The organism is Heyndrickxia camelliae (assembly GCF_002844575.1).
In the GTDB taxonomy this organism is placed as follows: domain Bacteria; phylum Bacillota; class Bacilli; order Bacillales; family Bacillaceae_C; genus Margalitia; species Margalitia camelliae.
On record NZ_PIQO01000025.1, the window covers coordinates 1 to 52,830 of the forward strand.

Below are 52,830 nucleotides of genomic sequence, written 5' to 3' on the forward strand. Positions count from 1 at the left end.
ATTGACGTTTCGTTCTGTTCAGTTTTCAAAGGCCAACATCGTTTATCAGCGACTTTCCTATAATATCACGTCTCAGTGCTGATGTCAACATGTTTTTTGTTGTCTTTTAATTTATCCTTACTTACCGGACAACGAATATAAATATACCACCATTTTTACTAACATGCAATAGCTTTTTAATAATTTATTAACAAAATTAATATATTAATATAACAAAAAACACCATAATGGTTGTTATTCAATAGTTATGACAATAAAAAAGCTAAAAGCTCCCGATAAACGAGAGCTTTTAGTATAATTTATTCTTTGTTTTTCATTAACGGGAATAATAAAACATCTCTAATGGATGCAGAGTTTGTTAATAGCATCACTAAACGGTCTACACCAATGCCTAATCCACCTGTAGGAGGCATACCGTATTCAAGAGCTTCAACGAAATCTTCATCCATCATATGTGCTTCGTCATTACCTTGTTCACGCTCTTCCAATTGCTTTTCAAAACGTTGACGTTGATCAATCGGATCATTCAATTCTGTAAAGGCATTTGCATGCTCGCGACCCACAATAAACAACTCAAAACGATCGGTAAAACGAGGATCTTCCTCATTCTTTTTAGCAAGTGGCGAGATTTCAACGGGGTGTCCATAAATAAAGGTCGGTTGAATAAGAGTCTCTTCCACCTTTTGTTCAAAGAATTCATTAACGATATGACCAAATTGCATATGTTCGCCAATTTCAATTCCATGATCCTTCGCTAATGCACGAGCTTCCTCAACAGACATCTCTTTCCAAAAGTCAACACCAGTAACTTCCTTCACCGCATCCACCATATGAAGACGGCGCCATTCTGGTTCAAGATTAACCTCATATTCTCCATACTGAATAGTAGTAGTACCTAGCACTTCTCTTGCAATATGAGCAATTAAATTCTCAGTCAAGCTCATTATGTCTCTATAATCCGCATAAGCTTCATATAATTCAATCATCGTGAATTCCGGATTATGTCTAGTGGAAACACCTTCATTACGGAAAACTCGACCAATTTCATATACCTTTTCTAATCCACCAACAATAAGTCTCTTTAAATGCAACTCGATAGCAATACGCATATAAAGTGGTATATCTAACGCATTATGATGAGTAATAAATGGACGTGCTGCCGCTCCACCTGCTATTGCATGCATCATTGGTGTTTCTACTTCTAAATATCCATGATCATCCAAATATCTGCGCATAGATTGGATAATCAAACTGCGAGTAATAAACGTCTGTTTGCTCTCATCACTCATAATTAAATCAAGATAACGTTGACGATAACGTTGTTCGACATCTTTTAATCCGTGAAATTTATCTGGTAATGGACGCAATGACTTGGTTAAGAGAACAAACTCTGTTACTTTAATAGACAATTCTCCAACCTTTGTTCTAAACACTGTACCCGTAACACCAATAATATCTCCTAAATCTAATGTATTAAATAACTCGTAATTTTCATCTCCGACAGCATCTTTACGAACATAGACTTGAATTTGTCCTTGCAAATCTTGAATATGAGCAAATCCAGCTTTTCCTTTTCCACGTTTCGTCATAATGCGGCCAGCAATGGTTACATGAATATCTTTTTCATCTAACTCTTCTTTAGTCAATCCGTCATAAAGTTCTTTAATTTGTTGTGTATTATGCGTTCTATCAAATCGTTTTCCGAATGGATCTATTCCACTCTCACGGATAGATTGCATTTTTTCGCGCCTTACCAGCACTTGATCATTTAATTCTTCCATACTCACTTTATTGCCACTCCAATCTATTATTTTGACTATCTTCACTTATAAGGCCATTATAAATGCTTCTATTTTTTATAATGAATATACTTTATTATTGTACACAATCTTAAGTATTCAGACATCCATTAAGTATAGATTTAATAAATTAGTGAAAAAACTGCCAGAATTACTGGCAGTTTGGCACTCAATTAAGGTTGTTATCTACAATTTCGTTTACACACAACAAAGTTTAAGAATAGATCCTTAATTAACCAACTTTCACTTACTTCTATTTCTGCTACATAATCAGATAAAAATTCACTTGTATTACAATTACAAATGCTATGTAGCACTTGACCATTTCCTTTCATACCCTTTCGTGCTACATGTTTGCTCATTTAGTACAGGTGATTCACCTATTAGTCTAGGTACTTTACTATATTTATTTATAAACACTTATCATTCTGCATCATCGGGAGGGGTGAGCTCATCCACTTGAATTTCAAGCAAACCCGCTACATCCTTTAAAAAGCTTTCCGTAGGCAGACGACTTCCTCTTTCTATTTCTCCTAATATCGATACAGAAACCTTTAAATTTTTTGCTAACTCTTCTTGGGTATAACCTTTTAATTTTCGAAAAGCGCGAATGCGTCTTCCCCATTTATCTGTTTCCATAAGCGAACTCCTTCTTTATCAGGTATTCCGTTAAGAATTTCATTTAAAGGGGTTTTCAAGGTCGGTAACTGTACTACCGGATCTATTTCCAACAACGGCACCAGCACAAATGCTCTTTCATGCATTCTTGGGTGTGGGATAATTAGTTTCTCTGATTTTATATTTTCGTTATTAAATAATAAAATGTCAAGGTCTACCGTTCTTGGTCCCCACCTAATTTTCCTAATTCTCCCTAATTCTTTTTCCGTCAGGAGGCATACTTCAAGCAGTTGTTCCGCAGAAAATGATGTTTGCACCTTTACAACCATATTCAAAAAATTACCTTGTTCCGTATATCCAACAGGGTCCGTTTCATATATGGAAGATGCCTTGCTAAGTTCAATTTCAGGGTAAGATACTAACATTTTTAGTGCATCTTTCAAAAATTCTTCACGATTCCCAAGATTTGAACCTAATGATAGATATGCAGTATTGATCATCTTGTTTTACTCCTTGTAATTTCGACCGCCACTGATTGGTAATGTCCTGGGATAGGAGGGTCGGGTTTTATGACTTTGACTGTTGTCTGGACAATGAAAGGATGATAGTCTAAAACCGAAGTAGCTATCTTATCTGCCACAGCCTCTAATAATCGATAAGGTCTACCCTCTACTATATCTTTACAAATGTTATACACTTCTGCATAGCTTACAGTATCATTCAAATCATCACTCTTACCCGCTTTAGATAAATCAAGTTCAAGTACTAATGATACACGGAATCTTTGACCTAAACGATTTTCCTCTGATAAAACCCCATGATATCCATAAAATTCTAGTTCATTTAAATAAATTTTATCCATTATACTCTCCCTTGCCAACTAGGACATCCATCATTTTAGCCATTCTGCTCATTTCCTTTACATCATGTACTCTAATAAGCTGACATCCCTTTTCTATGCCAAAGCAAATGGTTGCACCTGTTCCTTCCAGTCTTTCTCCTACAGGGAGATCTAAGATTTGCCCAATCATTGTTTTTCTCGACGTAGCTAAAAGAACCGGGTAACCTAATCCAACGAGCTTGTCCAAGTTTTTCATCATCTCAATATTCTCTTTTACATCTTTAGCAAATCCAATCCCTGGGTCTAAAATGATATTTTCATCTTTCACTCCCGCTTTTTTTGCTATGGATATACTTTCATAAATATCTTGTAAAACGTCTCGAATAAAATTTGTATAATTTCTATTCTCTCGATTATGCATTAATATGATTGGGACATCATGTTCAGCGGCGACATTAGCAATCTCAGGATCTTTTTTAGCTCCCCAAACATCGTTAATGATGTGCGCTCCCGCTTCTAATGCACTCTTTGCTGTTTCTGCTTTATATGTATCAATAGAAATAGGAATAGATATTTCTTTGGATAGTTCTGAAATTACTGGGACAATTCTTGAGATTTCTTCCTTTGTATTGATAGGTTCATGTCCCGGACGAGTAGACTCTCCCCCTATATCGATAATATCTGCGCCGTCCCGAACCATTTCCTTAGCATGTATTAAAGCTTTTTTATTATCGTTAAATTTTCCGCCATCGGAAAAGGAATCTGGAGTCACATTTAAAATTCCCATAATCAAAGTTCTATGTTGATAATCTAATCGATGTGGCCCACATTGAATTACCTGACTCATTCTTTAAACTCCTTTCAGCCATAACTAACTATAGTCTAAACCTTTTAGAAGCTAATCTACAACCCCCATTGATTTAATTAAAATAAAAGAACCACCGACTAGAAACTAAAATTAGACACTTCGGTAATAAATAATCCGCAAAACAAGATTCAGGAACATATGTTTCCTTTTTGAGGAACAAAAAAGGCAATCGGATGAACCAATTGCCTTTTCATTCTAATATTAATCCTCAAATTGATATAATGCAGTACTTAAGTAGCGTTCACCATTATCCGGAATAATTGCTAGAACCTTTTTACCCTTTCCAAGTTCTTTTGCAACTTTTAATGCTGCGTGAATGGCGGCACCACCTGAAATTCCGCCAAGAATTCCTTCGAGTTTTGCTACCGTCCTGGATGCTTCAAAAGCCTCTTCTGTTTGTACGTGAATAATTTCATCATATATTTCTCGGTCTAACGTATCTGGAACAAAGTTTGCTCCCAATCCTTGAAGCTTATGAGGTCCTGGTTTCCCCCCTGCTAATATAGGAGAGTCTGCAGGCTCAACTGCATATATTTTAATATCCGGATATTTTTCCTTTAGAACTTTTCCTGCTCCACTTATTGTTCCACCTGTTCCAATTCCGGCTACAAACGCATCCAATTGGTCACCCATTTGCTCAACAATTTCCTTTCCTGTTGTCAAACGATGGATTTCTGGATTGGCCTCATTTTGGAATTGCTGAGGCATAAAATATCCGTTCTCTTTGACAAGTTCCTCTGCCTTATTGACCGCTCCTCTCATCCCTTCAGCACCAGGTGTTAAAACAAGTTGAGCACCATAAGCACGAAGTAGATTTCTACGTTCTAAACTCATCGTATCTGGCATGACAAGAACCGCATTATAACCTTTTGCTGCTGCTACCATTGCTAATCCAATACCTGTATTTCCGCTGGTTGGTTCTACAATTGTATCACCAGGATTGATTTTTCCTGCCTTTTCAGCAGCTTCAATCATCGCTAAAGCAATTCGGTCTTTCACACTGCTTCCTGGGTTCATATATTCCAGTTTAAGATATAGGTCCGCATCATTTTCCCCAGTCAAGCGACTTACTTTCACTACAGGTGTTTCTCCAATTAATTCCGTTACGGATTGTACATTTCGCGCCACGACATTCACCCCAAAATCCGAGTATTTTTATTGGTTTAATAACTAAAAATTAACATTTGTCTAAATAAAAGTCAACGAAAAAGCATCGACATATTTCAGCTACAATTATGTTACCCAAATCTGCTATTCGACTACTTAAATAAAAAAACAATATATGGAAATTGTTGTAAAGAACTTGCATAGGAACAAAAAAAAGACACAAGTTGTAAACCTTGTGCCTTTTATTTATCCTCTCCATAAAACCATTTTACGTGATTTTCCTTCCAAAATGATTCCGGGGTTACATTATTCTCTATAGAGCTTAAAGCAACTTGCCTTCTAATTTGGTCCTTCACTTCATTATAAGAATAGACTTTTTCGTTTATTCGATCTGTTAATTGAACAACCGCAAAATGCCCCTTATATGGAATTGGGTTACTGTATTGATCTATTTTAAGATTCGCAATGGCTTGTAAAAAATTTGAGGGATACTCCTTAGAATCCTTCGAAATATAGCCAATGTTTCCTCCCTGAGGACTAGAGGCAGAATCAATGGAAGTTTCCATTGCTAAGGCATCAAAACTCGAACCATTATTCAGTGCTTCGATAATTTGCTCAGCTTCGTTTTTAGTTTTCACCTCAATTAGGGAAACCTTATAGAAGGTTGGAATATCATAAAAATATTCATGATCCTGATAGTACTTTTTTAACTGTTCCTCCGTAACCTTTACATCTTTCGTAATCAATTTTTCAAAAAGTAAATTTGTTTTTATCTCTTTTCTTAACAAATCATTATTTTCGAATTGATCATTTGAATCTTGCATAGATTTAGTCATCAATATTTCCCGATTCAATTCTTTGTTGGTTACTGTTATTCCATATTTTTTTGCCATTTTTTCTATCAGTTTTTGATCGATTAAATTCCGCAGTATATCCTTTCCGCCTTGCTGCTCCATTGCCAATAGCCAGTCTTGCCTGGTAATTTTTTCGTTGCCAATACTTGCAACTGTTTCGTTTAAGCTATTGTTTGCATAGACATTTTGGTTTTCCCTAAAGGTAAAAAAGAAGATGGTACAAATATTAAGTAAGACTAATCCACCAATAATGTACAATAACTGCTTCTTCCCCAAGCTTCTCTCTCCTTATTTCGCTTCTTCGGCTAATTCTTCAAGTTCTTCTTTAGAAAAAAGATATTTCGAATTACAAAAATGACATTGTGTTTCAGCTTGCCCATCTTCATGAATTATATCTTCAATTTCTGTTTTCCCCAAGCTGATTATAGCAGCAGCAAATCTTTCCTTAGAACAATTACATTTAAACTGGATTGGCATTTTTTCAAGTACTTTTACGTTTCCTTCACCCAATAAACTGTTTAAGATTTCTTCCGGACTTAAACCTTGTTGAATCAATTTCGAGATAGGCGGGCTAGCTTGAATTCTCTTTTCAATATCATCTATTACTTCCTCATTTGTACCTGGAAGCAACTGAATAATAAAGCCTCCAGCAGCTAAAATACTGTTATCAGGATTCACTAATACACCTACACCAACAGAGGACGGTACCTGTTCAGAAGTAGCGAAATAATAAGTGAAGTCTTCACCTAATTCACCAGAGACAATTGGCACTTGACCTGAAAAATGCTCACGCAACCCTAGATCTTTTACGACTGTTAGTGTTCCTTCTGTTCCTACTGCACGGCGAACATCTAATTTGCCATGTTCATTTAAATCAAAATGGGTTTGTGGATTGGTAACATACCCACGCACATCCCCTTTAGCATTACTATCAACAATGATTACGCCGATAGGTCCGTGACCTTCAATCTTAATAGTTAATTTTTCTTCCCCTTTTAACATTGCTCCCATCATTACACCAGCCGTCATGGCACGTCCCAACGCGGCAGATGCTGTTGGCCATGTATAATGGCGTCGTTGCGCCTCTCCTACTGTATCAGTGCTCTTCGCAGCATATGCGCGCACTTGTCCGTTATAAGCTAAAGCTTTAATTAAATAATCTCCCAATCGAAAAGCCTCCTTCTACTCACTTGTATTCCTTTTATATATGAGACTTAATCCTTTTAAAGTCAAGAAAGGATCCACAATATCAATTAATTTTGATTCACTTGCTATTAGACTGGAATGACCTCCTGTCGCTATAACAATCGGTTCTTTTTTACTCTTTGCTTTCATCCTGGAAACAATACCTTCAACTTGACCAACATATCCATATACAATTCCAGCCTGCATCGCAGCAACCGTATTTTTCCCTACAATCCCTTCTGGTCGGGCAATTTCTATACGCGGCAATTTCGATGCCCTTGAATATAAAGCTTCTGCAGAAATGCCGATACCAGGCGCGATAGCTCCACCTAAATACTGTCCTTCTTCGTTTATAAAGCAATAAGTCGTAGCCGTTCCAAAATCCACTATAATGAGCGGGCTTCCATATTCATGTATTCCGGCAACCGCATTGACAATTCTATCTGCCCCAACTTCTTTAGGGTTATCATATTTAATGTCCAATCCAGTTTTCACACCTGGACCGACGATTAGAGGTTTAACATTAAAGTATTTATTACACATACGTTCTAGAGCATAGTTAATAGGAGGCACAACAGAGGAAATAATGACACCATTGATATCCTTAAAATGAATTCCTACATGTTGAAAAAGGGAATTTATAATCATTGCATATTCATCTTCAGATTTAAAGCGATCTGTTTCAATCCTCCAATGATGTTTCATTTTATCATCATCATAAATCCCGAGGACAATATTGGTATTCCCTACGTCTAAAACAAATAACATACTATCACCACTTTAATTAGTCTAATTGCATGCCAACATCATACCATATTTCCATCCTAAAATAGGAACGGTTTTATCTTAAAAAATTATATATTCCTGTTTTATTGCCCTGTGAAGTAGAAATCCATATTCTTAAATGAAAATTGTTGTAAAAATAAAAGGGACATCGGATTTTAGATGTCCCCTTTAATCTTACCTTATTCTTTTGGCTCATCAGAATCTTCTCGGCTATTTGTATTGGTTGGACCTAACTTTTCCGGCCTAGAAGGTTCATCTTGTTTCTCTGTCATTTCTTCTGATTTCTTTTGAATGTTGACTCTTAATGAATCACTATCCACATCCACTTTTTTGCTTTCTAAATATGCTGCAGAACTGCGATCCGGCAATGTACCATTTTCATATAATGAACGGATTTGTTCCGCATCCAATGTTTCCACCTTTAACAATGTTTGAGCGATAATTTCCAGCTTATCGCGATTTTCGGTAAGAATCTTTTTAGCTCGGTCATAGCACTCTTTAATAATGCTTTGGATTTCCCTGTCAATTTCAAAAGCAATTTCATCTGAATAGTTTTGTTCATTATTCAAATCTCTTCCTAAAAAGACCTGACCGCCTTGTGATTGACCAAACTGTAATGGTCCAAGCTTGTCACTCATACCAAATTCAGTTACCATTTTCCGAGCTATATTCGTTGCACGTTGGAAATCGTTTGAAGCCCCTGTTGATACTTCGCCGAATGTTATTTCCTCAGCAACACGGCCACCTAATAAGCCAGTTATCTTATCAAGCAATTCTGGCTTTGTCATAAAATAACGGTCTTCCTTCGGTAGCATCACGGCATATCCGCCCGCCTGTCCGCGTGGTACAATCGTTACTTTATGAACCATTTCAGCCTCATCTAAAACTAAGCCGATAACGGTATGACCACCTTCATGATAAGCAACAATATTTCGTTCCTTTTTAGATATAACTCGGCTCTTCTTCGCCGGCCCAGCAATAACACGATCTGTTGCCTCATCGACATCTTCCATATCGATTTTTTTCTTATCTTGTCTTGCTGCAACTAGTGCTGCCTCATTTAGTAGGTTTTCAAGGTCTGCGCCTGAAAAACCAGGTGTTCTTGCAGCAATTGCTTTTAAATCTACTGTTGGATCTAGAGGCTTATTACGTGCATGAACTCTTAAGACAGCTTCACGTCCATTAACATCAGGACGGTCAACAGTAATTTGTCTGTCAAAACGACCCGGACGAAGTAATGCAGGGTCTAAAATATCTGGGCGGTTTGTTGCTGCAATAATAATAATTCCTTCATTAGCGCCAAATCCATCCATTTCAACAAGCAATTGGTTTAATGTTTGTTCACGTTCATCATGTCCACCGCCTAATCCGGCACCACGCTGACGACCAACTGCATCAATTTCATCAATAAATATAATACATGGAGCATTTTTCTTCGCATTTTCAAATAAATCACGAACACGGGAAGCACCGACACCGACAAACATTTCAACAAAGTCAGAACCACTTATAGAGAAAAATGGCACTCCCGCTTCGCCAGCAACTGCACGAGCTAGTAATGTTTTACCAGTACCAGGAGGTCCTACAAGAAGTACCCCTTTAGGAATTCTTGCTCCAAGCTCCGCAAATTTCCTTGGGTCTTTCAAGAACTCTACCACTTCCACAAGTTCTTGTTTTTCTTCATCCGCACCAGCTACATCACGGAAGCGGACTTTTTTCTTGTCATCGTTGTAAAGCTTTGCTTTGCTTTTCCCAAAATTCATCACACGGCCACCGCCGCCTTGAGCCTGGTTAAGCAAGAAGAAGAAGAGAATAAAAATGATGACAAACGGAATTATTGAGGTGAAAAAAGATACCCAACCGCTTGTTTCTTTTGCCATCATTACATCAACTTTTGTATTTGCAGCCGCTTTATCAATACGATCAAGCGCTGCCTGACTATTCATTACGTATGTAAGGAATTGTTCTTTGTTATTGAGTTCTCCTCTAACTTCATATACACCTCTTTCAGGCTGCATAGAGAAGTTTTTGACTTCCCCCTTATCTAAGGAAGAAACAAATTGGTCATATGATATATTCTTCGTAGGCTCATTGTTATTGTTAAAGTAACTTACGATACCAATAAGAACGAGGAATAATAATACATAAAAGATTGTATTTCTAAATATTCTGCTCATTCCTTACCTCCTCCCACGTTCAGAAAACTATAATAAATAGTATCATAGAGAATCTTGCAATTTCAACCATTTGCACTTGCGATTACGGCTTTTTTGAAAGCATTTTCCAAACGACTATATTGTTATTGTAAACTTATTCACCTTTACTATACACTTCTGGCTTCAATACCCCGATATAAGGAAGATTTCGATACCTTTCAGCGTAATCTAATCCATAACCGACCACAAAAGCATCAGGAACGATGAAGCCCACATAATCAGCCTCTATATCAGCCTTTCGACCGGTTGGTTTATCCAGCAAGGTAACAATTTTAATGGATTTTGCCTTTCGGTAACGGAACAGCTCCACTAAATAGCTTAAAGTCAGACCACTGTCAATGATATCTTCAATAATAAGAATATCTCTTCCTTCCACTGAGGTGTCCAAATCTTTCAGTATCTTGACCTCCCCAGAAGAAACAGTAGATCTTCCATAGCTTGATACATCCATGAAATCCATTTCCAAATAAGTGTCGATTTGTTTCACTAAATCAGCCATAAACAATGTTGCTCCTTTTAATACCCCTATGGCTAATGGAAAACGACCGTCATATTCTTTTGTCAGTTGTGCTGCTAATTCTTTTGTCTTTTTTTGTAATTCTTCTTCTGAAATTAATACTTTTTCAATGTCTTGTTTCATTAACTTGGTTGCCCCCTAGAAGATGTTTGTTTGCAGTATTGTAATATATAATATGCTTCATTAGGCACGGGCGGCTTGGCGTAACATGATTTCTTCAAACCAGGAATCCACAAAATAATTCCTTCTTGATCTGTTACAATGGGCCATATCTCCCTTTCATCTATCGGAACTTTTTCGTCAATAAATATATCCTTCACTTTTTTTGTTCCATTTAATCCTTTTACTTTCATTCGGTCACCATTCCGTTTTGTTCGAACGATGACTGGAAATGTAATATCGTTTGAATGTATACAAATGATATTATTCCCTTCGTTCAATGTAGGATGCTCCCCCTTAAACATTTCAATCATGTATCCATTTGGAAGAATTACTTGAGCTCCGTCCTCTAGCATAAACTCATATGCAGAAGATAATTCTTCCACCGCAAAGGAAAAGCGGCAACTTTCGTAGGAACGGATTACCTTTAAACCTAAAGGTAAATCTAGTTTTCCAGAAGGTTGATGGGGATTAGACACTAAATTAAGAACAGCATCAATATGAACGGATAGAAAAGTGCCAGGATTTTCTTTATAGAGATAGTTTAATATTAGTTGAATCCCTCTCCTTTGTAAAGGCAAAGGCATTGCAGAAAAGGAGTTAATGTTAATGGTGATTTCACCATCTGTTTTATTCCATACTTTATTCATTTTTTTCTCCGTTAATTCCTGCAAAAATGATTCATCCTCCAATAAGTCCTCGCTAAAACGCTGAAAATGCTCATGAACATGACTATTTTCCTTTTTTAAAAATGGAAGAATATCCATTCGAAAGCGATTTCTAGTATAATCAACAGATTGGTTGGTAGGGTCAATCCGTGGAGTTAATTGGTAATAATGGCAATACTCTTCTATTTCTCTTTTTGTAACGCAAAGAAGGGGTCTTATTAATTCTCCATATGCAACTTTTCTGCGCAGTGGAATTCCAGCGCGTCCTTTCCCTGAACTGCCGCGCGTTAATCTCATCAATATCGTCTCTATTTGGTCATCCCCATGATGGCCAAGTACAAGCTTATTTAAGCCTAATTGTTCCATGGTATCATCGTAAAATTGATAGCGATATTTTCTTGCTGTCTCTTCAAAACCATTTCCTTCCCTATGAACCTTTTCCTCAATATTGATTCTTTTAACTGCGATATTAATGCCAAGGTTATGACAAAATTCCTCTACAAATAACAAATCCTCGTAGGACTCTCGGCCACGCAGCATATGATCAACATGTGCAACTGTCAAGGAAACGGAGAAATAGTCCTTCCTTTGATATAAATAATGGACTAGAGCCAGTGAGTCTGGCCCTCCGGATACTCCAATTAAAAGGGAATCTCCTTTTTCCAGCAGCCGATGATTTTTAATAAATTCAGTAACTTTTGCTTCAAATGACAGCATATGTATTCTTTCCTTCAATTAATAAAATATCATATGAATATAGTACCAAAATAACGATATAGCTTTCACTTCAAATTTGAAGTTTTAATGAAAAAGGGAGACCTCATGTCCCCTTTCTACATTAAATGGTCATATACATATAAAATATATAGAAATGATATGACCAAAATAATCATGATTGTTTCTAAAAAAGAGGTAAATTTGCTTTGTCTTCTTCGTTTCACCCGTGAAGCGGAGCCAGTCTTTTTTGGTTTAGTTGATATCCCTTTCACCGAAGAAGAACTATCTGGATTACCAACTGAACCATGAGAAATATTTTTTAATAAATCCTTCCTCATTTCTAATGCATTACTATATTTCCCATTTATAGCCTTCCATAATATTTCACGATGCTCTGCTAATTCGGGTTTTGCTTGAATTGCCTTTTTTAGCTGTATAAAGCCATCTCCCTGTTTTTGGAATCTTTTAGGATAAGCTAAATTAATCATTACCATTGCTGCGGCAAACAAGTCATAACTTGGCTCTGCTTTTCTGGAACCAGCTCCCCAATAACCTCTATCGAAAAACTCCGTATACTCCTTAATAGCCCTTCCTATCATCGTTGTTCCACCTACATCAATACAACGAATCCGAGTAGGAGGACCTGTTACTATTAAGTTCTCTGGTTTTAAATCTCCAAATACCCAGCCTTCTTGATGAAGACGATCTAAATCACTTAAAAGCTGCAAAATTAATACATCCGACCACCCACTGCCTTTTTTTTGCACGAAGGTTAAAAGATCAGGTCCATGAATATATTCCATGACATAGAAGGGAATCCTGTTATTTTGTGTTTCCCAATCATCGATTTCTAGTAAAGAAGGTCCGAGGGTGCTCCCTGGGACCTTTGAAAAAGACTTTAAAACATTTACCTCCGAGGTTATGGACATGGCATTATCACTCATTTTCAGTGCTACATACCCTTGTTTGCTTTCTGCTAAATATACCATTCCATTGGCACCATAACCTAGCTCATGAATAAGTGTATAGTAATTCTTATTCCATTTACCATTAATGACAGTTCCGGGTCGAAATTTATATTGACTCTTCAAAGTATTGTTCATCATCACGTGATAACAAACCCCTTAAAGAACGTTTTTTATTGAAATATGCAATTGCCTCTTTAATAGCAGGAGCAGTTGGTGTAATGCCGCCTACGCTAAGTTTCGAAAAAATCGAAGTAAGTGATTCTAATCTTGGTGTCCAATCTAGCAATTTTTCGACATCTTTCCTTTTCCCGGGAAATACAAAAACTGAAAATTGATTATTTCCCATTCTCGCATTTAAGCTTAAAGATAGATCAAGCAAGGCCTCTTTTACAGTTGGCAGCTTATGCTTCATACTTGCACTTGTATCGACAAGAATCAACACGTCCAAGTCTACCGTTTCACCAAGCTCGTCCACCACCTCCATTACCTCTCCTCTTTGATCAGGCGGGAGTTCTTCCATAGATGTATTTCGTCCTAATATATGTTTTAATTCACGATTCACCACACCTTGTAAGGTTTGTGTCATCGCTTTTCTCGTCACCATCTGAACCGTTTGCGATAAACTTTGAGCATATACAATTTGACTGATACCTCCACCTGACATGGATATCCCTTCAATTTCCTGCATGCCTTTCTCATCAATCACATCATTTTCCATAACTCCAATAACATTAATCGTAATTCCCTGTTCTTTTGCCAAGGCAGCCATTGCTACTGGATCGCCACCCTGATTTGAACATCCGTCTGTAATCAATAATATTTGCTTTAAAGTTCCTGTTTTCAAAGAATTTCCCCTCCAAAAGGTCGTTATTATGGGATGAAAAGAAATTTAGTTACTACCATCATCGACGATTTGAAGGGGTTTTATACTTTTTATGTTTACTATTTTTTTAGTTTCAACAAGTATTCTTCTATGATATTAATGCCTTGCGTTTGCTAACTGGAATAGCCGCCCATTTTGGGGTATTGTGTTCAATTTTTGCTACAACTATTGTCATATCATCTTCGATTACTCCAGATCTTGTCCGAATAACCTCCTCCATGATTAAATCAGCTATTTCCTGTGGATCTTCGGTTTGCAGTTCTTTTATTTTACGCTTCATCCATACATCATAATTCTCTACATGCTTCGGTCCTTCAAATATTCCATCACTCATCATCACAAGAAGATCTCCCGCCTTAAGCTGGTCAGAGACCACATCTACATCAAACTCTTGAATAATCCCCATAGGCAAATTACTAGATTCAACTTTCAATACTTTATTGCCTCTCTTAATAAAACTTGGAGTTGATCCTATCTTTAAAAACTTCACACTGGCATCTTGTAAATCAATCATTGCCAAATCAAGCGTTGAGAAGATTTCATCTGTTGTCCTTAAGGAAAGAATAGAATTGACAGATTTAATAGCTACTTTCTCTTCAATTCCAGATTGTAGAATCTTTTGCAGTAATTTGAGTGTTTCATTACTCTCATGGTGTGCCCTTTCTCCATTTCCCATTCCATCGCTGATAGCAATTGCATATTTTCTTGCCCCAAGTTCTATCATGGAATAGCTATCTCCAGAAATGAAGCCTCCACCTTTTGCCGCATGGGCAACACCAGTTTTTACAACATACGATTTATCAGACCTAAAGGTTACATAAGTATATCCATTAGGATATGCCACGTATTCTGCTTTTTTAACAATAATAGTTTCTCCTAAAATATCAGATAGCAAAGGTGCAATAATCTTTTCACATTCCCCATGGCTATTATTTGTCGGAATCGTCATATCGATATCAATATTTCCTTCTTCCAGACAATATATTTCGACTTGCTCAATTTCTAAACCAAAATCTTGCAAAGCATCTAAAATCATTTCCTCTTGCTTTTGGTGATTCTCTCTTTCTCTTTTAATTTCATTAGCAAAATCGCCCATTACTTCGGAAACACCCAATAATTGTTCCGCGACTAGCTTTCGGCTTTCCTTAACCTGTTTTCTTAACTTTTGATTAGCATAATAAAATGTTAACTCTTGGTAAATAGCACCTTCTACTTTCTTTGCTCTTACACAATGCTTTTCTAACTCACGATGGGTTCGTTGCGGCAACACACCTTCACCATGATCATAATCATCCATCACTTTTTTCATCAAATCATAAGTTTTATCAAAGTTCTTTGCCCAGCATTGTTCTTTTTTAAAACAGGACTGACAAGTTTTTTCTGTCACATTGCTTAAGAAAAAATCGAGTTCCTGATCCTCCTGTTCCCCATCCCTCCATTGATCGTATTGTGAAAAACTATTGGAAAGTGCTTGAAACACAGAGGAGAATTGTTCTACTCGATGAACTGTGATGTCCCTGATTTTCCTCATATATTGTTGTTGTTCCATAGCGAATTCTGATGTGCCAGGTATATGTTTTGCCATTTTAGAGGTTAATTGCTGCGGTGTTATTAATAGCAGCAAGATGGCAATACTTGATTCATATATATTTTGTATCAAAGGTGTTTGGGAATCCCCATACATTCCAATTAACACCGTGGCGATTAATAAACCAATGGAAGTTCCGATTCTCCTTCCTTCCTTTAACAAGCCCCCTAGTAATCCTGAGAAGGCAAGTAAACTCATTTGATAGAAACTAGATACATTGGCTAAGCTGAAGATTAAACCCGTTACGACCCCTACTGTTGAACCAACCGTTGCACCTCCTACAAATGCGAAGAGAAGGACCAAGTATCTCGATAAGATATGCTCTACAGATAGGTTATAGATGGACCAACCAATGGTTCCTGTAAGAACGGATGCCAACATAATTATTAGGCTGACAACCTCTTCCGTCTTATAACTCTTTTTTCTTTTTTTAAGTGATAAAAGTGGAATGCTCTGCATAAATATGAGAGTGAGGATAAATGTTAAACTTGCCTCTACACCGGCCATCATACCATCGTATAACGTTATCGTTTCACGATTTTGTATATAGAGAAAGACACATCTTGCCGCAAAAGAGGTAAAAAACACATAGTAAGGCAGTGCCTTGATTTCATCACGCTGAAATCTGGCAAGCAGTCGAAAAGCGACTAAAAAAATGACAGCACACGAAAAAGTAAAAGCAGTATTGGCAATGGATAAGGTAAAGGCACCTACCAGTAGCCCGAGTAAAACTAATGGTGCTTTTTTTCGCCTCATCATATACACAGAAACAAAGAATGGTAATGCAAATGGAGATAGGTGAGATAATATTAGGGCCCTGCCCAGTAAAAAACCGATGAGAATGAGAGCTACACCTTTCTGGAGAAAGAATTGGTCTAGCTTTACTTGAAGACTCGTTAATCTTTTGGAAACTTCGAGCTTTGTTTCCTCTAAGTTACTCCCCTGATCTATAAAGCTATGTTCCGCCTTTTCCATTTTATATACACTCCTTTGGCGTTAGTAGTTGCAAACCATTATATATTGGACAAGTCTAGAAGTTTGTCAAAATTGAGAAGTGAGTTGAAAGAAAAGTTCGACTTCTTTCAGCGAAAAGACGGATGGTCTTCCATGATTCTCGGCAAATAATGTGATGATCCACAGAAAATCTTTATCCTTTTTGCATATTAGGTATGTATACTATTAGTATTAAAGCCATTCGACAGTATTTTAAAAACAATTTTATTCCCTTTTAAAAAAAAAATCGAAAAGTATATTGACAAAAAAATATTCCATATGTATTATAGAACTTGTGCTTTTGAAATATCTTTTAAATATGGCGGCGTAGCTCAGCTGGCTAGAGCGTACGGTTCATACCCGTGAGGTCGTGGGTTCGATCCCCTCCGCCGCTACCAATTTCATATTGGCCCGTTGGTCAAGCGGTTAAGACACCGCCCTTTCACGGCGGTAACACGGGTTCGAATCCCGTACGGGTCATCAAAAAAAAGCGAAAGCGCCTTGCTCTTCCGATAGGCCGAGCTGGACAAGGATAAATGNCAAAAAAAAGCGAAAGCGCCTTGCTCTTCCGATAGGCCGAGCTGGACAAGGATAAATGGTTAGCAGAGATGCTAGCCATTTTTTTATTTTACAAGCAAAAAAGGACATTCCTCTTAACAAGAAGAATGTCCTTTTTATTTATGAAGGTTCCCTTCACCTGCTATATGTTAATAGACAGCAAGTTAGCCTCGTCTAGCACCACGACCGCCGCGTTTTGACTCGGTATGGCGTTTTAATGAAGATAGACGATCTTCACTATCCTTTAAAAAACGAGCCATTTTCTGCTCGAAATTTTCTTTTGGGCGTTGGTTAAAACTTGGTTTATTATGACGTGGTTTCTGAGTTGGTGCCTGTTCCTTCGCTTTTCGAATCGATAAACCAATTTTGCCATCTTTCTCAACATTAATGACTTTTACTTGGACCTCATCGCCAACTTTCAAATGCTCATTAATATCCTTCACATAGTTATCCGCTACTTCACTAATGTGAACAAGTCCTGTTGAGCCTTCTGGCAACTCGACAAACGCTCCAAAATTAGTGATCCCTGTTACTTTCCCTTGTAACTTGCTGCCTACTTCGATCGACATAAAAAATAATTTCCTCCTTAAAAAGATAAAAGATAAAGCTTAATATATATTATATCGGACGTTAAAAAAGAGTGTCAATAAGACACATCTTTATCCTCATCCTTCTTTTTCTTGTCATCTGGGATGTTAAAAATTATTTCCCCCTTTTCAGAAAGGAAATATTCACTTCTAGCTAGCTTTGCAATATAATTATCATCGTTCAATTTTACTACCTCATCCTGAAGATAGGACTTTTTTTTCTTTAAATCAGCCAGCTTTTTCTCAAGCTTCACTTTTTCTGCTTGTTTTGCCTCTAGCTGATGGTTTCTCGAAATGAGTGTAGAAACCAATAAATATACCGATGCAACCGCGATAATACCGAATACAACCAATCTGCGAAAAAGTAATTTTTTCCTTCTTGCCTTTACTTTCTCTTTCACCATTTGCTGTTTTGTATACGCATTTTCCATCGAAGTAATATTTTTTTCTTTCCTAACACCCATCTCTAAACCTCCTATCTCTGCTTCTTATAAAGCTCGAACTACTTTTTATAAAAGATGCCAAATATATATTTCCAAATATATATAAATTTATTCTTAATGTTTTTAAAAAAACCTGCTAATCTTATAGATAACTTTTCGACGGATTTTTTAATTGATTCAGGCAGCAGTTTCCAAAATAATGCAAAAATCCATTTTAACGGAGAAAAAATTATCTTTATGACCCATAATAACATCTGTACTATCACTTTTACAAGAGACAATAGTACCTTTCCTAATGTGATGGTTAAGGTAACAAATGCCAGCACAATCCATTTTATAGGATTAAAAATCAGTGACATAAATAATTTTACTATAAATTGGTAGATCAATATGACTGCACTGATTAAAATTTCAAGTAATTTCAAATAAATATTTTTCATTAATGCCTGGTATGCTGCAAAACCACAGACTAAGGCCACAAATATATAAAAACGGATTTCTCCATAGTTGACTAAAAACAAAATATAGAAGACGGCTAGTCCCTGTATTAACCAAAACATCACATCATTGATGAATACAATCCACCTTTTTCGTTTGCCTCTTTGAAGGAAACGGTTATACGTATCAAGGGAGGCACCAAAAATGCTTCCCATCGCGATCATGGCAAGCATTGTGTAAAACTGCGTGGTTAAGCTCATCGGAATAGCTTGCTAAAGAAACCTTTAGCTTTCTCCCCATGATGTTCATCTAAATATACGAGGTCAAAGACCTTCCCTTTAATGGAAACAATTCCTCTTTCTACATCTAAATTTTTCATTTGCAAATTTTGTCCACGTATCGCTAAAAACCCCATTACCGTTTCCAATAAAAACTCTTCATTATCAAAACTATCAACCTGCTTTACACCTGTAATGTCTAAAAGCTTCCTCCCTCTCATAATGACATCATGCTCTTGATTTACATTTTTTCCACTAGAAGGTGTATCATAATATTGACTCAACTCAATCCCCCGCTTTCCGTATTCCTGGCCATACTTAAAATTCAAGCTGTTTATAACTAGTCCAAGCTATATAATCATGTGTATGACGCAGAGGACAAAAAAAGAACAAGCCTATAAAGAAAAGCAATAGTGCCTGTTTATCGGCGTATGAATGAGTGAAATTAAGCTTCCAAATTTCACCTTCGTAGTCTTGACTGAGATAAAGAAAAACGTACGGAGGCAGTTCTTTAACCAATAATACTTGTTCCTCTATTAAAAAACTCCCTAAAAAGGGAGCATCTACTCTTGGTTGATACGTTCGTCTTTAAGGACAGTATACATACCGGCAGCATCCTCTTTACGAGTATTTTCCTGCAGGTTTTCTACCTTTACCGTTACTAGTCTCTGACCGAAGCGAACAACAAGCTCATCGCCAATTTTCACATTTGAACTCGCCTTTGCCTGCTGACCATTTATCGTGATTCTTCCTTGATCCGCTACTTCCTTTGCAAGGGTTCTTCTTTTTATTAATCTTGAAACTTTTAAAAATTTATCTAATCTCATTGTTGTCATGATTTCCACCTCTATAATCCTGCTTTTTTTGCTTGATTCCAAAATTGATCAAGTTCTGCTAATGTAAAATCAGAAAATGTTTTACCTCTTGATTCTACTTGTTCCTCTATAAATTGGAATCTTCTTTTAAACTTCTGATTTGTCATTTCAAGTGCTTCTTCCGGATAAATGGATAATAAACGACCTACATTCACCATTGCAAATAACAGATCTCCAAACTCTGATATCTGCTTCTGTTTATCCTTTTTCGTTATCTCTTCCTGAAATTCCTTCATTTCCTCAATCACTTTTTTCCAAGCTTCTTCCGCCCGATCCCAATCAAAGCCGAGTTTGGATGCACTCTTTTGGTATTCATATGCCCTAATCAATGCTGGCAAACCCTTTCCAACTTCATCTAAAACAGTTTTTTGGGCTCCGTGCCCTTTTTCCTGCCCTTTTATTTCATTCCAATTCTTCAATACAACCTCCACATCTTTTGCAACAGTATCACCAAAAACATGCGGATGTCTGCGAATCATTTTATCAGAAATTCCTTCTATTACATCCTCTATTGAAAACATCCCTTCATCTTCCCCAATTTGTGCATGCAGCATAACTTGAAGTAGAACATCCCCGAGCTCCTCAACAATATGATCTATATCATCTTCATCAATTGCTTCTAATAATTCATAGGATTCTTCTATTAAATATTTTTTTAAAGAGAGATGCGTTTGCTTCTTATCCCATGGACAGCCATTCGGTCCCCTTAACTCCGCAATGATAGACCGCAAAGCAGAAAATTCCTTTAGTAATGTTTTTTTCATTGGAGGTACATAAACGCTTGTTAAATTATTGATTTCGACCTGGCGATCCAATTCATATAAAGGAATTTGTTTAATAGATTCCTCTTTTGAACCAGCCGCAGTTACGATAAACACATTATAATCATCTGGATATTTTTCCATCAATGTTAATTTCACATTAGAAGCACTAAACGCATCATACACCTGTCCAATAATGAGGTGTTGGTTGGTACGAATATCGTCCCTATGTAAATCAGTTCCATCTAACAACTGAAATCCTTCAATCGGATCTGCTTTAACAGCCGCAAATAAAGGGTCAATAAAGCTTTGACCTCCACCTATAAGAATTTCAATCCCTTGTTTCTCTCCTCTTTCCAATAATAATTGAACGGTCTTTTCTGCAACGAGCGGATGTCCCGGTACAGCATAAACAATATTTTCGTTTTTCGCAGCTGTGAGCAAGCTTTCTGTAATTTCCTCATACACTTCTTCAAATTGGTCATTTCGCTCATACACATTATCAAAGCTAACAAAATGAATACCTTCTGCTTCCAAATCACTTACAACCGGATGTTCCTTCGTTCTCAAAAAAAGCACTTTAGCATTCTTGACTAATTTATAAATACCTAAAGGCAGCTGATCAATATCGCCGGCTCCCAATCCAATAACCATAATTTGATTGCTCATCTAATACTATCTCTCCTTATTCGTAAAAATTCGAAAAAGCCTTTCACCAAATGGAAGAAAAAGAACGTCCTCTCTTAAAAATACTTTGAAGCACATTATGGAAATAATATATGCAGCTCCACCAATCACAACTCCAGACAGTGCAAGAATAACACTTGAAAGCCGGTTAGAAGGAAGAAAACTTTCTAAGCATATTAGCCAAATTTGCAATACTAGAGTCATAATAAACGCAGAGGCAAGCACTTTTATATAAAATAACGCCGGTAATTTTCCTATTTTTAACTTTCTAAGTTCCTTCATAAAAAAAACTGCTACCATACATAAGGAAAGGACCGTAGCTACAGATGCTCCTAATGTCCCAAATTTAGGAACAAGGAGTTGGTTAGTAAGAAATTTCACGATTACTCCAATCACCATATATAAGGCAGGAATGTATACACGACCGATACCTTGTAAAATACCCGTTATGGTTAAAATGATAGAACTAAAAAGGATGGATACGGAAAATACCGCCAGTACAAGAGAACCATGATCGTTTTTGAAAAGCATGATATTAGTCGGATGAATGATATTGATTAATCCAATAGCCGATCCTATCCCGACAATAATGCTTATTTTTAAAGCAATACCCACTTTTTCCTTTAAACTAGATAAGTCTCCATTTTGAAATGCTCCCGAAATTAAAGGCACCAATGTTAAGGACAAAGAGGTAGCCACTATGGTTCCTAATTGTAATAATGGTTGCCCACGGTCATAGATTCCTTTTAGGCTTTTGGCTTCCCCAATAGAAACCCCAGATTTTGTTAATAGAGCATAGATATCTAAGGAATCAACAAATTGGAATAAAACCAACATCATCCCACTGATACAAATTGCTAAGCCTTGCAGCAAAAAAGTTTTCTTCCCTAATATCATCGGCGAAACCCTTACTGACAGTGGATGCCTATTTCTAAACCAAAGCAAGAACCAGATTAATACCAAAAGGGATACCACTCCGCCGATAACCGAGCCAATAAGCGCCCCTTCACCAGCTATATATAAGGAGTAGCCCTTCCTTACTAAAAAATAGGTCAAGAGTAAAATAGATGCCACTCTAATAAATTGCTCCGTTACTTGTGATATAGCTGTTGGAAGCATGCTCCCTATCCCTTGAAAGAAACCCCTTATAACAGAGATAAATGGTACCAGCAAAAAAGAAAAGGCAATAATCCTTATTAATGGCCCTAATTTTGAATCCCCCATTAAGTCTGCTATATATGGAGCTCCGATGAAAAAAAGCAAAAACAAAATAATCCCCAATGAACTTAGCATTAGAAAGATGGATTTCATCATTTGCTTTATATTACTATTTGCTGCTTCACCCTCTGCAATAAATTTCGAAATAATCACAGGAAAACCATAAGTAGCTAAAGAGATGGCAACTCCATAAATTGGATATATTTGTTGATATATGTAAAAACCTACATCCCCTACTATATTTTGGAACGGCACACGATAAACAGCACTAAGGATTTTTGTAATCGTTGCTGCAATGGTTAAAATCAATGCTCCTTTAAATAACTTTTTGGAATCCTCCTGAGGCAAATTCTTCGACCTTCCTATCCTAAAATATGTCGTATTATAGCATATCATACGGAAAAGGGGGAACATAACAAAAGCTGTTAAATCCTTTTCTTTATTTGTTATAAGTCGTAGTTGACTTGGATATGAAACGTCTTTATTCCCAAAAGGTTTATACTTTTAATACTTGAATAAAGCTGAAATAAGTTCTGTATGATAAGAAACAAATTAAAGAAAAACCCATTCAAAAAAGAAGAAGCAGGCTATTTACCCGCTTCAAACCATTTCTGTAGAGTTTTACTGCTCCATTTGTCTTGCCAAAAATCCGGCAGCTGTTTCTGTTGCTTTTTGTTCCACTTCACCGATAGTCCGGTCTTTTGAGAAAATAACTACTGCACCAATCGGATCTCCATTTGCAACTATTGGGGAAATAGTATAGGAGGAAAGCTCTTCTTCGTAACCATCTACCAATGTTGCTTGTCCCTTATTGGTAACAAGAATTGGGTTACGATCCTCCATTGCTTTTTCGATAATTTCACCAATGTTTTTATTTAAGTAGTCCTTTTTCGATCCTCCTGCAACAGCAATTACTGCATCTCTATCACAGATCAATACCTGGCTCGTTAAGCTGTCATATAATGCTTCAGCATATTCCTTTGCAAAATCGCTTAACTCACTAATAGGAGAATATTTCTTTAAAATGACTTCCCCGTCCCGATCAACAAAAATTTCCAACGGGTCCCCTTCTCGGATACGTAATGTTCTGCGGATTTCTTTTGGAATTACAACTCTTCCTAAATCATCAATACGACGAACAATTCCAGTTGCTTTCATCTTATGTTGCCTCACTTTCATCAGATGATTTTTATTCGGCATCTCACTGCCTAATTTGTAAATGAATGAATCTTTTACCAACGTTGTCATTAGTATCTTTCATCTAGGAAGTTCTATACATGTGAGTTAATTTTTTGGCCCAAAAAATACAAATACGCTTGACACCTGGCCCTTCGGTGAATGGATGAGTTAATTTGAAGTGTGATATACCGTCGTTGACCAGTCGTAGGGATGATACGAAAAAATTCACATGCAGATAGGCACTGGAGTTCATGTTTTTTATATTGTTTCATTACCTCCATTGCTCAGAAAATAAACCTTGTTATTGGATTAAAAGGAAGAACATTACAACCTAACCGGCCGTAATGTTCTCCTCAGGTTCTTATCCAACATGTTCCGTTTGCTTACTTGCATTTTTTAACTCTTTTACAATATCCATGATAATAGAAAGCCATTTTTCCTCTTGAATACCTTTTATATTTAATGTAATTTTTAATTTATTGCCGTCCATTCCAAAACCTACTGAACGTCCATACTTGTTGCAAACCTCTACGACCCTTGGACCATCTATATTTTGTGTTCCTTGTTCCGATACAAGGATGGATATGCCTTGTTTTGTCTGTTTCAACGATTCTAAATGTGCCTCCATTGCAAAGACTTTCATTTCCGAAATCGTAAACAAATACCCGACCTGGTTAGGATACTCCCCGTAACGGTCGATCATTTCTTCCTTTAATTCCTCTAATTCTTCTAATGATTCAATGGCTCTAAATCGTTTATACATCTCAATTTTTTGATGTCCATCAGCAATATACGTATCTGGAATATATGCATCTATTTCTAAATCAATTTCAAATGGCACTTTCTTCTCGTGAGCTTCTGTGCCTCTTCGTTCTTCAATTGCTTCTTTTAACATTTGGGAATACAAATCAAATCCGACAGAATCAATAAAGCCATGTTGTTGAGCGCCAAGAATATTCCCTGCACCTCTTATTGATAAATCGCGCATAGCAATTTTGAACCCTGAACCTAGCTCTGTAAATTCCTTAATTGCTTGAAGGCGCTTTTCGGAAACCTCCGTAAGCACTTTATCCTTACGATAAGTAAAATACGCATAAGCGACACGATTAGAACGTCCAACACGTCCGCGAAGCTGGTATAACTGAGATAATCCCATGCGATCAGCATCATACACAATTAAAGTGTTAACATTCGGAATATCGACACCTGTCTCAATGATAGTAGTTGTAACAAGTACATCAAATTCACCTTCTAAAAAGCTTAAAATAACAGATTCGAGTTCACTTTCTGTCATTTGGCCATGTGCATACGTTACACGGGCATCCGGGACAAGGGTCGATATCTCTTCTGCTTTTCTTTCAATATCCTCCACACGGTTATATAAGAAATAAACCTGGCCGTTTCTAGCTAATTCCCGCTCAATTGCTTCTCTGACAAGGTGACCATTATATTCCATCACATATGTTTGAACTGGAAAACGATTTTCTGGCGGAGTCTCGATAACCGATAAATCTCTTACACCTAGCATAGACATATGTAGCGTTCGTGGAATTGGTGTAGCGGTCAGTGTTAAAACATCCACATTCGTTTTCATTTGTTTAATTTTTTCCTTGTGTGTAACGCCAAATCTTTGCTCTTCATCAATAATTAATAAACCAAGATTATGAAATTGTATATCCTTTGAAAGAATACGGTGAGTACCAACAACAATATCCACCGTTCCATTTTTCAAGCCCTTTGCTGTTTCAGTTTGTTGCTTCTTCGTTCGAAATCTACTTAACAAACCAACGGAAACCGGATAATCTTGAAAACGTTCTTTCATCGTTTCATAGTGCTGCTGGGCTAAAATAGTGGTCGGAACAAGAAAAGCAACTTGCTTTCCATCCATAATAGCCTTAAATGCAGCTCGAATAGCAACTTCCGTTTTTCCGTACCCTACATCCCCGCATAATAAACGATCCATCGGACGTTCTCTTTCCATATCCCGCTTAATTTCTTGTATAGATCGAAGTTGATCCTCGGTTTCTTGATATGGAAATGTTGCCTCAAACTCTCTTTGCATATCACCATCTGGTGAAAAAGCATATCCTTTCGCAGCTTCCCGTTCTGCATATAGTTTTATTAAGTCATCCGCAATGTCTTGAACAGAAGATTGGACTTTTTTCTTTACCTTCTTCCATTCCGTACCGCCTAATTTATATACTTTAGGTTCTTTTCCCTCAGACCCTACATATTTCTGAACAAGTTCAATTTGTTCTACAGGAACATACAGCTTATCAGTCCCTTGATATTTTATATGCAAGTAGTCTTTATGGACCCCATTAATGACAAGCGTTTCAATTCCTAGATATTTTCCAATACCGTGATTTACATGGACAACATAGTCGCCAACTTTTAATTCTGAATAGCTTTTTATTCTTTCAGCATTTGATAGTTTTTGTCTCCGAGGTGCTTTTTTTGTTTTTTTATTGAAAAGTTCCTCTTCTGTAATGACTGCCAATTTTTGCATGGAAAGCTCAAAGCCAGTGTTAAGATTTCCCTGAATAACTTGAACACTACCTGGCAGCAATTTATTGGAATCTTCTACAACAGCCGCTTCTATTTCATAATCCTCTAATACACTATGTAACTTTGAGAGACGGTCTTCATCAGTTGCTAGAAATACGACAGTAAAATTCCCTTTTTTCCATCGTTCCATTTCCGTCTTTAACACATGCATTTGACCATGAAAGTTTTGCATTTGCTTACATGTTATATTCACTATATTTTGTGGATTGGTATTTGGAATATGACGCAAAAACAATGATAAGTATAATCTAGGCAAGTTTGCTTGGATTAATAGCTTAGTTAAATTATGTGACACCTCTAGTTCATGTACGATTTGACCTTCTTCCAACAAGGATGTAAACCATTCGGCCTCCTCATTTTCTAAACGGTCATTCATTTCTTGAATACGACTATATTCATCTAGTACGATGAGCCCTTTGCCATCTATATAATCTAGTAAACTTGCAGGATTCTCGTATGCTAATGAAAGAAACTTAAAAAATTGCTCCGGTTTTTGCTTGTTTTTTAGGTTTTCAATGGCATACCCTATATTTTGTGTCAATAATTCCTTTGATTTTGCACTTTTTACTTTCTTCAAAGTTTTAGAGAGCTTATCCTCCAGCCTATCGGCTAACTTTATTAAAGTATTGGCATCAACAGGCGATTCTGTTGCAGGTCCAATTAAAATACTATTTCGTTTTTCTATGGAACGCTGGTCCTCTACTGAAAAGGTCCTTATGGAATCTACTTCCGTATCAAACAATTCTATACGAATTGGATTTTGCTCGGTTAAAGGATATATATCTAATATTCCCCCGCGTAAACTGAAATCCCCAGGTGTTCCAACCATATCATTTCGATTGTACCCCATTGCAATGAGAGATTCTAAGACAGCCTCTAGCTCAATATCCTTTCCCACTTCAAAGGACAGTTGATAGCTTCTCCATTGTTCCGCAGAAGGAAGAACCTTCCGCAATCCTGCCATTGGGACAATCACTATCCCTTTACGCTTTGATACAAGAAAATTCAACGTTTCAATGCGTTGGGCCATTAATTCTGGGCTTGCTATTCCTATTTCTGCAGCGATGAGTTCGTTTGCTGCATATAGATATACATAATCTTCATCCACTAATTGCGATAAATCATCATATAATTTTTGCGCTTGTAAAAGATTATAAGTCACAATAATAATCGACTGATTCCATTTTTCAAAGATAGATGCAATAAAGACGGTTCTGGAGGACCCGGACAAGCCTGCTACCAGTTGTTCCTTGAGGTTCTCTTCAATTCCGGTGATAACCGACTGAATTTCATCCTGTTGCAAAATAATTTGCTTTAATCCCTTCAATCAATAGCCCTCCTTTCTTAAATGATAAGAACGGTATAAGTTTTTTATCCTATAAATTATTTCATGAGATTAGTCTTTGGATAGCGCAAGCAGCCTATCGGCTAGCAAATTTCTCCTTCCAATTTCTTTCAGTAAAATGATAGTGCTATTTTCAATAGTACGGGAAAGCATGGTTTCCTTTATCTCCGTCAAAGACTAGAAGGTGAAATTTGAAACTCATTTTCATTCTTACATACGCCTAGAGACAGGCGCTTGCACTTTTCTTATAACTATTATGGACTATATGAAACAATTACTTTTTTATAAAGAACGATTTTGCTTCTATAAAATCCCGAAGCAGTGTCTACAACGAATTTTTAAATATTGGAAACAGAAAAATGCTTTGGATTCTCTTCCAAAGCGGACTAGTGAATCAAATAATCGTATGCATGTAGTTCAGGATTTCTTGTAAGTGCTTCTTGGCAATCCTCACAAATCGATTTTATATGAATATTGCCGTCTGATTCATAGGATACCATATCTTGTCTTTCCTCATTGGTTAATGTATTTAATCCAAGATTTTCTGCATGGATGGATTGATTTTCAATGGTTCCCATATTGGTCCCACAATGACGGCAAAAATAATGTATAGCCATTCTTTGCCTCCTTATAACAAGTTTTTTATTATTATGAACCTGTTTATAAGGAGTTATTCGTGGCAAATCAATAATTAATGATTATCCAATAATTATTCCCACTCTTCACTTATGATATATCCTAATTAGATTGCTTTTAAGGATCTTTTCCGCAATTTTTATTAATACTTGCTCAAATAAGGTGGTTACCCTAGAATTTCTAATTAAAAAGAAATAACCATTATGAAAAAAACCTTAATTAAATTGATTCATCACTTCTAAAAACGGTTTTTCTAGCCATTGTTCACAAGCATCTGCTGAATGTTTAATAGCTATTTCAAGTGTTGGCCACTCATCTTTTTTAAATTTACTCAACACATAATCTGGAACGGACATTCCATTTTCAGGACGGCCTATCCCGATTCGTATACGATTGAAGCTTTGCGTACCTATATGTGCAATGGTAGATTTAATTCCATTATGGCCACCGGCACTTCCCTTTTGCCGTAAGCGTATTTTTCCAACAGGCAAATCCAGATCATCATAGATTACTAATAAATCCTCAACATCAATATTGTAGTAATCCATTATGGGTCTAATACATTCTCCTGATAAATTCATATACGTTAACGGTTTTAGAAGCATAAATTTTTGTCCATTTTTATGGATAATGGAAAAGAGCCCATTAAATTTCGATTGATTCAAGGGTGCCCCATACCGTTCGGATAACTCATCAATTACCTCAAAGCCAATATTATGCTTTGTTTTATCAAATTGTGACCCGGGATTTCCTAAGCCAACGATTAATTTCATTATTTTACACCTCAAATTAAATATAACATAAAAAAGCCATTCACCTTTTTACGTTTAGATTTCATATTTAATATTATACATGGGGAAATTTTTTGGAACAAATTCAAAAGCGATGGTTTGCACGAAATAAAAATTACATAAAAAAGAAGGACCTACCCTTATTTTTAGAGTAAATCCTTTAATACACATCTCTACTCGCCTTCTGTTTCCGTTGTCTCTCTTCCCTCAAGATTTTCTGGCATACCGGATTCTTGCTGTTCTCCAGTACTTATTTCCTCTTCTTGTCTTGGTGGTAAGATGGAGGCAATCGTTTCCTCATCTTCATGATTAATATTGAACGGATATTCCCCTCTAATATCTGCAATGGTAATGGTTTCATTCACTTGAAGATTGGTAACATCCACTTTCATTACATCAGGTATGTCATTGGGTTTAGCAGTTATGGAAAGTTCATGAATTGGTTGCTGTAGAACGCCCCCATCTTTTACACCAGCACTTTCACCAACTAACTCAACTCGAACATTAGCTTCGATTTCCACAGATAGATCGACAGCCAAAAAGTCTAAATGAACAATGTTTTTCTTTAAGGAATCTTCTTGATAGTCGTTTAAAATAACATTTTGCTTTTGTCCATCGAGATTTAACGATATAACGCCATTTCTCCCTGCTTGTTTAATGATTTTTGTAAACTCAGTCTCATCAACATAAATAGGTGTATTTTCCATCTTATATCCATAAACAACAGCAGGAATATTACCACCTCTTCGAAGTTGCTGAAGCTCTGAATGCATTTTATTATTTCGTTTCTTTGCTTCTAATACCGCGACCATCCTTCTATTCCTCCTATTCTTATGTAAAGAAATCTCTCTATATAAATTCCCTAAATCGATGAAATCTAAACATGTACGTGTAAATAGGCGGAGAACACTTATAAAAAAGAGAAGAACCTGCATGTCACAGGTTCTTCTCCACCATTATATTAATCAAATAATGTACTTACTGATTGATTTTCATGAACACGAATAATAGCTTCCCCAAGTAAAGGTGCTACTGACAATTCTACTACTTTGTCAATTTTCTTTTCTTCCGGAAGGGCGATTGAATTTGTTACAACTAATTCTTTAATTTTTGAATTCTCAATTCTTTCTATAGCAGGCCCAGATAAAACTGGGTGAGTACAACATGCATATACTTCTCTTGCTCCATTTTCAATTAAAGCATTTGCCGCAAGGGTTATAGTACCCGCAGTATCAATAATATCATCTATTAAGATAGCTATCTTACCTTCAATATTCCCTACAATATTCATTACTTCCGCTACATTCGGTCGTGGACGGCGTTTGTCAATAATAGCAATTGGTGCTTTTAGACGATCGGCCATTTTTCTAGCACGTGTTACACCCCCATGATCAGGAGAAACAATAACTATATCATCATTGAATTTTTTAGTTTTGAAATAGTCTGCTAAAATCGGAACACCCATTAAATGGTCAATTGGTATATCAAAAAATCCTTGAATTTGTGGAGCGTGTAGGTCTAGAGTGATTACTCTTGTAGCTCCTGCAGTCTCGATTAAATTTGCCACTAATTTCGCAGTAATTGGCTCACGTGCACGTGCTTTTCGATCTTGACGTGCATAACCATAATAAGGCATAACAATATTTATCGTTTTAGCAGAAGCACGTTTAAGAGCATCGATCATAATTAGAAGTTCCATCAATCTTTCATTAACAGGTGAGCTCGTTGCTTGTACAACGTATACGTCACACCCGCGAATACTTTCTTCAATATTTATTTGAACCTCACCGTCACTAAAACGAGTTACTGAACATTTACCAAGTTCTACACCCACTACATGTGCAATTTCTTCCGCTAACTGGACATTTGAATTTAATGTGAAAATCTTAAGATTTGGGTCAAGATATTGGTTAGACATGATGGACCTCCAATTATTGATTGTGTTTTAATTTACTTACATAATTTTCTTTATTTACCTGTCTTGCGCGCGCTATGGATAAGCTTTCAGCAGGAATGTCGTCTGTAATTGTCGAACCTGCTGCGATATAAGCATTTTTTCCGATTGTTACAGGTGCTACTAAGTTGGAATTACAGCCAACGAATACGCCATCTTCAATTTTTGTCAAAAATTTATTCTTGCCATCGTAATTTACTGTGATAGAACCACAGCCAATATTCACGTCTGCTCCCACTTCTGCATCGCCAATATAGCTTAAGTGTGAAGCCTTGCTTCCTCGGCCGATTTGTGCCTTTTTAATCTCGACAAAATTCCCTATTTTCGCATTTTCCTCTATAAGTGAATCTGGGCGAATATGTGCAAATGGACCAATATTAACATGAGACCCTATTGAACTTTGCTGAGCCACAGATTGCTTAATATTCGTGCCATTTCCTACTTCACAATCTTTAATCTCTGAGTTCGGTCCAATCATACAATCTTCACCGATTACCGTTCTTCCAGAAAGCATAGTGCCTGGCTGTATGATCGTATCTCTGCCAATCACCACATCCGATTCAATATAGGTGTTATCAGGGTCAATAATGGTAACACCATTACGCATATGAGCTTCATTTATTCTTATTCTCATAATTCGTTCTGCACTGGCTAAGGCGACACGATCATTTACTCCCAATGTTTCATCCATATCATTTGTTTGATAGGCTGATACTATTTCACCTTGTGATTTTAGTATTTCAATCACGTCTGGCAAATAATATTCATTTTGAGCATTGTCATTTTTAACCTGCTTTAGTGTTTCAAATAACTTTCGGTTGTCAAAGCAAAATACACCTGTATTAATTTCTTTTACTTTCCGTTCCTCTTCAGTTGCATCCTTGTGTTCGACAATTTTCTCCACAAATCCTTTTTCATTTCTAATGATACGTCCATAACCATCTGGTTTTTCTGTATATGCTGTTAATATGGTAGCTTTTGCATTTTGTGCCTCATGATGCTTTAATAGTGCTTCAATCGTTTCCGCTTTAATAAGCGGAGTATCTCCACAAACTACAAGAGTGGTTCCATCTTCATTAGATAAAATTTGTTCCGCTTGCATAACAGCATGAGCTGTACCTAACTGTTTTTCTTGAAGGGCAAAAAGCGATTTACCATCTAGCTTTGACTTTACCATTTCTGCACCGTGTCCAATAATAGTGACCATTTTATTAACGTCAAGTTTTGAAACCTGGTCAACAACATGTTCCACCATTGGTTTACCGCAGACAGGGTGAAGTACTTTATAAAGCTTCGATTTCATTCGCGTCCCTTGTCCTGCCGCTAAAATAACAGCAAATCGATTTGTCATATTTGGTCCCCCAATAAACCTATTTATCCATAAAAAATATATCTTAAATAAGGTTGCATTTCAAGGAATCTTCGTGAAGTACATATTATTGTTAAAATATGAGGAATGTGGAATAGTGAGTTTTTAATTTAAAATGGATGATTTGAGGAAAATATAATAACAAAAAATGGAATTATTGTGACTGCTACAACATTTATTATCTAGCAAACTTTCGGTCTTCTCTTTACGAAAAGTCAACATTAGCAGAAATGTGAATTGCCAATTTCACTCGCTCGTGAACTACCTCTACACGGTTTCCTTTAAATTAGTCGATGCCTGAAAGGAATTACGTCGATGAACAGGCTGCTCCGCTTTTCTATTAAAAAGAGCCTTACTATATGAAGTAGGCTCTAGTTGTTTTATTTACTTTAAGAAGCTCCCGCTTCTTCGAATTCAACTTCTTCTAACTCACCCAATCTATTGTATTCCGTTAATACTGCTTCTTGAATTTTGCTGCGCGTATTGGAGTTAATTGGATGTGCAATATCACGAAATTCTCCATCAGGAGTGCGTTTACTTGGCATAGCTACAAACAAACCGTTATTTCCATCAATGACACGGATATCATGAACAACAAATTCATTGTCCAGAGTAATAGAGGCAATCGCTCTCATTCTTCCTTCCGTATTAACTCTGCGCAATCTAACATCTGTTACTTCCATCTGTGTTCACCACCTTTTTTCCTAGATAGAATCTAGTTAATGTATTCAACAGATTTTAGAAAACTCCTTCTTTAATTGTATAATTTTTTAAAAAATTTCATGAGTTCCAGTTCTGTAAAAATATTTAATAGTTAATAGACCAATATATTAGGACAATATGGACAATAAACTGATAATTTATACGTAAGGAAGCATAAAAAGTTTCATAAAAAAAAACAAACCAATCAGGTTTGTTTTTTTTATGAAACTAGAGCTACTACTTCAATTTCTATTAAAGCATCCTTTGGTAATCTTGCCACCTCTACACATGAACGCGCTGGTTTATGTACAGAAAAATATTGACCATATATTTCATTTATTATCGCAAAGTCATCCATATTTTTAATAAAAACGGTTGCTTTCACTACAGTCTCTAAAGAAGCTCCTGCCTCCTTTAACACCGCTTGAAGATTACGAAATACTTGATGTGTTTGTTCTTTAATATCACTTGATACTATGGTACCCTCCGTAGTTAATGGGATCTGTCCGGAGCTAAAAAATAAATTATTTACGACTATTCCTTGTGAATATGGCCCTATAGCCGCCGGAGCCTCATTAGTAGCAATTACTTTCATTTTATATCCCCCTTATGAATTAATCCCGATAAAAATAATTTCCTTCTACAACTTTAATGCTTTTGTTCTTCATATTTACGTCCATAAGCTTTACTAAAGAAACATAGTCATCCACTAATCTTTCCTGTGCATCCTCAGATTCTACCAAAACAGCTATTCCTGCAAGAGTGGCGTTGAACTCATCCAATAGGTTCATCATCCCTGTAATGGTTCCACCTGCTTTCATAAAATCATCTACAATTAATACTTTTGCACCTTCATTTAAGCTTCTCTTGGAAAGAACCATGGTTTGAATCCGTTTTGTAGAACCAGAAACATAGTTAATACTGACCGTAGAGCCCTCCGTTACCTTACTATCCCCTCTGACGATGACGAACGGCACATTTAAATGCTCAGATATCGCGTGAGCAATCGGGATACCTTTTGTTGCTACAGTCATAATAACATCTATCTGGGAATCAGCAAAAGCGGTAGCTAACAATTTTCCTACTTTATTCATGATATGAGGTGTTCCCAACAAATCAGTTAAATATAAATATCCCCCTGGGAGTAGTCGATCCGCACTGGCAATAAGTTCACAAAGCTCACCGATAAAATCCTTAGCATCTTTTATACTCGCTTTTGAGATATATTTTACCCCACCGGAAGCACCCGGTATCGTTTGAAGGGTACCAATTCCTTGCTTTTCAAACGTTTCTTTAATAATGGCTAAATCTTCGCTAATAGAAGACTTTGCTGATCCATATCTTTCAGAAAAGAATGTCAATGAAACAAGTTCTCTAGGCCGTTCTAATAAATAATGCGTCATATCGATAAGGCGCTCACTACGACGAAACTTCATACAACAAGCCTCCGTTAAATCCGAATATTATAGATAAATATAGCATTAATATACGGAATGTGTCTATAACTGTTCATTATTAATTACTAAAATGGAAAACGCTCGCCCAATAATCTTACAGCAAACACTTGATCACAGAACCCACGCAGCCCATTATAAATTCTTTGCAGTCTTGAATCGTATTGTACAAGGCCAAATACAGTTGGGCCACTTCCACTCATTAAAACAGTATCTGCACCAAATCTCTCCATTTGCTCTTTAATTTGATACACCTCTGGATGCAACCTCAAAGTCACGCTTTCCAGTACATTTCCTGTTTCTCTGCAAACAGCCTGATAATCTTGATTATGAATTGCCTCTAACATCGCTTTTGTATTTGGGTGCTTCACATTAGATAAATTCAAATTATGATACACGTCTGCTGTTGATACACCTATAGATGGCTTGGCCAAAATAACCCAACAATTCGGAGGTGCAGGAAGTTCCATTATCTTTTCTCCTCGACCTTTTGCTAATGCCGTTCCCCCATATACACAAAAGGATACATCCGATCCAATTTCCGATCCAATTTCAGCAAGCTGATCCAGTGAAAGGCCTAAATTCCACAATTTATTTAATCCCCTTAAGGTTGCTGCTGCATCACTGCTACCGCCCGCAAGTCCTGCAGCAACAGGTATCATTTTATCAATAGCAATGGAAACACCTTGCTTAATTTGGTATTTATCTTTCAATAGCTTTGCTGCCTGATAAGCTAAATTCCGCTGGTCGTCTGGCACAAAACGACTCTGAGAAATAATGAAAATCTCTCCATCTTTTCTTTCCGACAGCTCAATTCGGTCTGATAAATCTATAGTTGTCATAACCATTTCAACTTCATGATAGCCATCTTCGCGCCTTTTTAAGACATCTAATGATAAATTTATTTTTGCCGGAGCTTTAACTAAAAGCTTCAATATTTACACCTACTTTAAATCCTGCTTAACACACATTTTTCCGAATTCGATTAAGCAGTGGCTTATTTGTCCTATTTTAACATAAATTGATATATACATGATAATCTCCACAAATACTGTATTTTATCATGATTAATCAAAAGTCGAAAGTATAATTTTTTTTGCAGTATACTGGTGCCTCTAATATCTCTTATCTTTATTTATAAGTTTATTCGTGTGCCTATTATAAATTAAAAAAGACCGAGTTATCTCGGTCAACGGCATGTTTTTATTATTCGCTGTTTGAGCTTTCGAATTTATCACTATTATATCTGATTTTTGTTAGCCAGTTGTTGTTCTGCAATTTCAATGGCCTTCTTCACCATATTACCTGCATCCTTAGCTTTAATACCGCCCCATCCATCTTGTTGAACAACGTCATAAAAACCCAACTCTTTTGCTAACTCTTCCTTCATTTGATTAGACATAATTCCTCTTCTTCTGCCCATTACGACTTCCCCCTTTAACATGCCATTATTAGTATTATACTTTCGAGTCGTAAATATTTTGGGTGAAATTAACAAAAATATTATCTTAGAAAAACTCGCATATTTAATGTATTTCCTTTTTCATACAGATAGTTACTATGTATGCAGTAATATTTGTTGAAATTTGTCTAAATTTATTCATAATCAATATATATTCAAGACAAAATAAAAAGCAGTAAACACAATGTCTACTGCCAACTATAATTATATTTCTTGATGCTTTTCAAAGAAGGTAAGTTGTACTGTTTCTGTAAGTACATCTGCATAGCTATAGGAAACACGCTCAAAAGCATTTTCCTCTTGATCTAATTCGATGACAAAAACTGATGGATAAGTTTCTGCCAAAACACCAGAACGTTCAATCGTCTTTCTTCGACCGCCATTAGCTTTCAACATTAATCGTTTACCCAAATTAGAATCAAGGGATTTTTTAATGTCAGTTAATGTTTTTGGCATTTTGCTCCACCTCACTATGTATTAGTTTAACACAGTTTCAAAATTAGGTCAAACATAAATTATTTATTTTATCAATGAAACAAAGATAATGTCAATATTTTTTCATCAACAAAATGATTGTTTTTTTTACATTTACTAGTATTTCCAACTAAATTTTTATTATGTAAAAATAATAATTGATTTGAAAACCCATTTATAATCCGTTCTACAAATAGTTTGTCCCATCCATTTATGGTTATCGAAATATACTGAAGAAGCTTATAATGAGTAAATAATTACGTTTAGTAAAGGTAGGGTACTTAGTCATAATTACGGTTATATACAAAAATAAAAGCCCTAATGATGGGTCATTAGCGGCTCCTATTTTAGTCTTCGACTGGTTTATATGGCATTCCTGTTCGGAGTACACCCTTTGTTTCAACCCCTCCAATCCCCTTCTCACCGGTTAGGGTATTGCGTAAAACATCCCATACGTTAACTTGTTCCATGAACGGTGTATAACAAATTTTAGCCACAATATAAACTGGGTCTAACGCGTGAATGTTTACCCTTAAAGGAGAACTTGCAAAATTTGCACCTGCATAGATGAGGGATTCAAAGTGAGATTGGCATGCACCGGCAAAAATAACTAATTGATCTAAGTGTGGGACTTTTTTTCTTGCCTCCCTTACCGTTTTAACAAAGTATTTTGAATGGCGATAAGCATTAATGTCTGATTTCTTTCCTTTTGCTTTTGAATAGGCATCATGACCTGTAATTACTAAAATATCCGGACGATATTGCTCAAGTAAATGAGAAATTCGATTTGGCATCTCCCTCTCATGACAATGGACACCATAAACCGTTAAACCAATTTTTTCATATAAATCTAAACATTTCTGAAGGTAAGAAGGATCCCCATCGATATGCAGAACACGTCCTGGAATCTGGAAAATATTAAAATCGTGGCTGTAGCTATTGGTTGCTTCATATTCCTGGCGTTGCCTTAATAATTCCATTTCTTGTTGAAATAATTCAAAAGATTGAGCCTCAAGATTCCGATATTCCCGGGATATTTTTGAACGTTCATCCGAATTGATTATAGTTAAATCGTCCATAGGTGCATCTGCAATTAAACGAAAATCTTCTCCGTACAGAACGGCCGTTTTCTTGCCATCTATTTCTTTTATATCAATTACTTTAAATAGAAGATCACAGTCATAAGACAGACGCCCAACAATTGAATTTACCTGAACATTCACCATTTTCAACTCCACTGGTTAGATTACTCACTAATACTTCTTTTATAGGCTATGCGAAGATGAAAAAGGTGTGATAAGAAAAGCGAAAGCGTCTATCGGCTAGCCGGTAGACGCTTTCGCTTTTCTCCAATTAGGATTCATTACCAATTGGGAGGACTTTAAGTAGAACATTACTTAAGTCTGCAAATTCTTGTATTGATAAAGTCTCTCCTCGCCTAGAAGGATCCACGTTTATCTTTTCAAGAGATGATATAATTAATTCTTTATTTTCCTTGCCGTTTGGCAATCCGCTAGTTAGATTATTCAAGATCGTTTTTCTTCGCTGCGCAAAAGAAGTACGAGTAATATGAAAGAAAAATTCCTCGTCCTCCACTTCTACAATTGGCTTATCCCGCTTAAGTAAACGAATAACTGCAGAATCTACATTAGGCTGCGGAGTGAAGACCGTTTTGGGAACAATCATAACCGTCTCCGCCTTTGTATAGTACTGGATAGCAATCGATAATGATCCATATTCTTTTGTTCCCGGACTTGCAGAAATTCGGTCGGCAACCTCCTTTTGAAGCATAACAACAATCCCCTTAAGTGGAAGCTGTTCTGTTAAAAGTTTTAATAATATGGGAGTGGTAACATAGTATGGCAAATTCGCCACTACCATGATATCCCTAGTTCCGCTAAATTCCTTTTGTATTACTTCTAGTACATTTGCCTTTAAAATATCTTGATGAATAATTTTTACATTGTCATACGGCGATAATGTATCTTCTAAGATGGGCAAAAGTCGTCCATCAATTTCAAAGGCCACAACTTTTTTACTTATTCTTGCCAAATGCTCCGTTAATGCACCAATGCCCGGACCAATTTCTATTACCCCTGTTTCTTCCGTTAGTTCTGCAAACTCAGTTATTTTCTTCAATATGTTTGAATCTACAAGAAAATTCTGCCCTAGGCTTTTTTTAAAAGAAAAACCATATTTATGGAGAATTTCTTTCGTTCTTAACGGTGTTGCAATATCTTTATGCATCCTTTTCCTCCTGCAATACTGTAGTTAGAGCATCCGCAAATGCCTCTTTTGTGATTTGGAACATCATTAACCGCTTATGCAACTGCTTTCCATTGGTATAGCCGATTTTCAACAACTCTCCCAAACGTTCTCTTCTTTCTTTTGACCTTTGCCCGCCAATTAATCCCGCAGTAAGCAAGTCCTCTTGAGTAATCCATTCCACCATCTCTGATTCCATAGTATGTGCCTCATTTAAAGCCTCTCTTATTGCATCTGGGCTTGCATACTCAACGCCAATTCCCCTGCCGGAAGAAGGTTTTGCATCCTGTTTTTTTAGAAAGGCATGCTTACAGCCAGGTACCTTGCTTGCTATTGTTTTTCGGATCTTTTCGCCTGGAAAATCCGGGTCCGTGAAAATAATAACTCCTCTTCTTGCCTGAGCCAAACGAATTTTCTCTATTGTCTCCTCTGATATGGCAGAACCATTCGTTTCAATCGTGTCTGCATCAATAGCACGTCTAATCGCAGTGGTATCATCACGGCCTTCGACCACAATAATTTCTTTAATTTTCATTTTTCCTCCAAATTATTGAAACATTTTCGATATCATTTCGTCTAATTACATAAATATACTTTTCATATTATATAACATGTTCAAATAAAAGAAAAAACAGAGGAATAATCCCCTGTTATACTTACTTCAATATACGAATTTTCACATAACGTCTGCCCCATCGATAAGCGTCTGATTTGTTTTCAAAGTAAACATCAATGAAATTTCCTTTAATGGCACCGCCGGTATCCCCGGCAATTGCATATCCGTAGCCTTCTACATACACTTTTGAACCAAGTGGAATGACTCTTGGGTCCACTGCAATCAACTTAATATTGGGATTTGCATTTAGATTTATCCCCGTTGCAGTCCGACTGGAACAGCCATTACAATTAGATGTATATGCCGTTGAATTCACATAAAGCTCGCGTGCCGTTTCTTGGCTGCCTCTGGATACTTGATTTGTCAATTGCTTGGAACCAACTGCTACTACTTTTGACTTACTTTCTTTTACTACATTTTTTTTAATAAGACTTCTGCTTACTTCCTTACCATTTTCTTTAACCACTTCGTATAACTTCTGAACGAGACCCTTTTGACCATGCTGGATAACCTTCTGCTCTCCCTGTGAAAGATTGGAATCCTTTTTGGTTACTATTGCATATTCAATTGGTTCTTCCACTACATCGGTGACCTTTTTAACTCGAATCACTTTTATTTCATCATTTGGCTTAACTTTTTGATTTGCATTAGGATTAGTGCGATCCAATTTTTTTAGTACGATGCCTTGCTGCTTTAAAAAGTCACCGACAGTAGTCGAAGTTGACCATACTTTTTCTTTTTTTCCACCGTTATTTAAAGTAACAGGGAAAGCCTTCATTACGATGATATTCATATTTTTATAGATTTTAGTGTCCTTGCCAGGTTTAACTTCATCATTCGGATGGATATTAATATCTTCATCCTGTACTAGCTCCTGAATCGTATTGGCAGTAGTCCAAATCACTTCCTTCTTCCCATCAACCGTCAAGTTTACCTTTTTGGAAGGCATCCATTCGACTGTCAATTGATCCTTTACTTTCGTTTCTGCAGGTAGAGATAAGTAGTCATGCTTTTGTAAGGTAATATTTAAGTCTGCAAGTATATCCCCTACTGTGTCGGCATGTGTCTTTATTACTTTTCTTTTCCCGTCAATTGTCATAGCTACCGTTTTTTTCGTAGTTTCAAAGGTAATAAAACATATAGTAGCTGCAAAGACTAGAAAACTAGCAATAAAAATAGTCCACTTTTTCTTACTCACTGCCTTGGATAACAGGTTTTTCATGTTATTTCCTAGCATGAAAATAACTCGCCTCCTTCTCATCGATGAGATCTTATAGACTATCACGCCGGTCTCTCTTAGATGTTTTGCGTAAATTAGTATCTATTATGCAAAACTATATTTGTTTTTGAAAGGGAGACTTATCGACATGAATATCCTATGAAGGAGGAGAGACATGTAGAACCATTTAGAATTTTAAAATATGATGACAAGCTCCCTTACCATATGACAAAAATTATTATCAATTTATGCCGAATAATTTTTTAGCATTTTGAGAAGTTTGTGCTACTACTTCTTCGTAGGCTATTTCTTTTATTTCGGCAATTTGTTCAGCAACTAGTTTTACATAAGCAGGTTCATTTCTTTTTCCTCTGTACGGATGCGGCGCCAGATAAGGACAATCTGTTTCAATTAATAAATGACTTAATGGAATTTCCTTCGCTACTTCCTTTGGTTTTTTTGCATTTTTAAATGTTACAGGTCCTCCTAGTGAGATAAAAAAGTTCATATTAATGCACTCCCTCGCAGTATCAACGCTACCGCTAAAACAATGCATTATTCCACCCACTTGATCTGCCTTCTCTTCTTTTAAAATTTCTACTATGTCTTGAGTTGCTTCACGATTATGGATAATGATTGGCAGGTTAACCTTTTTCGCTAAACGAATTTGCTTGCGAAAGACATCCTTTTGAATATCCTTTGGTGATTTATCCCAGTGATAATCTAAACCCATTTCACCAAGAGCGACTACTTTTGGATGCGAAGATAATTCCTCAATCCAATGTAAATCGTTTTCCGTCATATCAATTGCGTCCACGGGATGCCAGCCAATACTGGCGTATAAAAAGTCATATTCTTCAATTAAGTCCATTGCCTTTGTAATGGTCGATCTGTCAAAGCCAACCACAACCATTTTTTCTACCCCAGCATTTAATGCATTTTGTATGACTTCCTTCAAATCTTGGTCATATTGTTCATCATTCAAGTGAACATGTGTATCAAATAACATTTTGATTCTCCTTATCCATTTTTAGTTTAATATAAAAATTCTACACAAGCTTTGCATTCACTTAACATTTACTTTACATCTTAATAGGCCATATTTATCTCAAAACTGGAAATTCCCAGTATATATTTTACTCCATATTGCCCGACTTATTTCGACATCTATAAAAAGGCGATTATAATAAAAATGATAAAAAGTGGTAAAACAGCCAATCTAAAAAAAGATATTCACACATAAAAATAGCATAGAGAATCACGTCGAAAATTGTTTCACGTGAAACATCCCTATACTATTTTTGCCTTAATTATTGGAAATTGTCCCTATTTAATATTACATTTACTTTACAAGTGCTCCGTTTGGCAAGCTTTGATCTACAGCAGCCAATGAAAGTACACCGTCTTTTTTACCTGCTAATATCATACCTTGTGAGAGTTCTCCTCTAAGCTTTACAGGTTTTAGGTTTGCAACACAAATCAATTTCCGTCCAATTAATTCCTCAGGTTTATAAAATTCCGCTATTCCCGATACTACTTGACGCTTTTCATATCCTAAATCTAATTGCAGCTTCAATAGTTTATCCGCCTTTTTAACTGGCTCAGCATGAAGAACCTGCGCTACACGAAGTTCAACCTTCATAAAATCATCAATAGTAATTTCCGGTTTCCTATCCGGCTTCTCTTCCCTGTCATTCTTCTTTTCTTCTTGCACTTTAGGAGCAGAGCTTCCCATCTTCTCTTTAATAAAGTTTACTTCTTCTTCGATTTCAAGTCTTGGGAAGATAGGTTCACCCTTTTTAACCACTTTTGCCCCTTCAGGGATATTTCCAAATGTCTCAAGGCTATCCCATGTCTTCAATTCATTATCTTTAATTGCCAACTGTTCAAATATTTTCTCTGGAGTCTTCGTTAAGAATGGCTGTAATAACACCGCTATTCTACGCAATGATTCTGCTAAATGAACCATTACATTAGCCAGTTCTTCTCTTTTTGCATCCTCTTTAGCCAAGGTCCATGGTGTTGTTTCATCAATATATTTATTGCTACGACTAATTAACTCCCAAATGGAAGATAAGGCAACGGAGAATTCCATCTTTTCCATAGCTTCCTCATACTTTTTCACCGTTGCTTTATTTACTTCGAGCAGTTGTTGATCAAATGTACTGTGCGAGCCATTATAGGTTGGAATATTTCCATCAAAGTATTTATTAATCATGGCAACAGTGCGATTTAATAGGTTGCCTAAATCATTCGCTAAATCAAAGTTAATGCGCTCTACGAATCCTTCCGGCGTAAAAACTCCATCAGCTCCAAATGGAACCTCGCGCAATAAATAGTATCTAAGTGCATCTAAGCCATAACGATCAATTAAAGTAACAGGATCTACAACATTTCCTTTTGATTTTGACATTTTGCCATCTTTCATTAAAAGCCAACCATGTGCAAATACTTTTTTTGGAAGTGGCAAATCCAAAGCCATCAACATAATTGGCCAATATATTGTATGGAATCGAACAATCTCTTTTCCTACCAAATGTACATCTGCTGGCCAGTACTTTTGGTATCTTGAGTCATCTTCGGTTCCATAACCTAGTGCTGTAATATAATTAGAAAGTGCATCTATCCAAACATATATAACATGTTTCGGATCCCCAGGAACTTTTATGCCCCAGTTAAACGTTGTACGGGATACCGCTAAATCCTCAAGTCCAGGCTTGATAAAATTGTTAATCATTTCATTTTTTCGAGATTCCGGCTGGATAAAGTCTGGATTCTCATTATAAAATTGAAGAAGACGATCTACATATTTCCCCATTTTAAAGAAATATGACTCTTCCTTCACCCATTCTACCGGATGACCGCTGTCAGGACTCTTTCCCCCAACAACCTTCCCATTTTCCAAAATCGGGTCTACAAGTTGATGCTCTGTATAAAATGTTTCATCTGGAACAGAGTACCATCCTTCATATTGATCAAGATAAATATCACCTTGATCTAATAGCTTTTTAAATATTTTCTCTACCACTACTTTATGTCTTTCTTCAGTTGTTCGAATGAAATCATTATAGGATATATCTAATTTATCCCAAAGGACACGTATCCCACTCACAATATTATCTACATATTGCTGTGGTGTGACCTTTTCCTCCTCTGCCTTCCGTTGTATTTTCTGGCCATGTTCATCTGTTCCTGTTAAATACATTACATCAAAACCGCGCATTCTTTTATAACGCGCCATTGCATCTCCAGCTACTGTAGTATAAGCATGTCCAATATGTAAATTTCCGCTTGGGTAGTAAATAGGCGTTGTAATATAAAATGTTTTTTCTTTCTCACTCAACTTGGATTCCCACCTTTTAATAAAGTAATATTCTAATACCATACTACTACATCTAAAGAAAAAACTCTCACCCAAGGGCGAGAGCTTTTAAATGCCATTTTGGGGCAATTCTTAGATAATTCCTATTACATCTACATCTTTACCTCTTATATCATCAAAATATACATAAAAAGAAAACATCCTGCAACTTTTGGCAGTCTATATTCCGACATTTCTTTCTTTTATTTTAATGGAATCAACAGATTTTGTCGAAAAATATTTTAAAAATGCATTTTACATTTTTTTACGATTATGATACTTTTGATACATTTTATCATCAATTTTAAACATTCATTACGTCCCTAATTACCTATATATCAATGTTTTTACGAGTTTTATAAATTCCTATTTTATACAAAATAATTATTGACGGATATGGGAATGCTTGGTATGATATAAACAGTTATAAAAAATATGTCGAAAATTGACGACAAATTATCCGGAGAAAATGAGAGGAGAAAACAAAATGAAATCTACTGGTATTGTACGTAAGGTTGATGAATTAGGTCGCGTAGTAATTCCTATTGAGCTTCGCCGTACACTTGGAATTGCAGAAAAAGACGCATTAGAAATTTATGTCGATGATGAAAAAATCATTCTTAAAAAATATAAACCTAGCATGACTTGCCATATTACTGGTGAAGTTTCCGACAGTAATGTTCAATTAGCAGGTGGAAAGCTAGTTCTTAGCCGCGAAGGTGCTGAAATATTATTACAAGAAATCCAAAACGCATTCGAAAATGCAAAATAATAAGACCCGTTGAAATTATTTCTTTCGGATTTTAAATATAGATATGAAATATAATAGGTGCGTACTTCCAAAAAGGCAAAGTGCACGCACAAATTGGATATAAAAAAAGGATGACTATACACAGTCATCCTTTTTTTAAGATATGTAATAAATATTGTTTACTCTTTTTCTAGTTCCGTAACTACTTCTTTAACATTTCCTCGTTGCATACTTCTACTCTACATGATATTCCTGATAAACCTCTCTCTTAGGAATTCCCCGGTCCTTTGCCGTTTGTTTAATAGCTTCCTTTGAAGCTAGTCCATCTTTTTCGATATAGGTATTTACATGATCAATCACGGAAAGTGTCTCCCACCATTTTTGTTCTTCATCTACTAACTGATTTTCATTTCCCTGAACAATGATGCAAAATTCACCGCGTATCTCATTATGCATCGACCACTCTATTACTTCTTCCACAGTACCCCGAATAAATTCCTCAAACTTTTTTGTTAATTCACGACACAAAGAAATATTACGATTCCCTAATACACTACTCATTGCCAGTAAAGTATCTTTCAAACGATGCGGTGCTTCATATAAAATAAAGGTCGCTGTCTGTTTCTTTAATATTTCCAATTCCTCATTTCTTTCCTTCTTTCCCCTTGGAAGGAAACCATAAAAGTAGAAAGGCTGAGGTTTTAATCCGGAGGCAATTAATGCTGTTATTGCAGCGTTTGCTCCTGGTAATGGGATAACACTAATATTTTCTTCAATCGCTGCTACTACAAGCTCATATCCAGGATCTGATATCGAAGGCATTCCTGCATCGCTTACAAGGGCAACCGTTTCTCCATCCAGCAAACGTGAAATTAGATGTTTAGAGCTTATCTCCTTGTTATGCTCATGATAGCTAGTAATCGGAGTGGTAATCTCAAAATAGTTGCATAGCTTTTTCGTATTCCGTGTATCTTCTGCAGCAATAATCGATGCCTCTTTCATAATTCTAATAGCTCTAAATGTCATATCTTCCAAATTACCGATTGGAGTAGGGACCAGGTACAATAATCCTTTTTCCTCATTCATAAAACTCTTTTGTTGCTGCATTTGATTGACCAGCCTCTTTCAAATATTGTTCTTTTTACCATATAATATTGTATCCATCTCATCTGTATATTGATTATTCTCTTTGTATACAATCAAGGGAGGAAGGACTTTTAGACCTCGATTGCCATCTTTTATTCCTTCTACAAGAATAGTATTCGCCTCTTTCCCTAATTTCGGGTATACAAATTGCAGACGCTTAGGCTCCAGTCGATATTGCTGCATCAAGGTTAATATATCCACTAGTCTTCCAGGTCTATGCACAAAAGCTGCCTTTCCGCCTTGTTTTAATAATAAGCTGCTTGTTTTTACAACATCCTCCAACGTACACATTATTTCATGTCTTGCTATTGCTAAATGCTCGTTTTCATTAATAATTCCTTTTGAAGGTGTGACAAAATAAGGAGGATTACAAGTAACTACATCAAACTTTCCCATACCGAGCTGTTTAGGCATATCTTTTAAATCCCCATTTATCATATGTATGCGATCTGTTAATTGGTTGTACTCTACACTTCTAATAGCCATGTTATACAATCTTTCCTGAATTTCTACCCCTGTAATCATTCCTTTTGTACGCGTGCTTAATATTAGTGGAATGACACCATTTCCTGTACATAAATCGATGATGCTTCCTTTTTGAATAGGAAGATATGCAAATCTGGCTAATAGTACAGCATCTAGGGAGAAAGAAAATACAGATGGACTCTGAATAATTCTTAAATTTTCTGCAAGTAAATAATCTAGTCTTTCATCACCTATTAGCAAGATAGTCAGCCTCCGTTAAAAAGGAGGTTGTCCCAAAAGCAAATTGACAGCACTCATGGAACAACCTCTCTATACCTATTATTTCTTATTTAAAAACGACAGACAGAACAAACAATCTTCATCTTTCCTAGGACTTCCAAAATGAACATTACAAATATGAAAACCTTCTTGATATAATCTGGCGAGATTATCGTAGCCTTCACCAATATCTACTTCTTTATCGGCCTTATCGGGATAATCCTTTCTATCCTTACCCGAAAATGAAATGCTCTCGTTGTTTATGGATGTTCCTCTGTTATCCAGCCGCCTACGCAAATGTTCATTTTCTATTCTTAATGCATTGTTTTCCTCAATCATCTTGGCTAAATATTTTTTTAATTCACCCAGCTGTTGATACAAATCACCAATCTGTATTTCCATATTGCTGACTGAATCGAAGAATTCGTTTTTATCCATAAACTCCACCTCATTATTCCGTGGCTTGGATTGATATGGCATCTTCATTCAGGATTTCATCCATCGTAAATTCCAATATCCGTTCTTGCCCAGTTAATTCTACTTGTAATACTCTCTCTAAAATATTTAATCCTATCACTTTGCCTATTCCATTAGGGGTCTGAATTGTTTCCCCAACATCCGGCAAGCTTTCCTTCGCTGCTTCATACTCATCATTTTCATATTTTAAACAGCACATTAAACGGCCACATAAGCCGGAAATCTTCGTTGGATTCAACGATAAATTTTGATCCTTAGCCATTTTTATAGACACTGGCTCGAAATCTCCCAAAAAGGTAGAGCAACAAAGCATACGTCCACATGGGCCTATTCCACCTAACATTTTTGCTTCGTCTCTTACTCCAATTTGCCTTAATTCAATCCTTGTCCTGAAAATAGCCGCTAAATCCTTTACAAGCTCACGGAAATCTACGCGTCCGTCAGCAGTAAAGTAAAAGATTACTTTATTTCGGTCAAAGGTATACTCCACATCCACTAGTTTCATATCAAGCTGATGCTCTTCCACCTTTTCACAGCATACTTCATATGCTTCCCTTGCGGCATCCTTATTTTCACTTACTATCATTTGATCCTTTTCATTTGCTAATCGAATGACCTTTTTTAATGGCAAAACAACATCGTTTTCATCGACAGACTTACGATCTGTTACCACTTTTCCAAATTCTATTCCCCGAACTGTTTCTACAATTACAGAGTCATTTTTTTGAATAAAGAGATCACCCGGATCAAAATAATATATTTTACCGGCCTTTTTAAATCTAACTCCTACAACATCAAACAAAGGTAGATCCCCCCTGTAATTTTAAAACAAGTTGTTCCATTAATAATTGAGGATTCATATTTGCGTTTAACTTACGTTTGGCTTCTAGAATAAAATCCATTTTATCTGTTAAAGAACGTGTAGACATTTGTAATGCATCCGTCTCCAATGACCCACGATGATTTGGATATAGAAGATGATTGTCCTTTCCTATTCGTAATGAAATAAGATCTTTATATACAAAAAGCAGTAGATCAAGCCCGCGATCTATTTGACTTTTTTCTTTAAAATGAGAATACCAGTCCTCTTGTAATGCAACCATAGCAGAAGCTGCACTCTTCTTAAGGGCTTCATATAATTTTAACACTAATTTTCTAGCTTGTGCAAACCACTCATCATTATTTAACTCCAAAGCCTCATGTATATTATTGGTAATACTAGCTAAAATTAATGCATTTGAAGAAGAAACACCCATTTCTAATAATTTATTTACTAATACTTCTGTTGGCATGTTTCTAAAAGTAATAACCTGACATCTCGATATAATGGTTGGGAGTATTTGTTGAATCTGTTCGGTAATTAAAATAGCAGTAGTGCCTTCGTTCGGCTCTTCCAAAAATTTAAGCAAGCTATTTGCTGCATTTACCGTCATCTTATCAGCATGAACAATAGTATATAATTTTCTCTTTGATTCTACACCTGATTTACTAAACTCTTGCTGTAAATTCCTAATTTGATCCTTCTTAATAGATAGACCATCAGGCTCCACTAAATGGACATCCGGATGACTGCCATTGTTGATTCTTCTACAATTAATGCATGTTTCACAAGGTTTATATTGTTCTTGTAAATCCAAGCAAAGCAATGTTTTTGCAATTAAAAAGCTGGCATCCTTTTTCCCCGTACCCCGTTCACCCTCTAATAGGTAGGCGTGTGCCATTCTATCCTTTTGAATACTGCTTTTTAATAGCTTTGCCGCAAGGGGTTGAACCTTTTCTAGTTCTTCCCATGTTACTGCCAAAATGCATCACTCTCTTACGTATATAAATTAATTAATAACCCTTTTATTTCGCCTATTTTCCCCAAAATGTCGATTGCAGGCTTTTCCTTTTGTATATAATCATTAGTTAGGTCTACAAGTTGCTTGTCGATTGTCTCAATAATATTCAGCTTTCTGCCTTCCCCGAATTGATTCCAAGTATGTGACTGCTTTAAATTCATCCCAAAATCAACCGTCTCACGGACAAATCGCTTCACCAGTGTTTTATACTTCGCCAAGTCTTTAAAAGTTCTTGACTTTGCGAGCTTTTCCCCCGCACTTTCAATTTCAGATAATAATTTATTCAGTTGGTCCATCTGCAATTTCTCATCTTGTTTTTGAACAATTGCGGAAAATTTCGTTCCATTAGTAGTTACTTGTTTGGTATCCTGACGAGACTTCTCCAGACCAACCCTTATATCTTGTTGAATTTTCACTTTTCTCTCCTCTTTAAGGTTGTTTCGTATATTGATATCTTATCTAAAACCGAGCCTATTTTAGCATTTATTTATGGAAATATTAAAAATGGTGGAATTGCTCCACTGGAAGCACAAATACTGTTGCTCCTCCAACTTCTACTTCTACAGGATATGGAATATATGAATCCGCATTTCCACCCATCGGTGATACTGGCGCCATTAGCTGCTCACGTGACTTGCAATTATCCCTTATAACTTGCAAGGCCTTCTCTACTCTGATATCTTCCGTTCCAATCATAAATGTTGTATTACCAGACTTTAAGAAACCACCCGTGCTGGCAAGTTTTGTAACCCTGAAATTATGATCAACCATCGCATTCATCAATCGAGCACTGTCCTGATCTTGTACAACTGCTAATATAAGTTTCATAATACTCCCCTCCTAAAAGTTTGTTCACTATTTTATCTATTCATCTATATTAAAACTTTTTTCTATTATACCATTTATTATTATATATGTATTTGCGCTCACATCGTAATAATCCTCTTTATTCACAAAAAACCTTGAAGAATTATTTTCTCCAAGGTTTGATATATATAATTACATTATTTCCCTTGTATAATTTTTAATATGGTTTCTTTTACTGCTTGATACACTTGATCTATTTCTCTACTTGCATCAATTTGATGGAATCTGTTAGGAAACTTTTCTTTTAATAATTTAAACCCTTCATAAACTCTATGATGAAAATCAAGCTTCTCGAGGTCCAATCTATTTACTTCCCTACCCTTATTTTCTTGAATTCTTTGGAGTCCAATCTCCACCGGTACATCAAAATAAATGGTAGCATCCGGCATAACATCTTTGATAGCAAATTGATTTATCGCAAACACTTCATCAATACCTATGCCTCTGGCAAACCCTTGATAAGCTAAAGAACTATCAATAAAACGGTCACAGAGTACAGTAGCCCCTTTTTCCAGAGCGGGCAATACTCTTTCCACTAAATGTTGTCTTCTAGCTGCAGCATATAATAAGGCTTCCGTACGGGAATCCATTTCTGTATTACTTTTATTTAAAATAACCTCTCGTATTTGTTCCGCTATGCGGATACCTCCAGGTTCTCTGGTCATCACAATATCTAGGCCTTCATCCTGCAGTTCCTTGCCTAATTTTTGCAAAATAGTTGTTTTTCCAGCACCCTCCGGTCCTTCAAATGTAATAAATAAACCTTCCATATATTTGTCCTCCGATATCTACAAACTCAGTCCTTAAATACGGGAATTTCTCCCTTATATAAAGAGGATGTGTCGCCTTGAAATTTAGCATTCAATTCAAGTAGCTGCATAAGTGTTTTAATCTGTTCTTTTTTGACCTTTTCGCCAGGTAAAAGTAATGGAATCCCCGGCGGATATGGGGTAATCATTTTTGCAGCAATACGATGTATCGCATCCCTCATTGATACATATTCTACTTCCTTATGTTCCATTTCATCATAAGTCATACTCAATGAGGTGAGCTCTTCATTATTTTTGTACAGCATTTTTTCCACTTTTATAACAGGAGTCCGTCTTTCTAATGCAGCCTTTAGTTTTTCAATTGTATTATCGTATGGGTATATAATGCCTTGCTTCAGTAACGGAAGAACGAAAACAACATGGTATTGGTCTGCTAGTTCGGTAAATATCCCTTGTTCTTCGAAAATACCCTGAAGTTCAAAGCCTGAATACCCTTCATATGTAACCAACACTTTAAGAGGATCTTGCCCACTCCTTGTTTTTACAGATAAATGTTCAATCGATTCTAACATTGTTACAAATTGATTCCGTTGGAACAACGTATATTCCATATCTTGCTTTGTAAAGTTTCCTAAATAATGACGGGCAATGTCCAAGGAAACCATTATAGGATAGGAAGGGCTACTTGATTGTAGCATCGCAAGAAAAAATTCAATCCGTTTATCTGAGACTCGCTTACTGTTTATATGTAAATAAGAACCCATCGTCATTGCCGGGAGCATTTTATGTGCGGAATGAATAACGATATCCGCCCCCAGAGTAACAGCCGATTCTGGAAAGGGACGGCCAATTTGAAAATGAGGCCCATGCGCCTCATCAACGATTACTAAACCATTATTTTTATGTACGATATCAATTATAGCCTTTAAATTATACGTAAACCCATAATAATTTGGATAGGTTAGAACACATCCTTTAAGATTTGGGTAATTTTCAAAAGCATTTCTTACTATGGCAGGATCTATTTCCAGCCCTATACATAATTCATGATCTACTTTTGGGGAAAGAAATATTGGTTTCACATTGGCCAAGGAAAGGGCATTTAATACAGACTTATGGCAATTTCGCTGTACAAGCACATAGTCACCTTTTTCAAAAGCGGCCAAAATACTTGCTAAGTTTCCAACTGTACTCCCATTTACAAGAAAGTAGCTCTTTCTTGTCCTATATAAAGAACTTAACAATTGTTGAGCTTCCATTATTGGTCCTTCTGGTGCATGTAAATCGTCAAGTCCATTGAGTTCTGTTACGTCATATTGAAGAAATCTTGTCCACTCGGGACCTATTTGCTCATATAAAAGCCCACTTTTATGCCCAGGGACATGATAAGATTTTGGTTGATTATCTTTAAATTGTTTTACTGCCTCATATAAGGGCATTCTATTTTGATTCACTTCCATGATTACCTTTCCTTCAGTTGCTTATTTTATTGTACTATACGTATCCATTAGGGGAAACCTTCAAAGAAAATATTGTTTGGCAATATAAGAAAAGGGGGAACGTTCTTTAGAACTTGAGCTCATTAATACAAGATCATATATAGCATTCGTGCTTAAGATTATTTTATGTAAAAAAATAAAACCAAGCTCCAATTTAGTAGCTTGGCTATGAAATATTTTGTTTATACGTAACCATCTTGAGTCGTTCAATATAATACTTATATTTGGGATCATTCGTATCCGTTAACACCATATCCTTTTCACAATCTTCACAAATAAAGGATGTATAGAGATGTATCCCTGTTTCTTTTTGTTGTTCACAAACGATACACGTTTCCCCAATTTTCTTTCCCATCATTGAAGAGCTCATGCCTCTCCACCTCCATACAGTCATTATTCCCAATAATTATATCAATATACAATATTCTAAATATTTTCGTGAGTATTATGAGTACATTTAATATTGTATGTTCTCAAAGCATCCCATGTGTATGTCTATTACATTATTCATTTAATGTTTTATTTGCGCATGTGGGGACAGGTCCCTTTTCCCACTTTTGTTTAATACCGCGACTTTTCACCTTAATCCCTTCAAAACTGCAGTTAATCTCGTCAAAATGGCAAATAATCTCGTCAATCAGGACTTTAGACCTAATCCAAACACACAAATAAGCCACAGATCGAAATCTGTGACTTATTCTATTTGCCTGGCAACGTCCTACTCTTGC

General features: G+C 36.3%; 53 protein-coding genes and 2 tRNA genes. 3 read left to right on the forward strand and 52 right to left on the reverse strand.

Annotation, left to right across the window (positions count from 1 at the left end; genetic code table 11):
* Positions 1 to 299: 299 nt before the first annotated feature.
* From lysS to spoIIE, 15 genes are all read right to left on the reverse strand, one after another.
* On the reverse strand, positions 300 to 1,781 hold the full coding sequence (lysS, locus tag CWO92_RS21610; protein WP_165786744.1) for a lysine--tRNA ligase: 1,482 nt from the start codon (positions 1,779 to 1,781) through the stop codon (positions 300 to 302).
* 441 nt (positions 1,782 to 2,222) lie between these two features.
* Positions 2,223 to 2,438 (reverse strand): helix-turn-helix domain-containing protein, encoded by a 216-nt coding sequence (locus tag CWO92_RS21615; RefSeq protein ID WP_101356281.1) that lies wholly within the window; start codon positions 2,436 to 2,438, stop codon positions 2,223 to 2,225.
* Positions 2,390 to 2,917 carry a 2-amino-4-hydroxy-6-hydroxymethyldihydropteridine diphosphokinase gene (gene folK, locus CWO92_RS21620; protein ID WP_101356282.1) on the reverse strand — a complete coding sequence of 176 codons (528 nt, stop codon included), beginning with the start codon at positions 2,915 to 2,917 and terminating at the stop codon, positions 2,390 to 2,392. The genes CWO92_RS21615 and folK overlap by 49 nt, the downstream gene beginning before the upstream one ends.
* Complete coding sequence (folB, locus tag CWO92_RS21625; protein ID WP_101356283.1) at positions 2,914 to 3,279, reverse strand: dihydroneopterin aldolase; 366 nt, start codon at positions 3,277 to 3,279, stop codon at positions 2,914 to 2,916. Before folB ends, folK begins: the two co-directional genes overlap by 4 nt.
* Positions 3,272 to 4,105 carry a dihydropteroate synthase gene (folP, locus tag CWO92_RS21630; RefSeq protein WP_101356284.1) on the reverse strand — a complete coding sequence of 278 codons (834 nt, stop codon included), beginning with the start codon at positions 4,103 to 4,105 and terminating at the stop codon, positions 3,272 to 3,274. The genes folB and folP overlap by 8 nt, the downstream gene beginning before the upstream one ends.
* A 222-nt stretch (positions 4,106 to 4,327) precedes the next feature.
* A complete protein-coding gene (gene cysK / locus CWO92_RS21635) occupies positions 4,328 to 5,254 on the reverse strand; it encodes a cysteine synthase A (RefSeq protein ID WP_101356285.1) in 927 nt (308 codons plus the stop codon).
* A gap of 221 nt (positions 5,255 to 5,475) precedes the next feature.
* The gene (locus tag CWO92_RS21640; RefSeq protein ID WP_101356286.1) at positions 5,476 to 6,363 is read right to left on the reverse strand and encodes a peptidyl-prolyl cis-trans isomerase; all 888 of its coding nucleotides are present in this window, start codon (positions 6,361 to 6,363) and stop codon (positions 5,476 to 5,478) included.
* 12 nt (positions 6,364 to 6,375) lie between these two features.
* Positions 6,376 to 7,254 (reverse strand): Hsp33 family molecular chaperone HslO, encoded by an 879-nt coding sequence (gene hslO / locus CWO92_RS21645; protein ID WP_101356287.1) that lies wholly within the window; start codon positions 7,252 to 7,254, stop codon positions 6,376 to 6,378.
* A 15-nt stretch (positions 7,255 to 7,269) separates the two neighbouring features.
* Positions 7,270 to 8,040, reverse strand: coding sequence for a type III pantothenate kinase (locus CWO92_RS21650; protein ID WP_101356288.1), 771 nt, complete (start codon positions 8,038 to 8,040; stop codon positions 7,270 to 7,272).
* A 197-nt stretch (positions 8,041 to 8,237) separates the two neighbouring features.
* Positions 8,238 to 10,235: an ATP-dependent zinc metalloprotease FtsH gene (gene ftsH, locus CWO92_RS21655; RefSeq protein ID WP_101356289.1), complete on the reverse strand. Its 1,998-nt coding sequence runs from the start codon at positions 10,233 to 10,235 to the stop codon at positions 8,238 to 8,240.
* A gap of 133 nt (positions 10,236 to 10,368) precedes the next feature.
* Positions 10,369 to 10,914 carry a hypoxanthine phosphoribosyltransferase gene (hpt, locus tag CWO92_RS21660; RefSeq protein WP_101356290.1) on the reverse strand — a complete coding sequence of 182 codons (546 nt, stop codon included), beginning with the start codon at positions 10,912 to 10,914 and terminating at the stop codon, positions 10,369 to 10,371.
* Positions 10,914 to 12,335 (reverse strand): tRNA lysidine(34) synthetase TilS, encoded by a 1,422-nt coding sequence (tilS, locus tag CWO92_RS21665; protein ID WP_101356291.1) that lies wholly within the window; start codon positions 12,333 to 12,335, stop codon positions 10,914 to 10,916. The genes hpt and tilS overlap by 1 nt, the downstream gene beginning before the upstream one ends.
* Positions 12,336 to 12,451: 116 nt before the next feature.
* Positions 12,452 to 13,441: a serine/threonine protein kinase PrkT gene (prkT, locus tag CWO92_RS21670; RefSeq protein WP_101356292.1), complete on the reverse strand. Its 990-nt coding sequence runs from the start codon at positions 13,439 to 13,441 to the stop codon at positions 12,452 to 12,454.
* Positions 13,410 to 14,147, reverse strand: coding sequence for a vWA domain-containing protein (locus CWO92_RS21675; RefSeq protein WP_101356293.1), 738 nt, complete (start codon positions 14,145 to 14,147; stop codon positions 13,410 to 13,412). The genes prkT and CWO92_RS21675 overlap by 32 nt, the downstream gene beginning before the upstream one ends.
* Positions 14,148 to 14,274: 127 nt before the next feature.
* Complete coding sequence (spoIIE, locus tag CWO92_RS21680; RefSeq protein WP_101356294.1) at positions 14,275 to 16,749, reverse strand: stage II sporulation protein E; 2,475 nt, start codon at positions 16,747 to 16,749, stop codon at positions 14,275 to 14,277.
* Between the two features lie 339 nt (positions 16,750 to 17,088).
* Here spoIIE and CWO92_RS21685 point away from each other — a divergent pair.
* A tRNA-Met gene (locus tag CWO92_RS21685) sits at positions 17,089 to 17,165 on the forward strand.
* Between the two features lie 10 nt (positions 17,166 to 17,175).
* Positions 17,176 to 17,247 (forward strand) — tRNA-Glu (locus CWO92_RS21690).
* A gap of 242 nt (positions 17,248 to 17,489) precedes the next feature.
* On the opposite strand, the gene CWO92_RS21695 is transcribed toward CWO92_RS21690, so the two are convergent.
* From CWO92_RS21695 to metG, 26 genes are all read right to left on the reverse strand, one after another.
* Positions 17,490 to 17,894 (reverse strand): S1 domain-containing RNA-binding protein, encoded by a 405-nt coding sequence (locus tag CWO92_RS21695; RefSeq protein WP_101356295.1) that lies wholly within the window; start codon positions 17,892 to 17,894, stop codon positions 17,490 to 17,492.
* 74 nt (positions 17,895 to 17,968) lie between these two features.
* Positions 17,969 to 18,376, reverse strand: coding sequence for an FtsB family cell division protein (locus tag CWO92_RS21700; RefSeq protein WP_101356296.1), 408 nt, complete (start codon positions 18,374 to 18,376; stop codon positions 17,969 to 17,971).
* Between the two features lie 38 nt (positions 18,377 to 18,414).
* Positions 18,415 to 19,053, reverse strand: a complete 639-nt coding sequence (yabQ, locus tag CWO92_RS21705; protein WP_101356297.1) for a spore cortex biosynthesis protein YabQ — start codon at positions 19,051 to 19,053, stop codon at positions 18,415 to 18,417.
* Positions 19,050 to 19,355, reverse strand: coding sequence for a sporulation protein YabP (gene yabP, locus CWO92_RS21710; RefSeq protein WP_101356298.1), 306 nt, complete (start codon positions 19,353 to 19,355; stop codon positions 19,050 to 19,052). The genes yabQ and yabP overlap by 4 nt, the downstream gene beginning before the upstream one ends.
* Positions 19,356 to 19,634: 279 nt before the next feature.
* The gene (locus CWO92_RS21720) at positions 19,635 to 19,898 is read right to left on the reverse strand and encodes an RNA-binding S4 domain-containing protein (RefSeq protein ID WP_101356328.1); all 264 of its coding nucleotides are present in this window, start codon (positions 19,896 to 19,898) and stop codon (positions 19,635 to 19,637) included.
* A gap of 20 nt (positions 19,899 to 19,918) precedes the next feature.
* Positions 19,919 to 21,376: a bifunctional methyltransferase/pyrophosphohydrolase YabN gene (gene yabN / locus CWO92_RS21725; RefSeq protein WP_101356300.1), complete on the reverse strand. Its 1,458-nt coding sequence runs from the start codon at positions 21,374 to 21,376 to the stop codon at positions 19,919 to 19,921.
* A gap of 6 nt (positions 21,377 to 21,382) precedes the next feature.
* Positions 21,383 to 22,960: a putative polysaccharide biosynthesis protein gene (locus CWO92_RS21730; RefSeq protein WP_235851654.1), complete on the reverse strand. Its 1,578-nt coding sequence runs from the start codon at positions 22,958 to 22,960 to the stop codon at positions 21,383 to 21,385.
* 273 nt (positions 22,961 to 23,233) lie between these two features.
* Complete coding sequence (gene spoVT, locus CWO92_RS21735; protein ID WP_101356329.1) at positions 23,234 to 23,770, reverse strand: stage V sporulation protein T; 537 nt, start codon at positions 23,768 to 23,770, stop codon at positions 23,234 to 23,236.
* A gap of 382 nt (positions 23,771 to 24,152) precedes the next feature.
* Entirely contained in the window at positions 24,153 to 27,686 is a 3,534-nt protein-coding gene (gene mfd / locus CWO92_RS21740; RefSeq protein WP_101356302.1) for a transcription-repair coupling factor, read from the reverse strand.
* A 404-nt stretch (positions 27,687 to 28,090) separates the two neighbouring features.
* Positions 28,091 to 28,321: an anti-sigma-F factor Fin gene (gene fin / locus CWO92_RS21745; RefSeq protein ID WP_101356303.1), complete on the reverse strand. Its 231-nt coding sequence runs from the start codon at positions 28,319 to 28,321 to the stop codon at positions 28,091 to 28,093.
* A gap of 234 nt (positions 28,322 to 28,555) precedes the next feature.
* Positions 28,556 to 29,113, reverse strand: a complete 558-nt coding sequence (gene pth, locus CWO92_RS21750; RefSeq protein WP_101356304.1) for an aminoacyl-tRNA hydrolase — start codon at positions 29,111 to 29,113, stop codon at positions 28,556 to 28,558.
* Positions 29,114 to 29,304: 191 nt separating this feature from the next.
* Positions 29,305 to 29,943, reverse strand: a complete 639-nt coding sequence (locus CWO92_RS21755; protein ID WP_101356305.1) for a 50S ribosomal protein L25/general stress protein Ctc — start codon at positions 29,941 to 29,943, stop codon at positions 29,305 to 29,307.
* Positions 29,944 to 30,092: 149 nt separating this feature from the next.
* Entirely contained in the window at positions 30,093 to 31,049 is a 957-nt protein-coding gene (locus tag CWO92_RS21760; RefSeq protein WP_101356306.1) for a ribose-phosphate diphosphokinase, read from the reverse strand.
* Between the two features lie 13 nt (positions 31,050 to 31,062).
* The gene (gene glmU / locus CWO92_RS21765) at positions 31,063 to 32,436 is read right to left on the reverse strand and encodes a bifunctional UDP-N-acetylglucosamine diphosphorylase/glucosamine-1-phosphate N-acetyltransferase GlmU (RefSeq protein WP_101356307.1); all 1,374 of its coding nucleotides are present in this window, start codon (positions 32,434 to 32,436) and stop codon (positions 31,063 to 31,065) included.
* Between the two features lie 407 nt (positions 32,437 to 32,843).
* Positions 32,844 to 33,137 (reverse strand): septation regulator SpoVG, encoded by a 294-nt coding sequence (gene spoVG / locus CWO92_RS21770; RefSeq protein WP_055741679.1) that lies wholly within the window; start codon positions 33,135 to 33,137, stop codon positions 32,844 to 32,846.
* Between the two features lie 239 nt (positions 33,138 to 33,376).
* Entirely contained in the window at positions 33,377 to 33,751 is a 375-nt protein-coding gene (locus CWO92_RS21775) for a RidA family protein (RefSeq protein WP_101356308.1), read from the reverse strand.
* Positions 33,752 to 33,770: 19 nt separating this feature from the next.
* Positions 33,771 to 34,592, reverse strand: a complete 822-nt coding sequence (gene purR, locus CWO92_RS21780; protein ID WP_101356309.1) for a pur operon repressor — start codon at positions 34,590 to 34,592, stop codon at positions 33,771 to 33,773.
* Between the two features lie 86 nt (positions 34,593 to 34,678).
* On the reverse strand, positions 34,679 to 35,545 hold the full coding sequence (gene ispE / locus CWO92_RS21785) for a 4-(cytidine 5'-diphospho)-2-C-methyl-D-erythritol kinase (protein ID WP_101356310.1): 867 nt from the start codon (positions 35,543 to 35,545) through the stop codon (positions 34,679 to 34,681).
* Positions 35,546 to 35,850: 305 nt separating this feature from the next.
* Positions 35,851 to 36,033, reverse strand: coding sequence for a small, acid-soluble spore protein, alpha/beta type (locus CWO92_RS21790; protein ID WP_101356311.1), 183 nt, complete (start codon positions 36,031 to 36,033; stop codon positions 35,851 to 35,853).
* Positions 36,034 to 36,276: 243 nt separating this feature from the next.
* Positions 36,277 to 36,528, reverse strand: a complete 252-nt coding sequence (gene veg, locus CWO92_RS21795) for a biofilm formation stimulator Veg (protein ID WP_055741673.1) — start codon at positions 36,526 to 36,528, stop codon at positions 36,277 to 36,279.
* Between the two features lie 365 nt (positions 36,529 to 36,893).
* Positions 36,894 to 37,772, reverse strand: a complete 879-nt coding sequence (gene yabG / locus CWO92_RS21800; protein ID WP_101356312.1) for a sporulation peptidase YabG — start codon at positions 37,770 to 37,772, stop codon at positions 36,894 to 36,896.
* Between the two features lie 127 nt (positions 37,773 to 37,899).
* The gene (gene rsmA / locus CWO92_RS21805) at positions 37,900 to 38,793 is read right to left on the reverse strand and encodes a 16S rRNA (adenine(1518)-N(6)/adenine(1519)-N(6))-dimethyltransferase RsmA (protein ID WP_101356313.1); all 894 of its coding nucleotides are present in this window, start codon (positions 38,791 to 38,793) and stop codon (positions 37,900 to 37,902) included.
* Complete coding sequence (gene rnmV / locus CWO92_RS21810; RefSeq protein WP_101356314.1) at positions 38,786 to 39,346, reverse strand: ribonuclease M5; 561 nt, start codon at positions 39,344 to 39,346, stop codon at positions 38,786 to 38,788. Before rnmV ends, rsmA begins: the two co-directional genes overlap by 8 nt.
* A gap of 121 nt (positions 39,347 to 39,467) precedes the next feature.
* Positions 39,468 to 40,664 carry a G5 and 3D domain-containing protein gene (locus CWO92_RS21815; protein WP_101356315.1) on the reverse strand — a complete coding sequence of 399 codons (1,197 nt, stop codon included), beginning with the start codon at positions 40,662 to 40,664 and terminating at the stop codon, positions 39,468 to 39,470.
* A gap of 223 nt (positions 40,665 to 40,887) precedes the next feature.
* Positions 40,888 to 41,655, reverse strand: coding sequence for a TatD family hydrolase (locus CWO92_RS21820; RefSeq protein ID WP_101356316.1), 768 nt, complete (start codon positions 41,653 to 41,655; stop codon positions 40,888 to 40,890).
* Positions 41,656 to 41,988: 333 nt separating this feature from the next.
* Entirely contained in the window at positions 41,989 to 43,989 is a 2,001-nt protein-coding gene (gene metG, locus CWO92_RS21825; protein ID WP_101356317.1) for a methionine--tRNA ligase, read from the reverse strand.
* A 505-nt stretch (positions 43,990 to 44,494) separates the two neighbouring features.
* On the opposite strand from metG, the gene abrB reads away from it, so the two are divergent.
* Entirely contained in the window at positions 44,495 to 44,779 is a 285-nt protein-coding gene (gene abrB / locus CWO92_RS21830) for a transition state genes transcriptional regulator AbrB (RefSeq protein ID WP_101356318.1), read from the forward strand.
* Positions 44,780 to 44,992: 213 nt separating this feature from the next.
* On the opposite strand, the gene rsmI is transcribed toward abrB, so the two are convergent.
* The 11 genes from rsmI to CWO92_RS25865 form a co-directional block, all read right to left on the reverse strand.
* Positions 44,993 to 45,865, reverse strand: coding sequence for a 16S rRNA (cytidine(1402)-2'-O)-methyltransferase (rsmI, locus tag CWO92_RS21835; RefSeq protein ID WP_101356319.1), 873 nt, complete (start codon positions 45,863 to 45,865; stop codon positions 44,993 to 44,995).
* Between the two features lie 18 nt (positions 45,866 to 45,883).
* Complete coding sequence (locus tag CWO92_RS21840; protein WP_101356320.1) at positions 45,884 to 46,633, reverse strand: tRNA1(Val) (adenine(37)-N6)-methyltransferase; 750 nt, start codon at positions 46,631 to 46,633, stop codon at positions 45,884 to 45,886.
* Between the two features lie 75 nt (positions 46,634 to 46,708).
* On the reverse strand, positions 46,709 to 47,086 hold the full coding sequence (yabA, locus tag CWO92_RS21845) for a DNA replication initiation control protein YabA (RefSeq protein ID WP_101356321.1): 378 nt from the start codon (positions 47,084 to 47,086) through the stop codon (positions 46,709 to 46,711).
* Positions 47,087 to 47,099: 13 nt separating this feature from the next.
* Positions 47,100 to 47,927, reverse strand: coding sequence for a PSP1 domain-containing protein (locus CWO92_RS21850; protein WP_101356322.1), 828 nt, complete (start codon positions 47,925 to 47,927; stop codon positions 47,100 to 47,102).
* A complete protein-coding gene (gene holB / locus CWO92_RS21855) occupies positions 47,920 to 48,927 on the reverse strand; it encodes a DNA polymerase III subunit delta' (protein WP_101356323.1) in 1,008 nt (335 codons plus the stop codon). Before holB ends, CWO92_RS21850 begins: the two co-directional genes overlap by 8 nt.
* Positions 48,928 to 48,941: 14 nt before the next feature.
* On the reverse strand, positions 48,942 to 49,382 hold the full coding sequence (locus CWO92_RS21860; protein WP_101356324.1) for a YaaR family protein: 441 nt from the start codon (positions 49,380 to 49,382) through the stop codon (positions 48,942 to 48,944).
* Between the two features lie 82 nt (positions 49,383 to 49,464).
* Positions 49,465 to 49,794, reverse strand: coding sequence for a cyclic di-AMP receptor DarA (gene darA, locus CWO92_RS21865; protein ID WP_101356325.1), 330 nt, complete (start codon positions 49,792 to 49,794; stop codon positions 49,465 to 49,467).
* A 176-nt stretch (positions 49,795 to 49,970) separates the two neighbouring features.
* A complete protein-coding gene (gene tmk / locus CWO92_RS21870; RefSeq protein ID WP_101356326.1) occupies positions 49,971 to 50,603 on the reverse strand; it encodes a dTMP kinase in 633 nt (210 codons plus the stop codon).
* A 26-nt stretch (positions 50,604 to 50,629) separates the two neighbouring features.
* A complete protein-coding gene (locus CWO92_RS21875; protein ID WP_235851655.1) occupies positions 50,630 to 52,063 on the reverse strand; it encodes an aminotransferase class I/II-fold pyridoxal phosphate-dependent enzyme in 1,434 nt (477 codons plus the stop codon).
* A 205-nt stretch (positions 52,064 to 52,268) separates the two neighbouring features.
* Positions 52,269 to 52,472, reverse strand: a complete 204-nt coding sequence (locus CWO92_RS21880) for a sigma factor G inhibitor Gin (RefSeq protein ID WP_101356327.1) — start codon at positions 52,470 to 52,472, stop codon at positions 52,269 to 52,271.
* Positions 52,473 to 52,605: 133 nt separating this feature from the next.
* Positions 52,606 to 52,830 (reverse strand): hypothetical protein (locus CWO92_RS25865; protein ID WP_207767823.1); only part of this gene is annotated, 225 nt, incomplete at its 5' end.

Bases quoted from the DNA above. Each gene is read 5' to 3' on its own strand.
- yabA (WP_101356321.1), bottom strand. From the start codon at position 47,086: ATGGATAAAAACGAATTCTTCGATTCAGTCAGCAATATGGAAATACAG.
- veg (WP_055741673.1), bottom strand. From the start codon at position 36,528: ATGCCAAAAACATTAACTGACATTAAAAAATCCCTTGATTCTAATTTG.
- CWO92_RS21720 (WP_101356328.1), bottom strand. From the start codon at position 19,898: ATGAGATTAGATAAATTTTTAAAAGTTTCAAGATTAATAAAAAGAAGA.
- prkT (WP_101356292.1), bottom strand. From the start codon at position 13,441: ATGATGAACAATACTTTGAAGAGTCAATATAAATTTCGACCCGGAACT.
- CWO92_RS21760 (WP_101356306.1), bottom strand. From the start codon at position 31,049: ATGTCTAACCAATATCTTGACCCAAATCTTAAGATTTTCACATTAAAT.
- purR (WP_101356309.1), bottom strand. From the start codon at position 34,592: ATGAAGTTTCGTCGTAGTGAGCGCCTTATCGATATGACGCATTATTTA.
- darA (WP_101356325.1), bottom strand. From the start codon at position 49,794: ATGAAACTTATATTAGCAGTTGTACAAGATCAGGACAGTGCTCGATTG.
- rsmA (WP_101356313.1), bottom strand. From the start codon at position 38,793: ATGCATAAAGATATTGCAACACCGTTAAGAACGAAAGAAATTCTCCAT.
- folP (WP_101356284.1), bottom strand. From the start codon at position 4,105: ATGAGTCAGGTAATTCAATGTGGGCCACATCGATTAGATTATCAACAT.
- CWO92_RS21875 (WP_235851655.1), bottom strand. From the start codon at position 52,063: ATGGAAGTGAATCAAAATAGAATGCCCTTATATGAGGCAGTAAAACAA.
- hpt (WP_101356290.1), bottom strand. From the start codon at position 10,914: ATGAAACAAGACATTGAAAAAGTATTAATTTCAGAAGAAGAATTACAA.
- CWO92_RS21755 (WP_101356305.1), bottom strand. From the start codon at position 29,943: ATGGTCGCGGTATTAGAAGCAAAGAAACGAAATAATAAAATGCATTCA.
- lysS (WP_165786744.1), bottom strand. From the start codon at position 1,781: ATGGAAGAATTAAATGATCAAGTGCTGGTAAGGCGCGAAAAAATGCAA.
- ftsH (WP_101356289.1), bottom strand. From the start codon at position 10,235: ATGAGCAGAATATTTAGAAATACAATCTTTTATGTATTATTATTCCTC.
- CWO92_RS21700 (WP_101356296.1), bottom strand. From the start codon at position 18,376: ATGGGTGTTAGGAAAGAAAAAAATATTACTTCGATGGAAAATGCGTAT.
- fin (WP_101356303.1), bottom strand. From the start codon at position 28,321: ATGGCTATACATTATTTTTGCCGTCATTGTGGGACCAATATGGGAACC.
- tilS (WP_101356291.1), bottom strand. From the start codon at position 12,335: ATGCTGTCATTTGAAGCAAAAGTTACTGAATTTATTAAAAATCATCGG.
- CWO92_RS21775 (WP_101356308.1), bottom strand. From the start codon at position 33,751: ATGAAAGTAATTGCTACTAATGAGGCTCCGGCGGCTATAGGGCCATAT.
- yabN (WP_101356300.1), bottom strand. From the start codon at position 21,376: ATGAGCAATCAAATTATGGTTATTGGATTGGGAGCCGGCGATATTGAT.
- folK (WP_101356282.1), bottom strand. From the start codon at position 2,917: ATGATCAATACTGCATATCTATCATTAGGTTCAAATCTTGGGAATCGT.
- CWO92_RS21815 (WP_101356315.1), bottom strand. From the start codon at position 40,664: ATGCTAGGAAATAACATGAAAAACCTGTTATCCAAGGCAGTGAGTAAG.
- abrB (WP_101356318.1), top strand. From the start codon at position 44,495: ATGAAATCTACTGGTATTGTACGTAAGGTTGATGAATTAGGTCGCGTA.
- CWO92_RS21695 (WP_101356295.1), bottom strand. From the start codon at position 17,894: ATGTCGATCGAAGTAGGCAGCAAGTTACAAGGGAAAGTAACAGGGATC.
- folB (WP_101356283.1), bottom strand. From the start codon at position 3,279: ATGGATAAAATTTATTTAAATGAACTAGAATTTTATGGATATCATGGG.
- pth (WP_101356304.1), bottom strand. From the start codon at position 29,113: ATGAAATTAATCGTTGGCTTAGGAAATCCCGGGTCACAATTTGATAAA.
- CWO92_RS21820 (WP_101356316.1), bottom strand. From the start codon at position 41,655: ATGTTATTTGATACACATGTTCACTTGAATGATGAACAATATGACCAA.
- yabQ (WP_101356297.1), bottom strand. From the start codon at position 19,053: ATGAGCTTAACCACGCAGTTTTACACAATGCTTGCCATGATCGCGATG.
- CWO92_RS21615 (WP_101356281.1), bottom strand. From the start codon at position 2,438: ATGGAAACAGATAAATGGGGAAGACGCATTCGCGCTTTTCGAAAATTA.
- CWO92_RS21790 (WP_101356311.1), bottom strand. From the start codon at position 36,033: ATGGGCAGAAGAAGAGGAATTATGTCTAATCAAATGAAGGAAGAGTTA.
- CWO92_RS21650 (WP_101356288.1), bottom strand. From the start codon at position 8,040: ATGTTATTTGTTTTAGACGTAGGGAATACCAATATTGTCCTCGGGATT.
- yabG (WP_101356312.1), bottom strand. From the start codon at position 37,772: ATGGTGAATGTTCAGGTAAATTCAATTGTTGGGCGTCTGTCTTATGAC.
- rsmI (WP_101356319.1), bottom strand. From the start codon at position 45,865: ATGCAGCAACAAAAGAGTTTTATGAATGAGGAAAAAGGATTATTGTAC.
- spoIIE (WP_101356294.1), bottom strand. From the start codon at position 16,749: ATGGAAAAGGCGGAACATAGCTTTATAGATCAGGGGAGTAACTTAGAG.
- tmk (WP_101356326.1), bottom strand. From the start codon at position 50,603: ATGGAAGGTTTATTTATTACATTTGAAGGACCGGAGGGTGCTGGAAAA.
- rnmV (WP_101356314.1), bottom strand. From the start codon at position 39,346: ATGAAAATTAAAGAAATTATTGTGGTCGAAGGCCGTGATGATACCACT.
- CWO92_RS21880 (WP_101356327.1), bottom strand. From the start codon at position 52,472: ATGAGCTCTTCAATGATGGGAAAGAAAATTGGGGAAACGTGTATCGTT.
- spoVG (WP_055741679.1), bottom strand. From the start codon at position 33,137: ATGGAAGTAACAGATGTTAGATTGCGCAGAGTTAATACGGAAGGAAGA.
- glmU (WP_101356307.1), bottom strand. From the start codon at position 32,436: ATGACAAATCGATTTGCTGTTATTTTAGCGGCAGGACAAGGGACGCGA.
- spoVT (WP_101356329.1), bottom strand. From the start codon at position 23,770: ATGAAAGCAACTGGAATTGTTCGTCGTATTGATGATTTAGGAAGAGTT.